46 protein-coding genes and 1 pseudogene (2 of these 47 running past the window's edge) are annotated in these 57,671 nt (G+C 45.5%); 12 read left to right on the top strand and 35 right to left on the bottom strand.

All coding sequences use genetic code 11. From position 1 onward, the window contains the following. Positions 1-241 carry the final stretch of a DUF1471 family protein YdgH gene (gene ydgH, locus EKN56_RS07500; protein WP_130591205.1) on the top strand. 713 nt of this gene lie to the left of the window's left edge, so only the last 241 of its 954 coding nucleotides appear in the window; its start codon lies beyond the left edge, outside the window; its stop codon occupies positions 239-241. A gap of 214 nt (positions 242-455) precedes the next feature. Next, positions 456-1,850, top strand: a complete 1,395-nt coding sequence (locus EKN56_RS07495; protein WP_130591204.1) for an amino acid permease — start codon at positions 456-458, stop codon at positions 1,848-1,850. 103 nt (positions 1,851-1,953) lie between these two features. Here EKN56_RS07495 and EKN56_RS07490 read toward each other — a convergent pair whose 3' ends face one another. Both EKN56_RS07490 and hrpA read right to left on the bottom strand, forming a co-directional pair. Next, a complete protein-coding gene (locus tag EKN56_RS07490; protein WP_130591203.1) occupies positions 1,954-2,514 on the bottom strand; it encodes a pentapeptide repeat-containing protein in 561 nt (186 codons plus the stop codon). Between the two features lie 58 nt (positions 2,515-2,572). After that, positions 2,573-6,460: an ATP-dependent RNA helicase HrpA gene (hrpA, locus tag EKN56_RS07485; protein ID WP_168189623.1), complete on the bottom strand. Its 3,888-nt coding sequence runs from the start codon at positions 6,458-6,460 to the stop codon at positions 2,573-2,575. A 228-nt stretch (positions 6,461-6,688) separates the two neighbouring features. Here hrpA and EKN56_RS07480 point away from each other — a divergent pair, with 228 nt between their 5' ends. Continuing rightward, positions 6,689-7,294, top strand: a complete 606-nt coding sequence (locus tag EKN56_RS07480; protein WP_130591201.1) for an FMN-dependent NADH-azoreductase — start codon at positions 6,689-6,691, stop codon at positions 7,292-7,294. Positions 7,295-7,364: 70 nt separating this feature from the next. Here EKN56_RS07480 and EKN56_RS07475 read toward each other — a convergent pair whose 3' ends face one another. The 3 genes from EKN56_RS07475 to EKN56_RS07465 are packed head-to-tail and all read right to left on the bottom strand — an operon-like array spanning position 7,365 to position 10,501. Beyond that, positions 7,365-7,688, bottom strand: a complete 324-nt coding sequence (locus EKN56_RS07475; protein ID WP_130591200.1) for a YdbL family protein — start codon at positions 7,686-7,688, stop codon at positions 7,365-7,367. 9 nt (positions 7,689-7,697) lie between these two features. Next, a complete protein-coding gene (locus EKN56_RS07470) occupies positions 7,698-7,859 on the bottom strand; it encodes a YnbE family lipoprotein (RefSeq protein WP_130593633.1) in 162 nt (53 codons plus the stop codon). Between the two features lie 26 nt (positions 7,860-7,885). Next, positions 7,886-10,501 (bottom strand): YdbH family protein, encoded by a 2,616-nt coding sequence (locus EKN56_RS07465; RefSeq protein WP_407656551.1) that lies wholly within the window; start codon positions 10,499-10,501, stop codon positions 7,886-7,888. Between the two features lie 162 nt (positions 10,502-10,663). On the opposite strand from EKN56_RS07465, the gene EKN56_RS07460 reads away from it, so the two are divergent. After that, positions 10,664-11,650, top strand: coding sequence for a 2-hydroxyacid dehydrogenase (locus tag EKN56_RS07460; protein WP_130591199.1), 987 nt, complete (start codon positions 10,664-10,666; stop codon positions 11,648-11,650). A 177-nt stretch (positions 11,651-11,827) separates the two neighbouring features. After that, positions 11,828-12,259, top strand: coding sequence for a heat shock protein HslJ (gene hslJ, locus EKN56_RS07455; RefSeq protein WP_130591198.1), 432 nt, complete (start codon positions 11,828-11,830; stop codon positions 12,257-12,259). 123 nt (positions 12,260-12,382) lie between these two features. Here the strand turns inward: hslJ and EKN56_RS07450 are convergent, their stop codons facing one another. Further along, complete coding sequence (locus EKN56_RS07450) at positions 12,383-12,658, bottom strand: DUF333 domain-containing protein (protein WP_130591197.1); 276 nt, start codon at positions 12,656-12,658, stop codon at positions 12,383-12,385. Positions 12,659-13,235: 577 nt separating this feature from the next. On the opposite strand from EKN56_RS07450, the gene nifJ reads away from it, so the two are divergent. After that, positions 13,236-16,778, top strand: coding sequence for a pyruvate:ferredoxin (flavodoxin) oxidoreductase (nifJ, locus tag EKN56_RS07445; protein WP_130591196.1), 3,543 nt, complete (start codon positions 13,236-13,238; stop codon positions 16,776-16,778). Between the two features lie 172 nt (positions 16,779-16,950). On the opposite strand, the gene EKN56_RS07440 is transcribed toward nifJ, so the two are convergent. Beyond that, positions 16,951-17,226 carry an IS1 family transposase gene (locus EKN56_RS07440; protein WP_130591195.1) on the bottom strand — a complete coding sequence of 92 codons (276 nt, stop codon included), beginning with the start codon at positions 17,224-17,226 and terminating at the stop codon, positions 16,951-16,953. A gap of 503 nt (positions 17,227-17,729) precedes the next feature. On the opposite strand from EKN56_RS07440, the gene ttcA reads away from it, so the two are divergent. Then, entirely contained in the window at positions 17,730-18,653 is a 924-nt protein-coding gene (gene ttcA, locus EKN56_RS07435; protein WP_130591194.1) for a tRNA 2-thiocytidine(32) synthetase TtcA, read from the top strand. Positions 18,654-18,732: 79 nt separating this feature from the next. On the opposite strand, the gene zntB is transcribed toward ttcA, so the two are convergent. Genes zntB through ydiJ form a run of 3 tightly spaced genes read right to left on the bottom strand, consistent with a single transcriptional unit; the run spans position 18,733 to position 23,274 of the window. Then, positions 18,733-19,716, bottom strand: a complete 984-nt coding sequence (gene zntB, locus EKN56_RS07430) for a zinc transporter ZntB (protein ID WP_130591193.1) — start codon at positions 19,714-19,716, stop codon at positions 18,733-18,735. A 54-nt stretch (positions 19,717-19,770) separates the two neighbouring features. After that, positions 19,771-20,193, bottom strand: a complete 423-nt coding sequence (locus tag EKN56_RS07425) for a hotdog fold thioesterase (protein WP_130591192.1) — start codon at positions 20,191-20,193, stop codon at positions 19,771-19,773. Between the two features lie 27 nt (positions 20,194-20,220). Beyond that, entirely contained in the window at positions 20,221-23,274 is a 3,054-nt protein-coding gene (gene ydiJ, locus EKN56_RS07420) for a D-2-hydroxyglutarate dehydrogenase YdiJ (protein ID WP_130593631.1), read from the bottom strand. Positions 23,275-23,570: 296 nt separating this feature from the next. On the opposite strand from ydiJ, the gene ydiK reads away from it, so the two are divergent. Next, on the top strand, positions 23,571-24,668 hold the full coding sequence (gene ydiK, locus EKN56_RS07415; protein ID WP_130591191.1) for an AI-2E family transporter YdiK: 1,098 nt from the start codon (positions 23,571-23,573) through the stop codon (positions 24,666-24,668). A 233-nt stretch (positions 24,669-24,901) separates the two neighbouring features. Here the strand turns inward: ydiK and ppsA are convergent, their stop codons facing one another. After that, positions 24,902-27,298: a phosphoenolpyruvate synthase gene (ppsA, locus tag EKN56_RS07410; RefSeq protein ID WP_168189622.1), complete on the bottom strand. Its 2,397-nt coding sequence runs from the start codon at positions 27,296-27,298 to the stop codon at positions 24,902-24,904. A 300-nt stretch (positions 27,299-27,598) separates the two neighbouring features. Here ppsA and ppsR point away from each other — a divergent pair, with 300 nt between their 5' ends. The 3 genes from ppsR (at position 27,599) to EKN56_RS21460 (ending at position 29,971) form a co-directional block, all read left to right on the top strand. Next, entirely contained in the window at positions 27,599-28,420 is an 822-nt protein-coding gene (ppsR, locus tag EKN56_RS07405) for a posphoenolpyruvate synthetase regulatory kinase/phosphorylase PpsR (protein WP_130591190.1), read from the top strand. A gap of 232 nt (positions 28,421-28,652) precedes the next feature. Further along, entirely contained in the window at positions 28,653-29,702 is a 1,050-nt protein-coding gene (locus EKN56_RS07400) for a 3-deoxy-7-phosphoheptulonate synthase (RefSeq protein ID WP_130591189.1), read from the top strand. Positions 29,703-29,848: 146 nt separating this feature from the next. Continuing rightward, a complete protein-coding gene (locus EKN56_RS21460) occupies positions 29,849-29,971 on the top strand; it encodes a hypothetical protein (protein ID WP_260676973.1) in 123 nt (40 codons plus the stop codon). A gap of 61 nt (positions 29,972-30,032) precedes the next feature. Here EKN56_RS21460 and lplA read toward each other — a convergent pair whose 3' ends face one another. The 4 genes from lplA to EKN56_RS07380 all read right to left on the bottom strand — a co-directional run bounded on the left by lplA (position 30,033) and on the right by EKN56_RS07380 (position 32,822). Then, entirely contained in the window at positions 30,033-31,049 is a 1,017-nt protein-coding gene (gene lplA, locus EKN56_RS07395; RefSeq protein ID WP_130591188.1) for a lipoate--protein ligase LplA, read from the bottom strand. Positions 31,050-31,147: 98 nt separating this feature from the next. Next, on the bottom strand, positions 31,148-31,516 hold the full coding sequence (locus EKN56_RS07390; protein ID WP_130591187.1) for a VOC family protein: 369 nt from the start codon (positions 31,514-31,516) through the stop codon (positions 31,148-31,150). 102 nt (positions 31,517-31,618) lie between these two features. Then, on the bottom strand, positions 31,619-32,308 hold the full coding sequence (locus tag EKN56_RS07385) for a helix-turn-helix transcriptional regulator (RefSeq protein ID WP_130593629.1): 690 nt from the start codon (positions 32,306-32,308) through the stop codon (positions 31,619-31,621). A gap of 49 nt (positions 32,309-32,357) precedes the next feature. Then, the gene (locus EKN56_RS07380; protein WP_130591186.1) at positions 32,358-32,822 is read right to left on the bottom strand and encodes a C40 family peptidase; all 465 of its coding nucleotides are present in this window, start codon (positions 32,820-32,822) and stop codon (positions 32,358-32,360) included. 327 nt (positions 32,823-33,149) lie between these two features. Here EKN56_RS07380 and ltaE point away from each other — a divergent pair, with 327 nt between their 5' ends. After that, positions 33,150-34,205, top strand: coding sequence for a low-specificity L-threonine aldolase (gene ltaE, locus EKN56_RS07375; protein ID WP_130591185.1), 1,056 nt, complete (start codon positions 33,150-33,152; stop codon positions 34,203-34,205). Positions 34,206-34,432: 227 nt separating this feature from the next. On the opposite strand, the gene EKN56_RS07370 is transcribed toward ltaE, so the two are convergent. The 20 genes and pseudogenes from EKN56_RS07370 to EKN56_RS07285 form a co-directional block, all read right to left on the bottom strand. After that, positions 34,433-34,900 carry a hypothetical protein gene (locus EKN56_RS07370; RefSeq protein ID WP_130591184.1) on the bottom strand — a complete coding sequence of 156 codons (468 nt, stop codon included), beginning with the start codon at positions 34,898-34,900 and terminating at the stop codon, positions 34,433-34,435. Beyond that, positions 34,849-35,529 (bottom strand): hypothetical protein, encoded by a 681-nt coding sequence (locus tag EKN56_RS07365; protein WP_130591183.1) that lies wholly within the window; start codon positions 35,527-35,529, stop codon positions 34,849-34,851. The genes EKN56_RS07370 and EKN56_RS07365 overlap by 52 nt, the downstream gene beginning before the upstream one ends. Before the next feature lie 2 nt (positions 35,530-35,531). After that, the gene (locus EKN56_RS07360) at positions 35,532-36,584 is read right to left on the bottom strand and encodes a hypothetical protein (RefSeq protein ID WP_130591182.1); all 1,053 of its coding nucleotides are present in this window, start codon (positions 36,582-36,584) and stop codon (positions 35,532-35,534) included. Further along, positions 36,581-38,233, bottom strand: a complete 1,653-nt coding sequence (locus EKN56_RS07355) for a phospholipase D-like domain-containing protein (RefSeq protein WP_407656550.1) — start codon at positions 38,231-38,233, stop codon at positions 36,581-36,583. Before EKN56_RS07355 ends, EKN56_RS07360 begins: the two co-directional genes overlap by 4 nt. Before the next feature lie 314 nt (positions 38,234-38,547). Next, positions 38,548-38,638: pseudogene (locus EKN56_RS21615) on the bottom strand (hypothetical protein); the annotation flags it as partial. A gap of 480 nt (positions 38,639-39,118) precedes the next feature. Then, positions 39,119-42,517 (bottom strand): DUF2345 domain-containing protein, encoded by a 3,399-nt coding sequence (locus tag EKN56_RS07350; RefSeq protein ID WP_130591180.1) that lies wholly within the window; start codon positions 42,515-42,517, stop codon positions 39,119-39,121. Positions 42,518-42,578: 61 nt separating this feature from the next. Beyond that, positions 42,579-42,992 (bottom strand): type VI secretion system baseplate subunit TssE, encoded by a 414-nt coding sequence (gene tssE / locus EKN56_RS07345; protein ID WP_130591179.1) that lies wholly within the window; start codon positions 42,990-42,992, stop codon positions 42,579-42,581. A gap of 12 nt (positions 42,993-43,004) precedes the next feature. Beyond that, positions 43,005-43,544 (bottom strand): type VI secretion system lipoprotein TssJ, encoded by a 540-nt coding sequence (gene tssJ, locus EKN56_RS07340; protein ID WP_130591178.1) that lies wholly within the window; start codon positions 43,542-43,544, stop codon positions 43,005-43,007. Between the two features lie 10 nt (positions 43,545-43,554). After that, positions 43,555-44,595, bottom strand: coding sequence for a type VI secretion system baseplate subunit TssG (gene tssG / locus EKN56_RS07335; protein WP_130591177.1), 1,041 nt, complete (start codon positions 44,593-44,595; stop codon positions 43,555-43,557). After that, positions 44,559-46,325 carry a type VI secretion system baseplate subunit TssF gene (gene tssF, locus EKN56_RS07330; protein ID WP_130591176.1) on the bottom strand — a complete coding sequence of 589 codons (1,767 nt, stop codon included), beginning with the start codon at positions 46,323-46,325 and terminating at the stop codon, positions 44,559-44,561. The genes tssG and tssF overlap by 37 nt, the downstream gene beginning before the upstream one ends. Positions 46,326-46,339: 14 nt before the next feature. Continuing rightward, positions 46,340-47,920: a type VI secretion system protein TssA gene (gene tssA, locus EKN56_RS07325; protein WP_130591175.1), complete on the bottom strand. Its 1,581-nt coding sequence runs from the start codon at positions 47,918-47,920 to the stop codon at positions 46,340-46,342. After that, positions 47,910-48,908 (bottom strand): type VI secretion IcmF C-terminal domain-containing protein, encoded by a 999-nt coding sequence (locus EKN56_RS07320; protein ID WP_246019995.1) that lies wholly within the window; start codon positions 48,906-48,908, stop codon positions 47,910-47,912. Before EKN56_RS07320 ends, tssA begins: the two co-directional genes overlap by 11 nt. Further along, entirely contained in the window at positions 48,905-50,326 is a 1,422-nt protein-coding gene (locus tag EKN56_RS07315; RefSeq protein WP_246020062.1) for an ImcF-related family protein, read from the bottom strand. Before EKN56_RS07315 ends, EKN56_RS07320 begins: the two co-directional genes overlap by 4 nt. A 134-nt stretch (positions 50,327-50,460) precedes the next feature. Further along, a complete protein-coding gene (locus EKN56_RS21160) occupies positions 50,461-51,522 on the bottom strand; it encodes a hypothetical protein (RefSeq protein WP_246019993.1) in 1,062 nt (353 codons plus the stop codon). Then, positions 51,519-52,718 carry a hypothetical protein gene (locus tag EKN56_RS07310; protein ID WP_130591172.1) on the bottom strand — a complete coding sequence of 400 codons (1,200 nt, stop codon included), beginning with the start codon at positions 52,716-52,718 and terminating at the stop codon, positions 51,519-51,521. Before EKN56_RS07310 ends, EKN56_RS21160 begins: the two co-directional genes overlap by 4 nt. Positions 52,719-52,727: 9 nt before the next feature. Continuing rightward, positions 52,728-52,994, bottom strand: coding sequence for a PAAR domain-containing protein (locus EKN56_RS07305; protein WP_130591171.1), 267 nt, complete (start codon positions 52,992-52,994; stop codon positions 52,728-52,730). Positions 52,995-53,158: 164 nt separating this feature from the next. Beyond that, positions 53,159-53,341 carry a hypothetical protein gene (locus tag EKN56_RS07300; RefSeq protein ID WP_130591170.1) on the bottom strand — a complete coding sequence of 61 codons (183 nt, stop codon included), beginning with the start codon at positions 53,339-53,341 and terminating at the stop codon, positions 53,159-53,161. Positions 53,342-53,666: 325 nt separating this feature from the next. Next, positions 53,667-54,497, bottom strand: a complete 831-nt coding sequence (locus EKN56_RS07295) for a putative type VI secretion system effector (RefSeq protein WP_130591169.1) — start codon at positions 54,495-54,497, stop codon at positions 53,667-53,669. Positions 54,498-54,501: 4 nt separating this feature from the next. Next, complete coding sequence (locus tag EKN56_RS07290) at positions 54,502-57,504, bottom strand: T6SS effector BTH_I2691 family protein (protein ID WP_130591168.1); 3,003 nt, start codon at positions 57,502-57,504, stop codon at positions 54,502-54,504. Positions 57,505-57,526: 22 nt separating this feature from the next. Continuing rightward, a protein-coding gene (locus EKN56_RS07285) for a DUF4123 domain-containing protein (RefSeq protein WP_130591167.1) crosses the window boundary here: on the bottom strand, positions 57,527-57,671 show its 3' portion. Its footprint extends 857 nt past the window's final position; 145 of the gene's 1,002 nt are visible here — the last part of the coding sequence; its start codon lies beyond the right edge, outside the window; the stop codon is at positions 57,527-57,529.

Below are 57,671 nucleotides of genomic sequence, written 5' to 3'. Positions count from 1 at the left end.
CTCCCGTTATACCGTGACGCTGAAAGATGGTACTAAAGTTCAAATGCTGAATAACGCAACCGCAATGAAAATGACACCGTTTGACAGCATTACCTTTACGGATAACTTCAGCAACTCAGTTGAGATGTATGAACAGATTGCTAAACGCGCAGCGGCGAAAGGTGGTAAATATTTCCACGTAACCCGCGAGTGGCAAAAAGGCAGTGGCAACACCACCGTAACGGCAGATATATTTAAATAAATCATTTGGTTATAAAAATTGAGGGCGATAGATTATCGCCCTTTTTTATTGTTGTTATTTCCCCTTCAATGTTCGGTCCTTTTTCAGTGCATTAATCCATTGCAACGTCAGTCATCGCTACGTAGAATCAGCAAAATTTTTTAGCCAATCTGCCACAGCATATGTGTTGTAGCCCAACAGGCTAATTTGACCGCTCTTTATCAGGTATCTGACGTTGGAAAAAAAACTCGGCCTTACCACGCTAACCGCGCTGGTGTTAAGTTCTATGCTCGGCGCTGGCATATTCAGCCTTCCGCAAAATATGGCTGAAGTGGCAAGCCCGGCAGCGCTGCTGATAGGTTGGGCCATCACCGGTACCGGTATTCTGTTTCTGGCTTTCGCTCTGTTGCTGCTAACCCGTATTCGCCCCGATCTGGATGGAGGTATATTTACCTACGCTAAAGAAGGTTTTGGTGAACTGATCGGTTTCTGTTCTGCCTGGGGTTATTGGATTTGTGCCGTGGTAGCCAACCTCTCCTATTTGGTGATTGTGTTTGCTGCCCTGAGCTTTTTTACCGACTCTCCCGGGCATGTTGTTTTTGGTGAAGGTAATACCTGGCAGGCTATGCTGGGCGCTTCCGTACTGTTATGGATTGTGCATGGCTTAATATTACGCGGTGTACAAACTGCGGCACTAATAAACCTGATAGCCACACTGGCTAAGCTAATCCCTATCGCGTTATTCATCATTCTGGCTACGCTGGCTTTTAATATTGATGTTTTCAAACTCGACTTCACCGGTGTTAATCTTGGTCAGCCAGTTTGGGAGCAGGTAAAAAGTACCATGCTGATCACCCTGTGGGTGTTTATCGGGATTGAAGGTGCGGTGGTGGTTTCCGGCCGGGCAAAGCATAAAGCCGATGTAGGGCGTGCAACCGTGTTGGCGGTTCTGATGGCCCTGTGTGTTTATCTGCTGATCACGTTGCTGTCGCTGGGCGTAGTACCTCGCATTGAGTTAGCCGGGATGCGTAACCCATCCATGTCCGGCGTCATGGTTATGCTAATGGGACCAATTGGTGAAATTGTTATTGCCGCAGGCTTAATTATTTCAGTGTGTGCCGCCTATCTGAGCTGGACGATTATGGCCGCTGAGGTTCCATTTTTAGCGGCTCAGCATGGCGCTTTTCCCCATGCGTTTATTCACCAGAATCATAAAGGTGCCCCTTCAGCGTCCTTGTGGTTCACCAACGGCATTATCCAGCTCAGTCTGCTGTTAATCTGGCTGACGGGAAGTAACTACAATACCCTGTTGATCATTGCTTCTGAGATGATTCTTATCCCTTATTTTCTGGTTGGCGCTTTCCTGCTGAAAGAAGCTATTCGCCGTAAAAGCATGAAACTGGGGCTAACCGCCGCTGGAGCCAGTATTTATGGTCTGTGGTTAATTTACGCTTCCGGTCTGGAAAATCTGTTTATGTCAGTGGTGCTGTATGCGCCCGGCATTCTGGTATTTATCTATGCTCGTTATGCGGCGATTAACAAAAAGAAACCGTTGAACGTTACTGAGCGCGCCATTATTGTTTTGCTGTTTGTTTTGTTGGCACCGGCGTTGTGGATGACGTTATCGTAAGGGTTGAGTGAGTTGAGTATCGAGTCAGTTTCGTCCACTAATAGTATTGAGTCCAAATAGACTACGGTGCAAGTGGCCGAGTTAAGGGGGCTTGCGAGCCCCCTTAACAATCCCGCGCTTTCGCACACGAATCCAGGTCGCAGCCGGTGAAGTCTGCTGATTCCCAGTCGATATGATGGAATTCGCCGCCGGACAAATCGGAGCCGCAAAATCGGGCGGCTAGTAGGTTAGCTTCCGACCAGCGGTTTTCTCGCAGTTCGCACTGTTCTAAAACCACATCTTCAAAATTACAGTAGCTGAAGTTATTACGTAGAAAACTGGCGGAGCAGAAATAACTATTGCTACCGATCATATTCACAAAGCTGGCGCCTTTAAAATTCGCCCCCAATACTTTACAATCGGCTATTTCTAACTCCATGGCATCAATATGCCGAAAATCCGCTAGGCTCAAATTGCAGTGGTGGAAATGGCTCTCTTTCAACATAGCACGATAAAACGAGCAACCGCTGTCTTGCTGCTCGTCATAGAATTTACAGTGCAGAAATTGCATCTCACTCAAATCCACACGGTCAAAACTACACTGATAAAACTGACAATGCTCAACGATTTCATCAGGAAAATCACTGCGAATAAACGCCTTGTCTCGAAATACCTGATGCTTCATCGCTAATATCCTTAATCTAAGTTCTACCTTATTAATCAAGATAAGGTGGAATATTTAGTTACACTGTAACCTTATCAATGGCCTGTTGAATGCGTTTATCCGAGATTGGAGATGGTGTCCCTAACTGTTGAGCAAAATAACTAACCCGCAATTCCTCTATCATCCAGCGAATTTCTGTCACTTCATCACTGAGTGGCTTATGAGGCGGAAGCTTATTCAATAGCTGTTGATACATCTTCTGAATATGTTCCACTTTCAGCATTTGAGCTCGGTCGCGATGAGGATCAATGGGTAACTTATCGATTCTACGCTCAATAGCCTGCAAGTAACGCAAGATATCCGGCAATCTGTGCCAGCCGCTTTCACAAACAAACCCACGGTAAATAAGACGTCCCATTTGCGCTTTAATATCTGATAGCGCTAATGCAACCGACATATCCACCCGTCCTTTAAGGCGTTTATTAATATTATGTGCAGTGGTCAGAATCTGTTCGACCTGTTTGGCAATAGCCACTACGCTCTCGTTCAATTCCGCACGAATAAACTCTTTCAGTGAATCAAAAGAGGCTTCATCCCAGGCCGGGCCACCGTGTTCAATAACCAGCTTATCCACACCGCAGGCAATGCAGTCATCAATGAGGTCCAGCACTTTACCAAATGGATTAAAATAGAGCCCCAGTTTGGCTTTATTCGGCAGCTTCTCGTGCAAATACTTCACCGGAGAAGGTATATTCAGCAATAGCAGGCGACGGGTTCCCTGCCACATCACTTGCTGTTGTTCCTGCTCGGTTTCAAATAGTTGAATACCTACGCTGTCTTTTTCATCAGTTAATGCAGGATACGCCTTAACCGAATAGCCCCCGCGTTTTTGTTCAAAACGTTGCGGTAATGAACCAAAAGACCAGACGTGAAGCCCGGTTTGTTCAATACCATCATCCGCAACCGCCGACAGCGTTTGCTGAACTTCGCCTTTAAGCTGCCGCTTTAACTGTGGCAAATCTTTACCCTCAGCCAGCATCTTGCTTTTATCATCAATCACCCGGAAAGTGATTTTAAGATGATCGGGAATCTGATCTAATTGCCATGATTCTCGTGACACCGTCACGCCCGTCATTAAACGAAGTTCTCTTTCCAGTGAGTCTAACAGGCTCATTTCCAGTGGCTTAGCCCTTTGCAGGAAAGCTTCGGCATAGTTTGGCGCGGGAACAAAATTACGGCGTATCGGTTTTGGTAATGACTTAATCAGTGCAATAATCAGGTCACGACGCAGTCCTGGAATTTGCCAGTCAAAACCCTCTTCCTGTACCTGATTAAGGATCGGTAATGGGATATGGATAGTAACCCCATCCGCATTAGCCCCAATCTCAAACTGATAGGTAACCCGCAGCTTCAGATTTCCCTGATACCAGCTATTCGGATAATCCTGAGCGCTGATTTTGCTGGCACCCTCTTTAATTAACATCGATTTTTCGAAATTAAGCAGTTCCGGCTGCTCACGAGAAATCTTTTTCCACCAGCTATCAAAATAACGACTGGAGACCACCTCTTCGCCAATGCGGCGATCGTAGAAATTAAACAGTGTCTCATCATCGACCAGAATATCGCGGCGACGTGATTTGTTTTCCAGTTCTTCAACTTCAGACATCAGACGTAAATTGGCTTTAAAGAATGGATGACGGGTTTGCCACTCGCCTTCCACCAACGCATGGCGAATGAATAATTCACGGCTAAGAACCGGGTCAATGGCCCCATACTGAACTTTACGTTCATTCACAATCGGCAGGCCAAACAGCGTCACTTTCTCGCTGGCAATGACTGCGCCCTGGGCTTTCTCCCAGTGTGGATCGCTATAGGCATGTTTAATCAGGTGCTGAGCCAGCGGTTCAATCCATTCAGGCTCCAGTCGGGCGGCAATACGCCCCCACAGCCGGGTGGTTTCCACCAGCTCGGCAACCATTACCCATTTTGGTGGTTTCTTAAATAATCCGGAGCCGGGAAAAATAGAGAATCGGGCGTTACGGGCACCAGTAAACTCATGTTTATCCAAATCTTTTTGACCGATATGGGATAACAGACCGGATAGCAACGCCGTATGCACTTCGCGATATTCAGCAGGCGTGCTGTTAACCGGAAATCCCAGCTCTTTCACCACCTGCCGCAGTTGGGTATAAACATCCTGCCACTCACGTACCCGCAGATAGTTGAGGAAATCCCCTTTACATAGCTTACGGAACTGGGATGAAGACAACTCTTCCTGCTGTTCACCCAGATAATTCCACAGGTTAACAAATGCCAGAAAGTCTGAATCTTTATCAACAAATCGACGATGTTTTTCATCTGACGCCTGCTGTTTCTCCAGCGGGCGCTCACGCGGATCCTGAATTGATAACGCCGAAGTAATAATCATCACTTCGCGTACGCAACCATTCTTCTGCCCTTCAATCACCATGCGCGCTAAACGCGGATCAATTGGCAATTGGGCCAATTGGCGGCCTACCGGAGTAAGATGTCCTTTACCCTGCTCGTTGTGTTCAATAGCACCCAGCTCTTCTAACAGCCGTACACCGTCTTGAATATTGCGTTTATCCGGTGCTTCAACAAACGGGAATGCGGCAATGTCGCCCAGCCCAATGGCGGTCATTTGTAAAATAACTGATGCCAGGTTGGTACGCAGAATTTCCGGGTCTGTGAACTCCGGACGGGAAAGAAAATCCTGCTCGGAGTAAAGACGAATACAAATACCGTTCGATACCCGACCACACCGCCCTTTACGCTGATTGGCTGAAGCCTGAGAAACGGGCTCTATCGGCAGGCGTTGAACTTTAGTTCTGGCACTGTAACGGCTGATACGGGCAGTACCCGGATCGATAACATATTTAATTCCCGGTACGGTCAACGACGTTTCTGCTACGTTAGTGGCCAGTACAATGCGGCGACCAGTATGGGATTGAAACACCTTATTCTGGTCATTATTCGACAGGCGGGCATACAACGGTAACACTTCGGTATGCGCCAGTTCCTGCTTATTAAGCGCATCTGCCGTATCGCGAATTTCACGCTCACCGCTCATAAACACCAGAATATCCCCCGGTGCTTCATGCATCAGTTCATCAACCGCATCCAGAATGGCCTGAGTCTGATCCCGTTCGCTGTCATCAGCATCTTCTACAATCGGCCGATAACGCACTTCTACCGGATAGGTACGACCAGAAACCTCAATCACCGGTGCATTATTAAAATGACGAGAGAAACGTTGAGGATCGATGGTTGCCGACGTAATAATAACTTTAAGATCAGGGCGTTTCGGCAATAGCTGACGCAAATAACCCAAAATAAAATCGATATTCAGGCTACGTTCATGGGCTTCATCAATAATGATGGTGTCGTACTGGCTTAATAAGCGGTCCTGCTGTATTTCTGCCAGCAAAATACCGTCCGTCATCAGCTTAACCAGCGTATTGTCACTAATCTTATCGTTAAATCGAACCTTATAACCTACCGCGGATCCCAGCGATACGTTCAGCTCATCTGCAATACGCCCGGCAACGGATCGGGCAGCCAGTCGTCTTGGCTGAGTATGGCCAATAATTCCCTTGATTCCCCGCCCCAGCTCAAGGCAGAGTTTTGGTATCTGAGTGGTTTTACCCGAGCCGGTTTCACCAGCAATAATCACCACCTGATGGTCGCGAATAGCTGCCAGCAATTGGTCTTTCTTCTGACTAACCGGCAGGTTTTCCGGATAGCTAATTTTCGGACAGGCTGCCTTTCGGTTGGCTACGCGCTGCAAACCGCTCTGAATGTCTGATTTAATTTCTGCCGCAATTAATGATAATTTTTCATCATTAGTTATTTTACGAGCACCGTCTAAACGACGACGCAGCCGCTTCTGATCGCGCAACATTAAGTGCCGGATTTGACCGGATAATGCGGCTAGTGGGGATTTCACTGTCTGGGATCCTGTGCTGAATAAACGGATATGTACCATTGATGGTTCTGTTACTTATTATATTACCACAAACTTGATTTATAAGCGGATAAGTCACTTTGTTATCTTGTTCAAAAAATTAGAACAAGCCTATCTAATTATTACGCTATCAAATTGAAGTCAGGCCGAATATCATGTACTACATCACGGGGGCACCCTGTTATTGATCAACATAAACAAGGAATTATCATGAGTAAGGTTTTAGTCATCAAATCAAGCATTCTTTCTGGTTATTCTCAGTCAAATATTTTAGCTGATTTCTTTGTCGAAAAATGGAAACAAGAGCACCCGTCTGACACCGTCACCGTACGCGATCTGGCAGCTAATCCTGTTCCTGTATTAGATGGCGAACTGGTTGGTGCAATGCGTCCATCCGATCAGCCGATGACTGCTCGTCAACAAGAAGCGCTGGCGCTGTCTGATGAACTGATTGCTGAACTTCAAGGTAATGACGTTATTGTTATTGGTGCACCAATGTATAACTTCAATATCTCTACCCAATTAAAAAACTACTTTGACCTGATTGCTCGTGCTGGCGTGACTTTCCGCTATACCGAAAAAGGTCCTGAAGGTTTGGTCACCGGTAAAAAAGTATATATCTTAACCAGCCGTGGCGGTATTCATAAAGACTCCCCAACCGATCTGGTTGCCCCTTATCTGAAACTGTTCCTGGGCTTCATTGGTATTACCGATGTTGAGTTTGTTTATCAGGAAGGCGTTGCTTACGGCCCGGAAGTGGCTCAAAAAGCACAAGAAGATGCGAAGTCCTTTATTCAGCAGTACGTTTCTGCCTGATAACCGTTCTTCCCTTATTATGCGAAAGCCCCTGTCTCAGGGGCTTTTGTCATTTAATTAACAGGCAATATTATTTCTTAAGCCACTGACCATTAATTCCTTTTACGTACTCTCCCGCCTCTGCACGGTTCACCAATTTTTGCCCGGTCATTTTAGCCACATCATTCACGCTCACGTTGTTCTCTGCCGCTACCGATTTATACTGCTCGGTACGAGCCTGATTGATTTTATCCGTTAACGCTTGAGCTTCTGCCGTTGGCTTAACGACTGCAATGTAACCATTCAGCGTTTCACCAACCAATCCCTGCTGTTTTGCTTCTTTTAAGGTTAATGCGTTGGCAGCCACACTAAACAGCAGTACCGTGGCAAAGAGTCCGGTATTGATAAGTTTCATTGCTGTTCCTTAAAAAATATCTGACTGAGTCTTCAGCATTTTTTCGACGTCTTTATCGACTTTAATATGAATCTCATGCTCAATTTTAACATTCATATTAATTACAATTGGCTCTGTTGATGGTGCAATCTCAATTCTTGGAACGCAACCGCCAAGAGCAAAGGCCATCATCACCGCTAACCATCCAAATTTATTCACTAATTTTGCTCCTTCGGTAATGAGAAGATCTGTTGCAGATTGTCCTGCAAGTTATCGCCAAACCGCAAGCTACGCCATAACTGGAAAATATCTTCTTCATGATGATAATTGAGTTTCACTAAACGCTCAGCATTCTTGGTTGGATTAAACCCTTCAATTTGCGCGTCCATCGTCAATAACCCTAAGTTGCTGACGTTGACATCCGCTCTGGAACGGCGGATCTCCATATAACGCAGCCAATCCATAATGTCACCGGTTGCCATATTGTCATCACTGATTGCCTGTACCATATCTTTATCCAGCCGCAGGGTGAGATCTTTACTATTTTCCACCCATCCCCCTTTCACCAGCCAATCAGGGTGATTCAAATACAACGGTAACTCACCATCCACTTTACCTGACATGGTAAACTGCTTCGGTTTCAAAATGGTAAATAATTCACTGAGGTCGACCCCTTTAACCGTAAGAATAGCCGGATCTTTCTGCGGTAACCGCAGTTCTTGCATACCGATATGCCCCTGAAGCATATCCACACCGACATTGGTTAATCGGACAGGTTGACGTTCCGTATGAGGATAATATCCCTGTAAGTCAGCGGTAATATTACTCATATCAAACAGGTTATTGAGCTTTTTCACTCTTAGCTTAACCGGAGATTTCGGTCCTAACTGCCACACATGGTCTTTCAGACGATAGGACATCACGAAATCAAGCCCGCTCAATTCGCCATCTTTTAACCACATTCCGCCATCTTTTACTACCATATGACCGCCTGCCTCAATGCCCTGAGTTTCAGAAATTGAGAATGCAGATTGTGCATACAGCGTACCCTTGCGAATTTTAAAACCGAGCTCCGGCGCCAGCAGGGTCTGGAACACGTCCAGCGACTGTTCAGGCCACCAGCCTTCTCCCCGGATACGTTCACCATCCCAACGACCACTCAGTTTTATCGGACCAATTTTCTTCGTGCTGAGATCGCCCTTCCATTGAAAGTTTGCCGGATCCTGACCAAAGAACTGAATATTTAGCGTCGATGGAGGTAAATAACCGCCGTTATCGAATGCCACTTTTTGTGCCTGTAACTGCCATCCGGCATGATACTCACCAGCAGCCCGATTCCAGCTCAGTGGCTCTGCCAGAATTAATCTTGGTTTATTAACCGTCACTTGCCCATAAACCAAATGGTTAAATCCGGTTGATAATGTTTGTAGGTTAATCAGGCTATCGTTCCATTCCCCCTTGCCGGACATATCCCATTTGGCTTTCATCGGCGGCATATCGCCATTGCCCCAGAAGTTCCACTCCCAGTGCCCCTGATCGATCCAGAAATCCCGTGAACGTCCATCCAGATGCAGTTTGTATTTACCCCAGTAACGATGACTGGCATTAATGATGGTTTGCAAACGGCCGCTGATGCCTTTATCCGTGACTTTTATTCCAGCCAGAGGAAATCTGGCTTCATGCAGATAGATATCCGGGGTTACGGCTCCGGTTACACGTAATAAAGAACCGGACAATAAATTAAGGGTTGGGTTGGCGATAGTCCCCGATAGCTTACCGGGAATAGTGGTATATAAAGAAAGCTGCTCTTCATTCATCTTACCGGTGAGCTGGAAATTTAAATCGCTATCTTTCAGGCTGATTTTACCCGGGGCAAAGGTTAATACTGCGTTGCCTTTACCCGCACTGCCCTGCGTAACCACATTCAGCCGCGCTTCAATATTGGCTTCATTATAGTCACTACTCCAGTCCGTCAGGGTCATACTAATGCCACCGGTAAACGGCTGAGAGGCATAAGGCCAGCGCCATTGTCCCTGACTCACGACCAGACGTTTGCCCTCCAGCGTCCAGGGGACATCCAGTAAGCTCTCTTTCTCATCTTGTGGGGTTACCGTCAGGTGACCATCCTGCTGTTGCCAGTTTAGTTTTAACAGCAGCGGCTTATCCACGTAGGTGGTAACAAATTCACCGTCGATATTGCCCTGTTCCGGGATAGCATCCAGACTAACCGGAACCTGTATTTCACCCTTTAGCTGAATAACGTCATTGCTATCCGGAATATGCAGGCTTAGTGATTCCAGCGTCAGCATCTGCCGATCGTTTAATGTTGCGGCACCAGAGAGTAAATTTCCTTGAGCGCTAACACGCTGACCTTGCTGATTACTGGTGATATCAACCCGCCCCGAGTAAGACTCCCAGGGGGTAATACTCAGACGATCGAGGGACAGTGAAAAAGCCGGCAGCTGTTTTTGAATTTCGGCAATAGATAAAGGAGTATCTTCTTTGCCTGAGGTGTCCTCAGTGGTTAATTTCTCCAGACAGTGGGTATCGATATCCAGAGACTTGCCGTGTAGCTTCCACTGCTGATCCTGATAAATCAGGGTTAACGGACCCGCGTCGGCCAGAAAACAGTCCTGAGCTAAAAACTGGATGCCGTTTAAAGAAATTCCGCGCTTGATTAACTCCGGAGGCTGAGTAAATATCAGCTGTGTCCCTGTTGGTAGCCAGAGACTGGCAACTTTAGGTAGCCACGTTGAGATCGTTGCCCATAAGGTCATTAATGACAATATAAGTATGGTCACGACAATCAGAACGTATTTAACAAAACGACCTATTACCACGCCTAACCTACTCCGGAACGCGAATCAGGCGGAAAATATAGCATATTAATAATATTGGCTAAACTGATTCTATCTCTGGTTACTAACTATATCGTTAAATTGTCCTGACACCCGATCTCTGATAAATTAATTTCATAATTCTGGTGGAGATATGTGATGAAACTTGCTATTTACAGCACAAAACAATACGACAGAAAGTATCTTGAAGTTGCTAATCAACGTTTTGGTATCGATCTCGAATTTTTTGATTTCAAACTTAGCCTGCAAACCGCTAAAACCGCTGAGGGTTGTGAAGCTGTTTGTATTTTCGTGAACGATGACGGCAGCCGCCCAGTTCTTGAAGAATTAGCGAAATCAGGCGTGAAGATTGTGGCATTACGCTGTGCCGGCTTTAACAATGTTGATCTTGATGCCGCTAAAGAGCTGGGACTACAAGTCGTTCGCGTCCCTGCCTATTCACCGGAAGCCGTCGCCGAACACGCGATTGGATTAATGATGAGCCTTAACCGTCGTATCCACCGTGCCTATCAAAGAACCCGCGATGCCAACTTCTCTCTTGAAGGTTTGATTGGCTTTAATATGCATAACCGCACTGCTGGTATCATTGGTACCGGAAAAATTGGTATTGCCACTATGCGGATTTTAAAAGGGTTTGGTATGCGCTTACTGGCATTTGATCCTTATCCATCACCGCTGGCACTGGATTTAGGCGCAGAGTATGTCGATCTGAAAACCCTTTATGCGCGTTCTGATGTCATCTCTTTACATTGCCCATTAACACCAGAAAACCATCATCTACTAAATGCCGCTGCCTTTGAACAAATGAAAGATGGCGTGATGATTATTAATACCAGTCGTGGCGGTTTAATTGATTCTCCTGCCGCCATCGAAGCCTTGAAAAAGCAAAAAATTGGCTCACTGGGCATGGATGTTTATGAAAACGAAAGAGACCTGTTTTTTGAAGATAAATCTAACGATGTGATTCAGGATGATGTATTCCGTCGCCTGTCTTCCTGTCATAACGTGCTGTTTACCGGCCATCAGGCATTTTTAACGGAAGAGGCGTTATTAAGCATTTCTGAAACTACACTTCAAAACATTCAGCAATTAGAGCATAACCAGCCTTGCCCTAATTTACTGTAATAATCGTCTATTTAATGACCGGTAGTCACAATATTATGTTAACTGCCGGTAAATCATTGTAAATCCCTATTTACTCTCATATTTATTATGGTAAAACACATTCAAATTTAAACCGATAAAATAGCAACGCATTGATTATCGGATCAATTTCCACGTAGTGACTTTTCGGGGATGATAATGAAAATAGCTTTACCTTTTATTATTTCGGCCGTTCTGCTTAGCGGCTGTACGTTGACGGATGGTAATGCCGTAAAAGAGAGTGATTTACTGCATCATAACTTTATTCTGACCAGTGTTGACGGCAAGAATATGGCAGATACCACTAAAGAAAAACGTCCGTTAAATATTGAATTTGGCGAAAATATGCATGTTAGCGGTGCTATGTGTAATCGCTTTATGGGACAGGCAACACTGACGAATGGTGTATTAACCACGAAGCAGCTAGCCTCTACTCGTATGGCATGCATTGATGAACAAATTAGTCAGTTAGATCAGGTCATTGCCACCACCCTGAACAACGGCGCTAAAGTGACCCTGGACCAAGGCGTATTAACGTTAAGCTCCTCACAGCACACCCTGACTTATAAACTCAGCGACTGGGTTAATTAATCTTTTGTGATAATCGCCTGAATTAAATAATAAAAAAACCGGAAAATTGCCTGTCGCACCTTTCCGGTTTTTTTACGGTATACATCGTTCGATACCGATTTCAACTAAATCATATCAATATGCTTAATAGCGCTTACCGTTTGATAGCTGACATTTACTGACTACACTGCCATCCAGATTATGTGCTGTGGTTGGCATTCCACCCATGCTATTACAGTTGGCTAATGCCATTTCATCCATCGGTGCTGCTCTGGCAGCCTCTTCAGTGATCATAGAATTATGCGGTAATAACCTCACCTGATCAGGCTGGCTACTACAACCTGCTAATAAAAGTACGCCAAGTGCAGCCAGGCCGATTTTTCCCTTCATGTTTACCTCTGTTATTGCTTTTTTAGTCACAAAAAACCACCAGCTGCGATGGTTTAATTGAATTTGGACAGGAATTAACCTGAAATTAATATCCTGATTACTTTATTTCGCATTTTTTGTAATAACTTATGTTGCTAATTAAGCTATTATAATAGGGCTAATTAATTAGCGATCCACTGCTTTTCAGTTAATCTGACTGAGTCTTTTACCAGCGCCATTTGCGCTGGTTTTTTTTATTCGTTTTTTGAACATTCGGTATAAACCGGAAAGTCAGAGCGTTCAATGGTGCCAGCTCACAAATTTAATTATTATATTTAGCGTATATGGTGCGAATAGTCCAGCGTTGAAGCCCTATTCTGCAAGCTTGCCCCTAATAATAAAAGGGGAATTCAATGACCCTCAATATCTTAGTGATAATAACTATCATTATTTTCTGTCACAGAATGTAATAACACACAAAACAACAGCTGCCCAAACTATCTTATCTGATATGATGAGTTGCGATTTCGGAAGATAAAAAACCATTAATAACTATCCGATCCAATGTGTTTATTGTTACTCAGGTGGTTAACCTGAGAGAGCCAATGTCAATAAAGGTATTGAGTCTATGATTACTACCGATGGTAACAGTGCTGTTGCCTCCGTGGCGTATCGTTCCAACGAAGTTATCGCCATTTATCCCATTACTCCCAGCTCAACCATGGCCGAACAGGCAAACGACTGGTCGGAATATGGTACTAAAAATGTTTGGGGCGATGTTCCCCGCGTTATGGAAATGCAGTCCGAAGCCGGTGCTATCGCTACGGTTCATGGCGCGCTGCAAACGGGGGCATTAGCCACCTCGTTTACCTCATCGCAGGGATTATTACTGATGATCCCGACCCTGTATAAACTGGCCGGCGAACTGACGCCTTTTGTCCTGCATGTTGCAGCCAGAACTGTTGCTACTCATGCCCTGTCTATTTTCGGCGATCATTCTGATGTGATGGCAGTTCGTCAAACTGGCTGTGCGATGTTGTGCGCCAGTTCGGTACAGGAAGCCCAGGACTTTGCCCTGATCTCACAAATGGCGACCTTAAACAGTCGAATTCCATTTATTCATTTCTTCGACGGATTCCGCACTTCCCACGAAATTAATAAAATTGTTCCCATCAGCGATGACTGCATTCGCCAGCTGTTACCGATGGAGATGATCAGTGCTCATCGTAAACGTGCATTAACACCGGATCACCCGGTGATCAGAGGGACATCAGCCAACCCGGATACTTACTTCCAGTGTCGGGAAGCGGCTAACCCCTGGTACAACCAAACTTATCAGCATGTTGCCGAGGCCATGCAAGCCTTTGAACAACAAACCGGTCGTCACTATCAACCGTTTGAATATTACGGTCACCCTCAGGCGGAACGTGTAATTATTCTGATGGGTTCTGCCTGTGGTACAACCGAAGAGACGATAGATACCTTACTGACTCGCGGCGAAAAGGTCGGCATGTTGAAAGTGCGGTTGTATCGCCCCTTCTCTGCCGAACACTTGCTTGAACAACTACCTCAAAGCGTAAAACGCATTGCCGTTCTCGATAGAACCAAAGAACCAGGCGCGCTGGCTGAGCCACTCTATCTTGATATTATGACAGCGCTGGCAGAAGCATTCTCCCGGGGTGAACGGGATACGCTGCCACAGGTTATTGGTGGTCGTTATGGCCTGTCTTCTAAAGAGTTTGCACCAGAATGTGTACTGGCTATCTTCAAAGAGTTAACGCTGGAAAAACCGCGTCCGCGCTTTACCGTGGGTATTTTTGATGACATTACCGGACTGTCATTGCCGCTGGGTGATGACAGCATTCCACAAAAAGCCTCTCTGGAAGCGCTGTTCTTTGGACTTGGTAGCGATGGCACCGTTTCTGCTACCAAAAATAACATTAAGATTATCGGTAACGGTACGCCGCTTCACGCTCAGGGCTACTTTGTTTATGACTCCAAAAAAGCCGGTGGTTTAACCGTTTCTCATTTGAGGGTAAGTGACTACCCGATACATTCTGCCTATCTTATTTCTCAGGCGGATTTTATTGGCTGTCATCAAAATCAGTTTATTGATAAATACCAGATGGTCGAAAAGCTGAAACCCAACGGCACTTTCTTGCTGAATACCCCCTACAGCAAGGATGAGATCTGGCAACGCTTGCCACAGGACGTTCAGGCTTTATTACATCAGCGTAAAGCACGTCTGTTTATTATCAATGCGGCGAAAATTGCCAGAGAATGTCATCTGGCCAATCGAATCAATACCGTTATGCAGATGGCGTTTTTCCATCTGACTCAAATTATTCCTGGTGATGTTGCTCTGCAACAGTTACGGGACGCTATTGCTAAAAGCTATAGCGCCAAAGGTCAGGATATTGTTGAGAATAACTGGCAGGCATTAGACGCCACTATCAGCGCGCTGGAAGAAATTCCACTGCAGCCAGTTAATTCACTCAGCCCAATGCGCCCTCCGGTGGTTTCCGACAGCGCCCCGGACTTTGTCAAAACGGTCACCGCAGCGATGTTAGCCGGTTTAGGGGATGCTTTACCGGTATCTGCTTTCCCACCGGACGGCACCTGGCCCTCAGGTACTACTCGCTGGGAAAAACGTAATATTGCAGAAGAGATCCCGATTTGGGAAGCACCACTATGTACCCAGTGTAATCACTGTGTTGCAGCCTGCCCTCACTCTGCGATTCGGGCCAAAGTGATTTCACCAGAAGCTTTTGCCGACGCACCAGACGATCTGCAATCATTAGACGTTAAGTCAAAAGACATGCGCGGACAGAAATATGTTCTGCAAGTTGCACCAGAAGATTGTACTGGCTGTAACCTGTGCGTAGAAGTATGTCCGGCTAAAGATCGCCAGAATCCGGAAATTAAAGCGATCAATATGAAGTCTCGTCTGGATAATCTTGATGTTGAAAAACGTCACTATGATTACTTCCTGCAGCTACCAGAAATTGATAAGAGCAAAATTGAGCGGATTGATATTCGAACTTCTCAATTAATTACCCCACTATTCGAATATTCCGGAGCCTGTTCCGGATGTGGTGAAACCCCCTATATTAAGTTGCTAACTCAGCTGTATGGCGATCGGCTGCTGATTGCTAACGCAACGGGTTGTTCATCCATTTATGGCGGTAACTTGCCTAGTACTCCCTATACCACCAATGCTGATGGTCGCGGTCCGGCATGGGCTAACTCACTGTTTGAAGATAACGCAGAGTTTGGCCTTGGTTTCCGCCTGACGGTCGATCAGCATCGTGAGCGCACCTTACGTCTGATAACTCAACTGGCACCTCAACTACCCGCCGGGTTAATCGTCGAACTGCAAGCTTCTGATACCAGCGTAGAACAACGCCGTGAGCAGATCGTACAGCTACGAACACTGCTGGCAGCGATTGATTCATCGGATGCTAAAGAATTAGCCGAATGTGCCGATTATCTGGTAGATAAATCTATCTGGCTGATTGGTGGTGACGGCTGGGCCTATGATATTGGATTTGGTGGTCTCGACCACGTAATGAGCCTGACGGAAAACGTCAATATTCTGGTGCTGGATACTCAATGCTATTCCAATACGGGTGGCCAACAGTCCAAAGCGACACCTATCGGTGCCGTCACTAAATTTGCTGAACGCGGTAAGCGTAAAGGACGTAAAGACCTTGGGGTAAGCATCATGATGTATGGTCATGTGTATGTAGCTCAAATCTCGCTAGGCGCGCAGTTAAACCAAACGGTCAAAGCGATTCAGGAAGCGGAGGCCTATCCGGGTCCGTCATTGATTATTGCTTACAGCCCGTGTGAGGAACATGGTTACGATCTGGCATTCAGTCACGACCAGATGAAGCAATTAACCACCGCCGGCTTCTGGCCGCTATATCGCTTCGATCCTCGTCGAGTTGAAGAAGACAAACCAGGTTTAACCCTTGATTCCCGTCCACCGTCTGATGGTTTGGCATCGGCTTTGTTAAAAGAGCAGCGTTTCCGCCGTTTAAATACGATGGAGCCAAATGTTGCCTCAGCTCTGCATGCTCAGGCTGAAAAAGATGTTCAAAGTCGTTACAATTTACTGAGCCTGCTGGCAGGAAAAACGATAGAAAAAACGGAATCTGAACCATCATAAATAAACGGCAATAACTGATAATATAAAAAAATAAAGCACCTTTTGGAGGTGCTTTATTTATTATTGATTAAGTAAATAAAGGTTTATTTAAGAATGCCGTCTTATTTTCAATAAAAAGATAATACCGTCTTAATATTCTAAATCTACCACGCAATAATAATAGTGATAAGAATTAACTTATTCCTTCAGCCGTCTTCAAATAACGCATTACTGTGTTTAATCCCACTTTCAACGTTCTGCTGGTCTGTCGTATTCCCGCACCTTGAGAAGCCATTTCAATAATCTTTTCTTTCATTCCTGGCTGATGAGCTCGGTACAAATAAGATAACTGGAATGTTCTTCTGCAGCTATTACAATAGTAACGCGGATAACCACCTCGCCCTTTACCATGCTTTCTAACCGGTTTTGTCTCATTACAATGGCGGCATGCGACTTCAATAGTGACCATTTTCCATCTCCTTTTGGACCCAAAAACATCAAATAAGTAATCATGACAGTGATAATTTCGGAATATTATTAACCACGTTTGTTTCAATAACACTCTAATCAGAAATAAATTAAGTACTTATAGGGTACCTAACCAACTCAATATTATTCAGAATAGTCACAATACTAATTAATCAGCGTAATTCTTATGTTGGTATACCTGTCCGATTCTAATATATATTTTCCGATTACATCACTGGTATAATTGATAGTTCTGCATTAGATAATTTCATAACCATTTTATAAATTAACGTATTTGAATCGATTTTTTGTGTTAACCCAATTCCGAATTAACTATTTAGAGTTATTATTTATAGTTTTTTACCATTATCATCGGTTTTAGCCGCTGTCGAAGCGTATTCTTCTACTGACAACACCCTCAATAATCCGTACCATACACCTCCACGATTTCCCGGCAGGTTATCCCTGCTAACTGGCAACAATCAGACAGACAGAGTTACCGCTATGAGCACAACAGCAGCGCTGAACCAGAAAGAGCAATACAATCTAAATAAACTGCATAAACGTTTGCGTCGCAACGTTGGTGAAGCAATCGCAGATTTTTCGATGATTGAAGATGGCGATCGGATCATGGTTTGCCTTTCCGGTGGAAAAGACAGCTATACCATGCTAGATATTTTGCAGAATTTACAACGCAGCGCGCCGGTTAATTTCGAACTGATAGCCGTTAATCTGGATCAAAAACAGCCTGGTTTTCCTGAACATGTACTTCCGGAATATTTGAATACGCTGGGTATTCAGTACAAAATTGTTGAAGAAAATACCTATGGTATTGTGAAAGATAAAATACCTGAGGGGAAAACGACCTGTTCCCTTTGTTCCCGCCTGCGTCGCGGTATTCTTTATCGTACTGCAACTGAGTTGGGTGCAACTAAAATCGCACTGGGTCATCATCGCGACGATATCCTGCAAACTCTGTTCTTAAATATGTTCTACGGCGGCAAGCTAAAAGGGATGCCACCAAAACTGATCAGTGATGACGGCAAACATATCGTTATTCGTCCACTGGCTTACTGTCGTGAAAAAGATATTGAACGTTATGCCGAGGCGAAAGCCTTCCCGATCATTCCCTGCAATCTTTGTGGTTCACAACCTAACCTACAGCGTCAGGTGATTAAGGATATGCTGAGAGACTGGGATCGTCGTTATCCGGGCAGAATCGAAACCATGTTCAGCGCTATGCAAAACGTTGTACCTTCTCACCTGTGCGACCGTGAACTGTTTGACTTCACGGCTATTCAGCAAGGTATGGAAGTGGTTAACGGCGGCGATTTGGCATTCGATAAAGAAGAATTCCCGCTACAGCCTACCGGCTTTGTTCCTGATGAAAATGAAGATCTGGGTATTAATGTTGTTGAGGTTAAGTAAATAATCTTCAAATCAGAAAAGAGCCTCAATTAATAATGAATCAGCCCCAATATCCATTCGGGGCTGATTTATAAAATATCTACAGCCACTTACTCTTCTTAAGCCACCACAATATTCCACCGCCAACAACCGCCAGACAGGTACAGAAGATGGCAAAGGCATGCTCTTTGCCACCACCGGGAATTCCCCCCAGGTTTACGCCAAACAGTCCGGTAAGAAAGGTCGCAGGTAAAAACAGCATCGCCATTAACGACATAGTATAAGTACGGCGGTTCATGGCATCGGCCAACTGAGAATTAAGTTCATCCACCACCACGGCGGTACGAGCAATCGTTGCATCCAGATCGTCCAGACCTCGACCCAACCGATCGGCGATATCCTGCATACGATGGCGATCTTCATTGCTCATCCACGGTAATCGTTCACTGGCCAGTCGGGAGAAGACGTCTCGCTGAGGCATCAGATGGCGACGCAATACAATCAACTGTTTGCGGATAAGCGCAATAACTCCGCGTTCCGGTACCTCTCTATCCAGTAGCCCATCTTCCAGTTCAATAACCCGCCCGTGGATATCATCAATAAAATCACTAACCTGATCGGTTAGAAAATCCAGAATTTCCACCAGCCAGCTTCCACTATGAGATGGCCCCGTTCGTTTTTTTAATTCGTCCACCACTTCATCTACCGCATGGATAGGTCGATGACGGCTGGAAATAATCAAACTATCGGTAATAAATACTCTTAGCGTCACTAAGGGATCGGGAACTGACTCACTATTCAGATTAATGCTGCGAAGAATAATCAGTGTTCCATCTCCCTGACGGGCAACCCGCGGGCGGCAGCTTTCTCCGGATAGCGCTTCTTTAAAGCTCTCTGGCAGCAGTGGGGTTTCATTCAACCAGTTAAGGCTTTCTGGTTGTTCGTAGTCTATATGTATCCAACAAGGCTGTGCTGCAGTTGCTTCTGTCTTATCCGTAACCGGCAATATACCGCCCTTGCCATCCAACTGATAAGCATGAATCTCCTGCGGAACCTCTAATTGTTCGCCGCTTACCTTATCCACATCAATCACCTATATAAAATAACCGGATACCCTTATTATGATAAATGCGAGTCACTAGCGTAACTTCTTATCCAAAACCGCCGTGGTCAGTCGGGAAATACAGCAAAGCCTGTCCGCATCATCATAAATTTTAATTTCCCATACCTGATGACTGCGGCCTAAATGAATGGCTGTACATACCCCACGAACGATTCCCTGCTTTGCCGCCCGAATGTGATTCGCATTAATATCAATGCCGACTACCTGCGCTTCTCCCTCTGTGCACAGATAACCCGCGACGGAACCTATCGTTTCTGCCAGTACCACCGAGGCACCACCGTGTAACAGGCCAAAAGGCTGAATGGTACGGTGATCAACCGGCATCGTCGCTTCCAGACTATCTTTCGTTTGTAACGTGTAGACAATGCCCACGTGCTCGATCATGGTTCCTTTTGACATCTGGTTCAGTTCTGCCAGCGTCTTATGGCGTTTCCACATATGTTTACTTACCTTGTTAATGGTTAATCACACCAGTTCAAGCAAGGCTTGAAGCGGGTGCTTTAATACAACATGACTAAAACGTTTAACCTGACTACGGCATGAGTAACCCGTAGCCAGACAGCGACCGGCATCTTTCCCTTCCAGCGCTTTTTGCCAGGATAAGGCATAAATACCGGCGGAATTACTCAAATTATCCGCTTCATGACCATAGGTTCCCGCCATACCGCAGCAACCAAGGCTGACGTTATTCAATTTAGCGCCAAAGTGGCTAAACAATTCTTGCCACTGTTTGCCACTGGCGGGCAGTGCGGTGCTTTCAGTACAGTGACTAAACAGATACCAGGGAGCCTGCTCTGTGCTTTTGGTCGGAAAACGCGCCAGATTAGCACTCAACCATTCATGCACCAGTTGGACTTTAAAATCGCCTCGTTTTTCACCTAATATCTGGTTATATTCATCGCGATAGCACAGCACCAGTGCTGGATCGACACCCACCATAGGAATACCCAGTTTAGCCACCCGATTCAGCATATCCGCTGTGCGCCGGGCAGTTTTAGCAAACTGTCGTAAAAAACCTTTAATATGCTGCGCTTTACCATTAGGACTAAACGGCAACAGCACTGGTTTTAACCCAAGTTTCTCAATCAGATGAATAAAATCCGCCACCACTTTAGCATCGTAATAACTGGTAAAGGGATCCTGAACCACTAGCACATATTGCTGTTTACTCTGGCTATCTATTCCTTCCAGTTGCTCCAGCGTCATAGTACAGGCCTGATGCCCCTGTAGTTGTTGTTTCAGCGTTGGGGACGAGAGCAATGGCAAATTCACCATGCCAATACTTTTGGCACCCAACGACTGAACCCAGGATTGACGGATGAAGAAGTTAAACAGCTGCGGCGCTTTCGCCATCACTGGCGCATAGTTTTCTACTGATGCAACAATATAGTCCCGAGCCGGACGGAAATAGCGCGTATGATACAGCTGAAGGAAACGGGAACGGAATGCCGGAACATCAATCTTTATTGGGCACTGGGTGGAACAGGCCTTACAGGCCAGACAACCCGCCATAGACTGTTTAACTTCATGGGAAAAATCATATTCCCCCTGACGCTGGCGCAAACTATTTTTGGTCTTGTCTAACAAACTGCGCCAGCTTAAGCGTTGCTCACCCAGTTGTTTCTCAAGTTCCAGAGGATCAACACCCTCTTCTGCCAGTAAACGTAACCACTCCCGTACCAGCGTTGCCCGACCTTTAGGTGAATGTACCCGATTGGCGCTGACCTTCATGGAAGGACACATCGGGCTGTTAGCATCAAAGTTAAAACACAGGCCGTTACCGTTGCACTCCATCGCACCTTTAAAGGAAGTTCTGACTGCCAGCGGAATACGGCGATCAAAAGTGCCTCGTTTAACCGCATCTACTTTATAAAGCGCATCATCTCGCCCCATTGGCGCACAAATCTTACCCGGATTCAGTCGATTATCCGGATCAAACACCGCTTTAATGCGACGCAGTTCGTCATACAGCTCCGGGCCAAAAAAATCAGGGCTATATTCAGCACGAAAGCCTTTGCCGTGCTCTCCCCATAACAATCCGCCATATTTAGCAGTCAGAGACACAATTTGGTCTGACAGCTGTTTCATTAACAGCTCCTGTTGAGGGTCACACATATCCAGCGCAGGCCGCACGTGCAGAACCCCAGCATCAACGTGACCAAACATACCATAGGCCAGATTATGGCTATCCAGCAACGCGCGAAACTCTGAAATATAGTCGGCCAGATGTTGCGGGGGTACACAGGTATCTTCCGCAAACGGAATGGGTTTAGCTAAACCTTTGGCATTACCCAACAGACCCACCGCTTTTTTACGCATGGCATAAATGCGTTCAATATCGGCTAAATCACTGCATAACTGATAGCCAATGACGCCAGCTTCGCCCTTTTCCATTAGTTGGTCCAGACGGGAACAGAGAAACTCAGCCTGACGGTTAATCAGTTCAGGGTCCTGACCGGCAAACTCAACGATATTCAGTCCCTGCATATCTTTACCCGGTACATCGGTAATCAGATTTTTCACTGACTCCCAGACGATATCTTCACGGGCCAGATTAAAAACTTTAGAGTCTACCGTTTCTACCGATAGCGCATTAGCCTCAACCATTAGCGGTGCATTTCTTAATGCCGAATCGAAGCTGTCATACTTAATATTGACCAGTCGACGCAGTGCCGGTAACGGTGTGATATTCAGTCTGGCTTCGGTAATAAATGCCAGTGAACCTTCAGAACCGGTCAGAATACGCGAAAGATCAAACGTTTGCAGATCGTCGCTAAAAACATGCCTGAGGTCATAACCGGTAAGAAAACGGTTAAGTTTAGGAAACTTATCAATGATCAGCTGGCGCTGCTGACGACACCGCTCCAGTACCGTATGGTAAACCTGTCCCGCAGCCGTTTGTTGTGAGGCTAACTGTTCAGCCAGCGCTACCGGCATGGCATGTGTGTCCAGCAACTCTCCGTTAAGCAGAACGCTTCTTAGCCCCAAAACGTGATCGGAGGTTTTTCCATACACCAGAGAACCCTGACCGGACGCATCGGTATTGATCATTCCCCCCAGTGTTGCCCGGTTGCTGGTTGACAGTTCAGGTGAGAAAAAATAACCATGCGGCTTTAAGTATTGGTTCAGTTGGTCTTTGACCACACCAGCCTCAACGCGAACCCACCCTTGCTCTAAATTCAGCTCAAGAATACGGTTCATATGACGCGACATATCAACCACGATACTATCGTTGAGTGACTGCCCATTCGTGCCGGTACCGCCACCCCGAGGGGTAAATTTGATGGAGGAAAAGCTGGCCTGCTGTCCGGTGCGGGTAATCAATAGCACATCGGCAGTAGAGCGGGGAAACACGATGGCCTGTGGCAACATCTGATAGATGCTGTTATCCGTTGACATGCTAAGGCGGTCCGCATATTGCGTTGCGATATCACCGCTGAAACCTGCCTGTTTTAAGGCGTCTAAATACTCCTGAACCGGTGACTCAACACCAGGTGCTTGCTTTAGCTGTGGAATCATTGCCATTAGTCTCTTTGCGTTATTTTTTATTTTATTATGTTGTAAACATTACCCAATCCAGCGAACTAAACTAGCATACTGCTTTATCGTTTGCGTAGCCCATCCATTAAATTTATCGCAACTCTTAACGCCATCTTCCAATATTGATGAAAGGCTAACGGTTCATTAACATGCTTTTGCCAGCGCTTTCGCTTAAATGATAGTTATCAGTTTATTAATTAAAATAGCGTAACGGTTAGCTATACCCGATACTATAGCTTAGTTATTAACAACTCTATTTCATGATGAGTACATCCATGACGCAACCGAAAAAACGTTTTGACCTTGCACGTCTGATGTTCGGAATACTGTTTATTCTTGTAATGATCGTTGTCTGCCTTTGGGTAGTTCGGCCTTTTATTTTAGGCTTTGCCTGGGCAGGCATGGTGGTTATTGCTACCTGGCCGCTGTTGTTACGGGTACAAAAGTACACCGGTGGGCGGCGAACCCCGGCCGTGATCTTCATGACTTTGTTATTAGTGGTGGTGTTTGTTCTGCCTTTTGGTCTGGTGATTAATAGTATTGTAGACAACAGTGGTCAGTTAGTTGATTGGGTTGGAAAACCAGAAAACTGGCATATTCCTAAACTGGCCTGGTTAAATGATATTCCGGGCGTTGGTCGACGCCTGTACCGTAACTGGCAGGCGATGACTGCTGATAATGGTAAAGCGCTGGTTGCCAGCGTTCAACCTTATGCGGGGGCGGCTACAACCTGGTTCGTTTCTCAGGTGGCCCACGTTGGCGGTTTTATGTTGCACGGTACGCTGATGGTGGTGTTCAGTGCCCTTCTTTACGCTAAAGGTGAAGCGGTGGCCAAAGGTATCCGTCACTTTGCATTACGTTTAGCTGAAAAACGTGGCGAAGCAGCGGTTATTCTTGGCGCTCAGGCTATTCGCGCTGTTGCTCTGGGTGTGGTGGTTACTGCGCTGACTCAGGCTCTGCTGGGAGGTATTGGATTAGCCATATCCGGTATCCCTTATGCCACATTATTAACGGTACTGATGTTTATTTGCTGTCTGGCACAGATTGGGCCTTCGTTGATTCTGTTTCCGGCGGTGTTCTGGCTTTACTGGAGTGGTGATAACACCTGGGGTACGGTGCTGTTAGTATGGAGCTGTGTTGTGGTGTCCATGGACAACTTCCTGCGTCCTGCACTGATTCGTTTAGGCGCTGATTTACCGTTGCTGTTGATTCTTTCCGGGGTTATCGGGGGATTACTGGCCTTTGGTATGATTGGATTGTTTATCGGTCCTGTGGTGCTGGCAGTGTCGTATCGTTTAATTTCTGCCTGGATCGATGAGGTTCCTGAGCCAACGGATGAGTTACCGGATTTGGAACGGGATTTGAATATTTGATTTGTTTTGATTAGGGATTGAGTATTGAGAATATTCCGGCCGTAAAAGCGATATTATGTATATCGCCTTTGTGCTCGGCCGGAAGATCATCTGTACTTGGCCTTGGTGTGCGTCGGGCCTAGCCCGCCTAGGGGCGCTTCGTTGGCTTACGCCAAGTCGACCCCAACGGCGGTCTCTCCCGACGATTGGCTTCATTAACGAACAAAGTTCATAAGCAAATCAACATTACACTATCAAACCGTTTCTGCGCTTTCTTCTGCCAGTGCCATCCAGGTTTTAATCACGGTGTCCGGGTTTAGGGAGAGGCTGTCGATGCCTTGTTCCATTAACCATGCGGCGAAGTCTTCGTGGTCTGATGGGCCCTGACCACAAATTCCGACGTATTTGCCCTTCTTCTTGGCGGCTTTAATCGCCATGGAGAGTAAGGCTTTTACTGCGTCGTTACGTTCGTCAAACAGTTCGGATACCACACCGGAGTCACGATCCAGACCCAGAGCTAGCTGTGTCATATCGTTAGATCCGATAGAGAAACCATCAAAGTGTTCCAGGAACTCTTCCGCCAATAGTGCGTTAGATGGTATTTCACACATCATTATCACTTTCAGTCCGTCCTGACCGCGTTTCAGACCTTCATGTGCCAGACGGTCAATAACCGCTTTAGCCTGATCGACAGTGCGTACAAATGGGATCATGATTTCAACGTTAGTCAGACCCATTTGGTTACGAACTCGTTTAACCGCTTCACACTCCAGCGCAAAGCAGGCTTTAAAGTCTTCAGAGACATAACGACCTGCACCACGGAATCCCAGCATTGGGTTCTCTTCATGAGGTTCGTAACGGCTGCCGCCTACCAGATTGGCATATTCGTTAGATTTAAAGTCAGACAGACGAACGATCACCCGCTTCGGCCAGAATGCAGCAGCCAGCGTTGCAATACCTTCTGACAGGCGGCCAATATAGAACTCCACCGGGTCATCATAACCCACCATCAATTCACGGATCTCTTGCTGGACAGACTCTTCCTGCTGGTCAAACTCCAGTAAGGCTCTTGGATGCACACCAATCATGCGGTTGATGATGAACTCCAGACGCGCCAGGCCAACCCCTTCATTCGGCAAACGCGCGAAGTCAAAGGCACGATCCGGGTTACCGATATTCATCATGATTTTTACCGGAATTTCCGGCAGTTGATTCAATTGAGAGCTTTGAATCTTAAAGTCCAGAATATCCTGATAAATAAAGCCGGTATCGCCTTCGGCGCAGGAGACGGTCACTTTCTGGCCTTCATGCAACAGTTCGGTGGCATTACCACAGCCTACCACCGCAGGAATCCCCAGTTCACGGGCGATAATTGCCGCGTGACAGGTTCTTCCGCCACGGTTAGTGACAATAGCAGCCGCACGTTTCATGATCGGTTCCCAATCCGGGTCAGTCATGTCGGTTACCAGTACGTCACCCGGCAGAATACGATCCATCTGGCTTAAATCGGTAATCACTTTTACCGGCCCCGCACCTATACGGTTACCAATGGCGCGCCCTTCCGCCAGAATTTCACCACGCTTGTGCAGCTGGTAACGTTCCATCACTTGTTCATTCTCATTAGAGCGAACCGTTTCCGGACGAGCCTGTACGATGTACAGTTTTCCGGTATGGCCATCTTTTGCCCATTCAATATCCATTGGGCGACCATAATGTTTTTCAATCAGCAGTGCCTGATGAGCCAGTTCCTGGATCTCATCATCCCGCAGGCTGTACTGTACGCGATCCGCTTCAGGTACATCTTCAATACAAACCTGTTTGCCATGTTCCTGACTATCGGAATAAACCATACGAATCTTTTTCGAGCCGATGGTGCGGCGGACGATAGCCGGTCGGTCATTCAGCAAGGTTGGCTTATGTACATAGAATTCATCCGGGTTAACCGCACCCTGTACCACCATTTCACCTAAGCCATAAGCCGAGGTGATAAAGACCACCTGATCAAAGCCCGATTCAGTATCAATGGTAAACATAACGCCGGCAGAGGCTAAATCAGAACGCACCATGCGCTGAACCCCGGCAGAGAGTGCCACACCGCGATGGTCATAGCCCTGATGCACACGGTAAGAAATCGCTCGGTCATTAAACAGCGAAGCAAATACATGCTTGATCGCCACCATTACCGCATCAATACCCTGCACGTTAAGGAAAGTTTCTTGCTGGCCAGCAAACGACGCGTCAGGCATGTCTTCGGCGGTGGCGGAAGAACGAACCGCAAATGAAGCACCGACATTACCTTCTGACAGCGTTTGATAAGCCTGGTGAATCGCTTGTTCCAGCTCTGGCTGGAATGGCGTATCAACAATCCAGCCGCGAATTTGTGCCCCGGCATCCGCCAGTGCTTTTACGTCATCCACGTCAATTTGGTCAAGTAGCTGGTAAATGCGTTGATTTACGCCACTTTGCTCAAGAAAATCATTAAACGCCTGAGCAGTAGTAGCAAAACCATTAGGAACCGATACGCCCAGTTCGCTCAGATTAGTGATCATTTCCCCTAAGGAGGCATTTTTGCCCCCAACACGATCAACATCATGCATTCCCAGTTGGTTGTACCAAACAACGTTATGTTGATTACTATTGATATCAGGCATCAGAGATGTTCCATTATTGAGTCAATAAAACGGATTAAATAGCAAAACAGGTTTTATACCGGACAGGTCAAAAATCCAGATACATTAGAAAGCTTACACAGCAATGCATAACTTATGAAATGGTTAATCGTTTCCGCATTTAAACTGAGTTTTCTTAGACTTATAATTATTGTACCTTGTTCGTAATCGCGCTTTTTATGCGCATATTCAACAACGGTTTTGGAACAATTTTGTTCATATCGATAGCGTGATTTTAACAAAGAGTTATCTCATGATTAAAATCAGCAACAGGAGAACGCCATGGAGCGTACGGTTTTCTATATTTCTGACGGCACGGCAATTACCGCCGAGGTATTAGGGCATGCGGTGCTATCTCAGTTTCCCATTAGTTTGAATCAATACACTATCCCTTTTGTGGAGAATGAAGCGAAAGCCCATGAGGTTCGCCAGCAAATTGATGACCTGTATCAGAAAACCCAACAGAAGCCACTGGTGTTTTACTCGATAGTTTCACCGGAAATTCGGGCAGTTATTGAGGCGAGTCAGGGCTACTGTCAGAATATTGTCCATACGCTGGTTGCCCCTTTACAGCAAGAGCTAGGCATTGCGCCTCTGCCCTCCGCACACCGTACCCACGGATTAACCGCCAGCAATCTGGTGAAGTATGACGCCCGTATCGCTGCTATTGATTACACGTTGGCGCACGATGATGGTATTTCACTGCGAAATCTGGAAGAGGCTCAGGTGATCTTGTTGGGGGTTTCCCGCTGCGGTAAAACCCCTACCAGCCTCTATTTAGCCATGCAGTTTGGTATTCGGGCGGCTAACTACCCATTTACCGCCGACGATATGGATAATATTCAGCTTCCTGCCGCGCTTAAACCATTTCAGCATAAGCTGTTTGGCCTCTCTATTGATCCGGAACGGCTATCTGCCATTCGTCAGGAGCGTCGGGAAAACAGTCGTTATGCCTCATTACGTCAGTGCCGCATGGAGATTGCCGAAGTTGAAGCACTATACCGTAAAAACAATATCCGCTTTCTTAACAGCACCAACTATTCCGTAGAAGAGATCTCGACCAAGCTGTTGGATATTTTAGGCATGAGCCGCAGAATGTATTAAAAGCCTTGTCGGGGAAGGCTTAAATCTTCCCCGATTTTGTCTCCGTAGATTCATTTTTTACTGTCAAACCTCTCCATCAAGCTGACTTTCTCGCTTCACCACCAATATTTAACAAATGGCAACGAATTAATTTAATCAACTATTTGCAACCTTTGCTGTTTCCGTTATTGTGATGTACATCACTTCCCGGTATCTCACCGATGAGAAGATAAGATTTAGAGAAAGACAATTCATGAATAAAACTGATGAGCTCCGCACCTCGCTGATCGACAGCCTGGTGACCCCTGAGCGACTGGCACAGCTGTTTCCAATTACTGAAGAAATCAGCACTAATATTACCCGGTCGCGTCAGCGTATCGAAAAGATTATCCACGGTGAAGACCGTCGATTACTGGTTATTGTTGGTCCCTGCTCCATCCACGATGTTGATGCCGCAATCGATTATGCCGAACGATTAAACGTTTTGCGCGATCGCTATCAGGATCGCTTAGAAATTGTGATGCGCACTTACTTTGAAAAGCCGCGTACCGTGGTGGGCTGGAAAGGTATGATTTCCGATCCTAATCTAGATTGTTCTTATCAGGTTAATCAGGGGTTACAACAGGCGCGTGAACTTTTACTAAAAATCAATCGGTTGGGTATGCCTACCGCCACTGAGTTTTTAGATATGGTGATCGGGCAATATATTGCCGATCTGATTAGCTGGGGCGCTATTGGTGCCCGTACGACCGAAAGCCAAATCCATCGCGAGATGGCATCGGCACTCTCTTGCCCGGTTGGGTTTAAAAATGGTACCGATGGCAGCACTAAAATCGCTATTGATGCAATTCGTGCCGCACGTTCCAGCCATATGTTCCTGTCGCCGGATAAATCAGGCCAGATGAGTATATATCGCACCAGCGGCAACCCTTACGCCCATATTATTCTGCGTGGCGGTAAGACACCAAACTACCATGCTGCTGATATCGCAGGCGCCTGTGACAATTTACGTCAGTTCGACCTGCCAGAGCATTTGGTAGTGGACTTTAGTCACGGTAACTGTGAGAAGTTGCATCGCCGTCAGTTAGACGTGTGCGAGAATATTTGTGAGCAGATAAAAGCGGGTTCTATGGCGGTTGCCGGTGTGATGGCTGAGAGTTTTTTAATTGAAGGGACTCAGAAGCTGCAAGCTGGACAAGCGCTTACTTATGGGCAGTCGATTACCGATCCTTGTTTGAGTTGGGGAGATACGGAGAAGATGCTGGAGAGTCTGGCGGCAGCGGTGGAATCGCGGTTTAGTTAAGTCTTTTTGTTTTGATATTTTTAAATCGACTTTAGTGGATATTCCGGCCGTAGTTATGTAGTGCTTATATTACCTATGTGTCCGGCTGGAAGACCATCTGTACTTAAGTTTGGAGTGCGTCGGGCCTAGTCAGCCTAGGGGCAGTTATGAAACACCTTGCGGTGTTTCACCCTGACGGGCCAGCGCTAGCGCTGTTCAAACAGGCTTTGCCTGTTTGTCCGGCAGCTAAAGCTGCTACGACCCCAACGGCAGCCTCTCCCTCCGATTGACTTTGCTAAACACACATCCTTAGTTCTAAAAATTTCCGGAAACCGTCAATCGCTATTGTTGTTATCTGACAATCTCCGCGATCCAGTTGCCCAGTTCGGTGAGTTCTTTTTCCTGTTCGGGGAACTGTTTTATCAGGTCGAGGCATTGTTGTTTTAGTGCGTCGCTGTGGTAGATGGAGCCCTGTAGGTTTTCTGCCAGTGTTTCCAGTGGTGCCGGAGTCAGGCTGTCGGTGAATATTTGAGTGCGGGTGATGTGGCCTTTTTCTACGTCAAAATGCAGTTCTACACCACCCCATACAAAGCGCTGATCCAGTAAGTGGGTGAACGCCGGAGCCTGACCAAAATTCCATTCCCAACTGCTCTGACGGGCAAAAGTATCTACAAAGTTTGGTAAATCCGGTAATGCATCCGGAGAGATATGCTCAGCAATCACCTGCTCACCATAATGTTCAAAGAATGATTTAGTGACAGCGTCACAGATTTGCTGATGAGTAATGGTTGGCAAAAGCTGTTTCAGGTTAGTTACCCGGCCTCTGACGGAGGTGATGCCTTTAGCCTGTAGCTTCTTAATATCCGGGTTAAGGTAGTTTGCCAGTCGGGTTAAATCCGCATCCAGCAGTAAGGTGCCATGGTGGAATCCCCGGTCCATGGTTTCCCGATAGGCCGATCCGGAGACTTTGCGTTCACCTTCTGCGGTATTCACTACCAGATCGTTACGTCCGGAGGCCGTAGCTTCAATACCGAGGGAATTTAAGGCGTTGACCACAATAGCGGTAGAAATGGTTTTGTCATATTCAGGTTTTCCCGCCATAAAGGTAAAGCAGGTATTACCTAAATCGTGAAATACCGCGCCGCCACCGCTGCTGCGACGCGCCAGCTTAACGTTATCTTCTTCCATACGGCGAGTGTTGCACTCTTTCCACGGATTTTGCGCTCGTCCGATAACCACCGTATCCGCATTACGCCATAAAAACAGTACTCGCTGTGTGGCAGGCATTTGGCGAAAAATACACTCTTCTACTGCCAGATTAAACCAGGGATCGTAGGAATCAGAGATAAGCAGACGCAAAGAAGACATAAACATTATCCATCCGGTAATAAGATAATTAATCTTAACATGGATAACGTTACTTCGTGTGATTAAGCGGGATTTTTCCCGCTTAATCATCAGGCTAGCTATTTGCTTATGGCAAAAACTCGCAGCCGGTGGCCATCTGGATCTTCCGCGGTGAAGGTATAACCAAAATCCATCATTTGAGGCGTTTGCTGGATAGATACCCCCTTTTGTTTCCACTGTTGATAATAGTCATCAACCATCTGGTTAGAGGCAACGGCGAACCCTAATTCGCCACTGGCCGTAATTTCACCAGCCTTAGGCTCTACCGTATGTTTAGACCATAGCCCTAGCAATACCCCTGAAGAAAAACGGAACATGGCAAACGTCGGCGAAGCTTCCACTGCGGGCTGACTCAACAGGTTCTGATAAAAATCCTTGCTAACCGTTGGATTATCCACATAAAAGACAAACATATTGGCATCTAACATTTTACTCTCCTTAAGATAAATGAAATCAATGCTGCCCTGCTTTAGTTCAGCGGTGATGCATACATCCTAAGTAAGACCAGTGACAGTTTATGTCAGTAGTGTTTATTGGCGGGAAATATTATTTTGGCGATACCACTCATTTAATAACGTTTGACGACGTCGGGGGTACTTATTGCCTGTGGTTTGCAGGTTAGTAATGCGGTCCAGTCGGAAATTGCGTATCTCTTTTCTTAATTCACACCAGGCTACCAACAGGCGGATTTGATCGAAAAAGCCAATGGCAAAAGGCCAAATGGTACGCTCAGTTTGTCGACCATTCTGGTCACCATAGTGAATGACCAGTTTATGTTCTGCTTCAATCGCCTGACGAATATCCAATACTAACTGCTGACAAAGTAACGATGAATCTGTTGGCCCAACCAATAATGGCGACTCATCCAGCCGATAGCGTAACGCCGGGGTAACGATGGCGGATATTTTAGCTAATGCCTGTCTGGCGGAACCTGCCAGTTCGCTATCCGTTCGTTCTGACACCCAGCGTGCGCCCAATACCAGCGCTTCAATCTCTTCAGGAGTGAACATGAGCGGCGGTAAAACAAAACCCTCACGTAATACATAGCCAAGCCCCGTCTCTCCTTCGATTTGCGCTCCCTGAGCCTGCAGGCTGCGAATATCACGATACAGAGTACGTAAGCTGATATTAAGTTGGGATGCCAGATCGGCACCGCTGACGGGATAACGATGATTACGCAGAAGTTGCAGCAGTTGAAGCAGGCGTTCTGAACGAGACAAAATAACCTCTTCTCTTACTGCAACATAGTAATAAATGGACGCTGATGCATCACAGACGGCGGGATTGCCAGTAGGCATTCTTCCAGTATGGGCTGTCCAGTGAAGACGTCATCACCCCTTTACTGGTTGAAGCATGTAAAAATGCGCCATCAGCATCATAGATACCAACATGCAGCCCATTTTCACCCCTACCGGTTTTAAAGAATACCAAATCGCCCGGCATCAGCTCATCGCGGGAGACTTTAGAGCCAACCTCAGCCTGTAGTTTTGTGGTGCGGGGAAGATTGATATTAAACCGATCGTGGAAGGTTTTATATACAAAACCGGAGCAATCGACGCCGCTGCGGGACAAGCCGCCATAACGATAAGGCGCGCCACGCCATTCACGGTGTTGTTCTTTAAGCTGTGCTAATACAAAAATAGGATCGGAAAGTTTTCCGCTCGGCGGCGGTGTATTACTGGAACAACCTGCCAGCACCAGTAAAACCAGAAGCAATAGATATCGTAAATGCATCGGTCTCTCTTCTCCACGCTTTATGCACATAACTTTTTCATAATTAGCTTAAAAAACGAGAAAAGACAAGGTTTCAGTGCAGTTTAGTCCATTTAACCGGCATCTTTTGCCAATTAATCGGTTTTGCTGCTGTTTTTGAGTGGTAAATTAGTGCCCTCACTACCCCGGCATTAAGCTAATCAATATCAGTTTAAACTCACTTTTTGGCTAAGTGATTATCCGCAGAAACAATCTCATTTAATTTTTATCTTTTTTGTTACTCTACGAGCGTGATACAAAGGAAGCTTATAATTTCCTTATTCCTCATTGTTCAGTAAGGTGCCCAATATGATAGACCTGCGAAGTGATACCGTAACCAAGCCCGGAAAAGCCATGCGACAAGCGATGGCAGATGCTGCTGTTGGTGATGATGTGTATGGTGATGACCCCAGCGTCAATCAACTGGAGCACGAAGCCGCAGCGCTATCCGGGAAAGAGGCTGCGTTATTTTTGCCAACCGGTACTCAGGCTAATCTGGTCGCCCTGCTAACCCATTGTCAACGCGGTGAGGAATATATTGTTGGCCAAAAGGCCCATAACTATATGTTTGAAGCCGGTGGTGCTGCAGTATTAGGCAGCATCCAGCCTCAACCGATTGATGCAGCAGAAGATGGCACCTTACCATTAGACGTCGTCGCCAGCGTTATTAAACCTGATGACATTCATTTTGCCCGCACCAGGCTACTGTGCCTTGAAAATACCCATAATGGTAAAGTACTGCCACTGGATTATCTCCATCAGGCATGGGCATTTACCCGCAAAAAGAAATTAGCTCTGCACGTGGATGGTGCTCGCATTTTTAACGCCTCAGTGGCCATGCGAGTTCCTTTAACCACCCTAACCCAATATTGCGATACGTTAACTATTTGCCTGTCAAAAGGCCTTGGCGCACCGGTAGGTTCACTGCTGTGCGGCAGTACCGAATATATAAAACAGGCCCGACGCTGGAGAAAAATGGTGGGTGGCGGTATGCGTCAGGCTGGAATACTGGCTCAGGCTGCCCTGTATGCCCTGCACCATAACGTAGAGAGACTGCGTGAAGACCACGACAACGCACAATGGCTGGCAGAACAGCTGGCCGCGTTAGGCGTCGAAGTAGTTTCTCCCGGTGCGCAAACCAATATGCTATTCCTGCGCCTGCCGGCTAACGAAGTCAGTCAGCTTGGCCCGTGGATGAAACAGCGCGGTATCTTAATCAATGCCGGGCCAATCACCCGTCTGGTCACCCATCTGGATGTTTCACGGGAAGACCTGAAGCGGGTGGTAGATTTATGGCGGGAATTTAAGGGAAGAATCGCTACTCCGGGCAGTGGAGATGGTGGTGCACGGGGAATTTATGGGTGATGGGTGTTGAGGTTTGAGTTGATGCCGCCTTCGGAGAAGGCGGTTTTGTAGTGCATCGTTGCTATCTTGCAGAGAAATAGATAGCAGATTTCTGAATAATTTTTCCTGGATCAACGTCTATCGGCGTTTCATTTTGGTTCGGTGTATTCATTGGATTAGCTTTATCAGGCCCTTTTTTCAAGAACAGGGACCATTTTTTTACCGATATGGACTGATTATATTATCTTTTATCGTCGTTCTACTGAATCCACTATATTAGTCACCAACAATTCAAATTCATTTACTGTTAGCGGGGTATTTTTAGCTTTAGATTCATCCATACGTGCTAAAAAGGTTAAAGAGGATTTTTCAGGATCATTAGAAATCATACGAGCAATATAAAAATAAACTGGTTTCTCACTCTCATAGCTAATATATTTGCTTAAGACTGCTACTCCCTTTTGCCCCCCCAATGAAATGTCTTGATAACGAGGAGAACCTAAAAGACTAATTTTTTTATCTTTTGAATGATGACTACCTACAATCATTAACCTAAGATCTATCCAATCTCTATTAGCCTCACTCTGATAGTCCTCCCGAGTAACAACACTTTCATTAAAAGAAAATGTCACCTCAGGATGATTTAATAACTGATAATTAGCTGTCAGTTCCAGATTTTTTTCATCCGTTTTTTCAGCGTAGCCATCGGGATACATAGTCCGCTTTTGGGGATTTCATTGAGTTTTCTTGGTGAAATCATTGAACGAGCAGTATGAGCATCATTTAAAACTCGTTCAATATTAACTTGATCACTCCTCGAATATTTATCATCAAAATAATAAGCGTAATTACCAGAAAAATACACAATACTATAACCCTTGCTATTTATTAAAAATAGCGTGTCATTAGTTCTTTCATACTGAGATGATAGCCCGACCTCTTTCTTCTCAATATCACCAAAATCTATGGCTTTTCTCTTGATACTCTCGGAAATATCAATTCTTTTATTCATATAACTATTAATATTATAGTTATCCCCTAAGTTTATTATATACCAATAAGAAACATATATATTATGATTCTCATAATAAGGGAAAGTTTGATCACCATTAAGAAAGCGTCCTTCATCTGGACTAACAGAACGATTTTCTAATAACTGTATAGGTAATAACGCAGGGTAACTTTGAGTAGGTAAATCAAACTTATAGTGCCCCAGGCATTCCTTATTATATTGAATTTCTGAATGTGCATGTGTCATCATACCTAAACTTATAACCATACCTAACAACTTACTGTTTTTTCTGATTATAATAGCTATGATAATATTAAAATAATATAAATCCATCTCTACTTTCGCCGTTCTATCGAATCAACAATCCGTGTCATTATTTTTTCAAATTCTTCAACTGGTAGAGGATTATTTTTGGCATTAGATTCATCCAAATAGGCTAAAAATGTCAATGATGAGTCGCCCGGTTTATCCGCAATCATACGAGCAATATACAAATAAACTGGCTTCTTACTTTCACGACTAATATATTGACTCAGAACCTCGAGTCCTTGTTTATCACCTAATGAGCGAGAACGGTAACGAGGGGAACCTATCAAATGAATCTTAGTGTTCTCTGAATGATGATTTGCCACAGTAATTAACCTCATATCGATCCAGTCTCGGTTGGGTTTTTCCTGATAATCTTGGTTAGTTGTCACACTTTCCTGAAGAGAAAATGTTACTTCAGGGTAATCCAATAATTGATAATTTGCTGTTAAATCGAGATCTTTCATATCGGTTTCTTTTAACGTCGCCATGGGAATACACAACCCATTTTGAGGAATCTCATTCAATCTTCGAGGCGCAATTAAAGCTCGATTACTTTGCATTTTTATATCATTATTATTTATAGTAAAATTATTAAACTCACCACCAAAAAAGTATCCATAATTACCCCAAAAAAACATAGCATTATATGCTTTTTTATTCATTAAATATAATGTGTCATCTACTCTTTTGTAATGATAACCCTTCCCTTCCTCACGTTCAAAATCTAATGATGATGCTAACTGTTCTTTCTTTTTTTGCTTAAATCGCTCCAGTTTCTTTTCACTATATTTAATTGAATCATTCTTATCTTTTGCTTCAAAAACAAACCAATAAGTTTGATACTGCAACTGATTTTCATAACGTGGAAATACTTTTTCTCCATTAGGAAAACGAGCGTAATTAGCATCAATTCTTCCTTCTAATATACTTACAGGTAATAACCCAGGATAACTACTATCAGGAAGATCGTATTTATAGTGGCCAATGCACTCTTTAACGTATTTAACTTCGCTATGCGCATTAGTTGCTATACTAGCAACAATAAATAGTAAACAATGGCTTTTTTTTAATATTTTCATGAAAAAGCATCCTCTTCTGGATGATTAATATTATTGTTCACTATAATTGTTTCTATTTTTCCCTCTCCCATATCCATTGAATTTTCTTTATTATCATTTTGGGTAATTACATCTAGAGAATATTTTAGATCATTACTCTCACCATAACTCCAAAATACTGGCATACTTATAATATAACCCCTGATTTTTTCTAACTCTTGACCACTAATTTTATATTTCCCTGAGTTATTTTCATTATCTCCATCTAACCAAAACTCCTCATAAAAAGGCAAGCTAAATTTATTTATACTTTTCTTTTTATCAGTAGGGTCTAACGTTGGATATATTGAAGAGTAGAATTGTACTATATTAGGATTATCCTTAACGTATCCAACATCACCCGCAATTTTCTTATAATAATTTCTCGGTACATGTCTAAATATCCTCTCATATATTTTTGAATTTGTTTCAGCAATCTTTTGAATCTTATTTCCCGTTTGGTACGTCATTGGCATTTCAAATAGCTCCTGAAACTCAGCCTCTGTAATACCTCTTCCAGGTTCAGAATTCTTCGCTACTCCCAACATTTTTCGCCACAGTTGCTCACGAAAATCTCGGGCAAAACGCCGATGCCCCTCGCCATCAGGTTCACCAACAACCAATAGTGCTAGTTCTGAATCTCTGGTTCCTAATAAACTCCGATCGTTAACATTAGCACTACCTATAATGGCAAACAGATCGTCTACAATCATAATCTTACTATGTATATATATTTGCTCAGTTACAGCATTCCCTTCAATCTTCCTCCAGTTTCTGAGGTTCAATACTGTTATATATTTTTTACACTTTTGGTAATCATCTTCCGTAAATAGTAATCCCTTTAGATCTTTTTTTACTGATTCCTCTACCGCTTTTACATTTAATTCCGCACCTTCCGCCCTAGCCTCCTCCAGTACTTCCTTGACCCTTATTGAGTATCGAATTCGTTTAAGTAAACTTTTTTCCCCACCAACCAACGTTTGCATGGTATGAAAAATAGTATTCATCAAGGAACCATCAGCTAAGTTCCCTTCTGGATAAACTGGTAACACAAGATAAAGATGAAACCCTTTAGTTGGTGCATTGCTAAATTCAGATAAAATATGTCGATGAATACGCTCGGATAAAGCATCAACAATTTTATTATGGATGCCTTTATTATCATGAATATCACTATTCCACCATGATGCTAGTCCACTTACCCCTTCTTTAAATCCTACTGTACTTTTTGCCGCATTAGCTGGCACTGACAAGCTATCAGCAACATCACTGGTTTCTCCATAATCAGACAAAAAATATTGGCTTTCTATATAGATATAATCTTTAGAGTTTTTTATCAGTTTCATCATTGCCTGGTAGATTTCATCCTGATATTTAGCATTCTTATCAATATTATCTATCTTTGCTCCAGTTATAATTCCCTTAGCCTTTCCTGCATCCTCTGCTACACACATAGCAGAACCGGCACTACGTAACACTTGAACTTGATCATTACCCACTATGATTGGTTCTTCATACTCTTCCAGAGTCGGCAATATGTAATAATCCCATTTTTTAGGATTTTTTTTCGCTAATGTATTCCAACGGAGAGCAAAATTACATACCACATCCAAAACCGATGGACCTTCCATTCGAGCTTGAATATCCTGCCATGGCATTCTTGGCTGTTTTTTTTCATCCAATACTGTACCCGATATTGAATAATAGGGTACAACACCCGCCGCTTTAGTTCCTTGCCAATAACCTTTATTTATTTTTTCTATTTCTGTTTTAGCATTAAATTGACTATCATAAGAACCCGTTAACAAATCGGGATCTACAAGTTTATTGGAATCGATTTGACCTACAGGAGCAACACAAGGGTTATAGCGATTCAATGCCTGCCGCCCCAAAATACCTTCTTCTTTTAATTCCGGATTTATCACTGGATTCAAATCATAACGCTCATCATCATATCGCCCATAAGCTAAGTCCATACCACCGATATAGGCAATCTTTTTATCTATAACAACAAACTTTTGATGATGACTAAAATACATTGGTGTATCGTCAGATTGTGTTGGGGATAACTGAATCTGAATTGGCTTTCGTCCTATTTGTGTATTAATAGATTCTAATACATTTAGGCTATCGTCACTGTAAGTATATAGTCCTTTTGGACTCCCTTCCCAAATCAGAATCTTTATTACCAATTCTGGTTTAGCTAATACTTGTTCTTTTAACAAGTCATATAATCTTAAGCCACTTTCTTTTGTATCTTCTGGCAACAGTTGTACATCCCAGTTCAATTGCCAATCTGCTAAAAGAATCTCTTTTTCCGCCAATCTAATATCTTGTACCAAACGCGTAAAATAAGCTTTTCCAGTAACTAAAGATTCAACCTTATTTCCTTTTCTATTTGGTGCAAACTGATTACTTGCATAGCCGTGAACTTGAGCATTTTGTGAAGTTCTTAAACTATTACCATTATCTTTCATAATGATCTTTGTTTTTTCTGTTGAAAATCCGCTCATTCGTTAGTCCTTTAGCTTATTAAACAATGTATTTTTGATGGTTTTTTGCTGAAATCCTTTCATTTCATTACGCAAAATATCAACATTATCGTTCCCATAAGAGGAAAAAAGTGTTGATGTATACCCCATAGCATCCAATGCTTGATTAAGTTTATCCTCTTCTCCCCAATAAGATTGTTCACTTCTAAACATTAGTTGCGTTACTCGATCATTAACAACCAACCAAAGATGATTAGGTGATTCATGATAGGCTTTATTAAAAGATTTATTTTCTTCATCAGTTAAAATAATACGGCCGTCTTGATCTGTCGTTCCGCTGAGTAAATACTCTGATTGAATCAATGCGTCATTACTTGTAGGTGCATTGACAATGCGCCAATGGGCATCGCCAAAAGTCACATTGTCCATACCCGGGATATCTGTCAATTCTATATTTAGTTTTACTTCCGACAGATTGGTATCATTCCACTCTGGGTGAGGGGTACTAAGACTATCCGGCCCCATCTTCTGCATCGCAATCGACTTAATGGTTATATTCTTCGGACATCCCAATTCAATATTTCCAGCCGAGATTTTTATATAGGCTCCACCACAAATCAGAATCAACTCCTGAACAGCCACGGCTGAGACCTTCCCATCCACGCTGGCAATCTCCATATCCTGTTTTGAGGCCAACTGCATGGCGTCATTTTGCGCCTGTACTTCCACCTTCCCCTGATTGGCCAGCAGTTTCATACCGCTGTTCTGGGTAAACAGGCTGATACCGTCACCCGTTGCCAGCGTCAGTTTTTTAGCCACGCCAATATCCGCATTGCTGCCCGCGTTGAGATACAGATTGTTAGACGCCGCCAGCTGCATGTCCTCACCGCTGGCAATACCAATACCGTCCGGTGCGCTGGCCAGTATCACGCTCGCCGTCAGGTCCTTCAGTTTTTGCTCAATCAGCGTCTTCTGAGCAGCGATTTCCGCCACCAGCGCCTGTGCCTGTTCTGCTGCATGGTTCAGACCCTGCATCTGCGAGTAAGCCGCTTCCAGTAGGCTCAGCGCAGGCTCCATTTCCCGGACTTCACCTTTGGCGGTCTGCTGCTCATCCGCACTGATAAACAACCCTTTTCCCGCCCGTATCGCCCCCCACTCATCGGTGCGCAGCTCAAACCCTTCTCCCCGCTGTTTACGCTCCGCATCCACCAGATGCCCCATATTCAACTGGGTTTTGCCGTATTCGGTGGCAACTTTGATATGTTCTTTGCCGCGCTCGTCGTCCATCCGCAGTTTGTTATTGGCCGGGGTGCGAATAACATTACGTTTATGATTGGCCACAGTGACCACATCCCCATGACGGGAATCGTGCATGGCGTGGGCAATATACGGACGGTCCGGATTGCCTTCGGTAAAGGCGATAGCCACTTCGGTGCCGTCAATCAGCGGGAAGTGAATGCCGTAGGTTTCACCGGCGTAGGCTTTCGCCAGCCGCATCCACAGGCTATCTTCCCCTTTACGCCAGTTGTCGTTCAGGTCGAAGTCCATCTTCACCCGATAGCGACCCTGTGCGTCGATATAGCTGTAGGTGTCGTTATCCGGACTGGTCACCCGTGCCGGTAAAGTGCCGCTGATAGTTGGCCAGACTAAACGGGCCGGACGATAAGGGCGCAGGACGTCGTAAGGAATACCGGTAAAGCTGATAACGTAAGCCTGCTGACGGTCGCCCTGTGTCTCTACTGAAACAATCAGAATACCGCTGCCCGCTTCCGCTATCGGCGAGCCGGTTACGGTCAGAATCTGTCCCGGTGCCAGATGGGATAAGGTGGTTTTACCACTGATGGTGATTTGTTCAGTCATAAAGCGCTGATGACGCAGGCGTGCGTACCAGGCACCCTGACCTACGCTGTCCGGCTCATCACCAGCAGCGTCTTCACCTTCACTGCCGCCACCGTTCAGGCCATTCAGCAGGTCGCCACCTTTCTCCGATAAACCACTTAACGAGCTGCCAACGCTGTCAAAAGCGCCTTTGGCCTGACCCGCCATATTCTGCACCGCACCAGTCACACCGGAAACTGCTGAACCCGCCACACCGCTTAACTGGCTGACGCCGGGAATATCTCCCAGACCATTCGGCATCATATTGCTGAACTGACCCAGCACATCATCCTGCGCATTCGCGTGGTTAACCACTTCCCCTTTATCACGGTAGTGTTCACCATAAACATAATGCTGACCACGGGTGGTTTTATCTTTTTGCGCGCCGTTGACTTCCGACTTCATGCCGGTTTGCGCGTTACGGTAGTTATAGTCCTGAGTCAGCACACTTTGCGGCACGGTTTTACGCGCCACCGACATATCCCAGACCGACTCCACACCGTTATCATTATTGCCGGATGGCTGACGATAGCTGGCGGTTGGGCCGTCCTGATATTGCTGTTCCGAATCACCAAACACCACCACATAACAGCTGTGTTTGGTATGGGTTTCAAAACTGAACCAGATACCGCTGTCCGCCAGCAAGCGACGAATAAAGGTTAAATCACTCTCCTGCCACTGGGTGATGTACTCTTTTACCGGATAGGTTTCTGTCAGTTCAAAACGAAAATCCACCCCGGTCATCTCGTGTTGACGCAGAACCTGTTCCACCACCTGAGGCACCGTCTGGTTCTGGAAGATAGCGCTGTTTTGGCTGTTGTCCAGCAGGGCTAAACGGGGAGATAAGGTAATGGAATAGCGGGCTTCATCTGCTGAACCGGACAACTGGCTGAAAGCGGTGACCACGCCGTACAGAATCCGGGTTTCACTTTCGCCACCTGTCAGCGAACTGGCCATGCTGCTGATGGATGACAAACCGGAACCTGCTTTACCCAGTAAACCGGATGCCTTACCGGCAATGCCGCCAATGGAATCCGCCATGCCACCCAGCTTGCTTACCGCCGAACTGGCCTGATTCACCATCCCCATACCGCGACTGGCCATCTGGCTGACGCTGTTAATGGAAAAACCAGCGGAAGGAGAATTAAACGCGCTGCCAATTTTGTCACTGAACATGCCACCAAAGGCATTAAAGGCGTTCATCAGTTCATTACTTAACTGACCGGCTGCACCACTCAGGCTGCTGATACCACCGGGAGCCAGCGTGAATACCGCTTTTTCACTCAATACCTGTTCCATGGTCAGGCCATGCTGTGCGGTAAACTGAATGTCATATTGCCAGATTTCGCTCAGGTGCTCATGACCCTGTACGCTTAACACTGAAAGCCGGGCATTCAAGCCATCAATCGCCAACTGATAACGGTTTAACCCATCATCTAATAATGACAAACCCGCACCGCCTGTCCCGGAGATATCCTCTATTCCATAAGCCTGAAGCTGTTCATTCAGCATCGCTTTGCCAGCACTGATAATTTTATCTTTCACGCTGTTTCTCCTCCCTTATTTCTGTCTGGTAACGACCAGACAGTCATCCATTAATGTTCTCTCACCGCACCGTCAACCGTCTCAATATCGCCCTGCCTTCCGGCATAAAGTAGGTTCCAAAGCGTACCAGCCCTATCTCTTTTAAATGGCAGGTTAAGGTGTAGCTAAGAATCATATCTTTCCCTCCCGGTTCCAACGTCAGCTCAACGGCGTACAGGCGGGGTTCATACTTAAGTAAAGTATGCTGAATGGCACGCATCAGGCTGTGGGCAGATGACGGCAACTCCTGATAAATCAGGCTGAGATCCGGTAAACCATAGTCCGGCAGATACTTAATCGCTCCGGCCCGACTATTGAGGATGCGTTGAATATTATCCATTACGCTAAGAATGGTTTGAGTCTGTTCATTCACCTCATCAACGGCGATGCCCGATTTGAAATTCCCCATCAGGGATTCATACAGTGACGGCCCCATAGTGACTCCTTGTTATTTGACCGGAACTAAACCAATTTCCGCGTAGTTAGCCACCAGCAAACGTGGTTTATCCGCATCCAGATCGTTACGTTCAATCAGCACTCGCCAGCTGTTGTCATCCAGATTTGGGGTGCGAAATAAGGCGACTACGCCAACAAAGGAGGCCTCTTTGTTCATAGGAGAGTCCAGCGTAATAGCAGATGACGGATTCAGTACCACCTCATCCCGGGAGATAAAGTCAGCGCCTAACACCTTTTCATCATTTTCCAGTAGGTCCTGATAGCTGGCTTTTTCGAAGTTTTCTTTTTTGCCTAGCTGATAGGTACGGATCACCAGCGAAGCAGGAATGCCGCCGTCGCCGGGATTAAGCTGCGCTCTGGCAGCAAAATCCAGATGCAGCACTTTAATGTCTTTGATAAAAATCGCTTTGGCTACGCTCACCGTTCCATCCGTTGCGGTTTGCATCAGTCCGCACCCTGTTAACAGGCTACCAAGTAACATCATGCCGACAGCGAGCCCTGCTACTGACTTATTATTTTTTTGCGGTTTCATCGTCATTCCTCTATTGCTGTCCGGCGGCTAAACCCACATAGCGCCCCAGATTTACCGTTATTGCCTGATGTTGTTTATCTATCTGTTTCATGCCCAGCACTGCCGTGAGCCCTAAACGCACCCGGGACTCCCCCAACTGTGCTTTAGGTAATAACGAACGTTTCACTTTCATGTTCATACAGGCGTCAAAGCGATACCCCAGATAAGCACGCAATAGCGCCATTAAATCGGTATGAATGGACTCACCGGGCAATAACCCTTCAACCTGTTGAATATCGATGGGTGTAATGGTGACGTGAACCGCGCTATTGCTCTCTTTGAAGCGCCGGCCTAAAACCGCTGAACGCTGCAGGCTAATGGGTTCATCCCGCTGTAATCTGGCGGGCGACTCAAGATTGATCCACTGAGGATAAAACTCCCGCACCTCAACCTCAGCACCGGGCAACAGCAAATTCACCACACAGCGTAAGCCATCACCGGTACGAGTACGTTGGGTAATTAGCCCCATCAGTGCCAGAAAGCGCGACGGCGGTGCAGCTATCTGCTCGCTGGAGCCTTCAATCCCAAAACCTGCCAGTCCCAGTAAACACTGGGAGACCAAATCGGTACCACCGGAACGGAATCCTGCCGGATAGTAGTACTTTAGCCAGATGCGGTAATACTGGGTCATCACCCGGTGGTTGAAAATATCGAGAAACCCTTCCAGTGACTCATGCCCTTCCTGACGCTGCACAATGTCGTCCAGCCAGGCATAAGGCAGCACCGCATCGACACCATACAATCCCAGAAAAGTAGTACGCACCGTGGGGGGGCGCTCGGGGAATTCCCGGTCCCACTCCACCCGTTTCATTTCACTGGCGGGAAACCCCATTTCGGGTACTGGACGAAAGCGAACCGGATCGGTAGCCGGGGTTTCTGATTTGCCCAGCGGTGGTAAATCAGGATGTTGCTGTTCAATATACTGACAGAACTTATAAAAATTCATTCGCGGCACTTGCCGGAACAGTCCTTCCATCAAAGGGGAGAACGTACTGTCTTGCTGTCGGTCCATTTTAAACGTTTCCCTGTAGGTAAAAGCACTAAAGTCAAGCGAGTAAAGAGATTCAGGTCGGCATACAGAGCAAAGAACTGATGCAGCAGCTCACCAAACAGTGCCACATCGCCTTCACCGGAGAACTGATGAGTATTCAGCGTGATTTCAATCTCTACTCCGCGCTCCAGCATCCCCTTCGTCATGCGCTGTACCGGTTTGTGTTTTACATCCACAATCCCTTCCAGACGGCGACGATTAAGTTCATTATCCGTCCAGTCGTACAGTGCCAGCGTACCGCGCAGCACTTCGGCATTCATTAATGACAGATAATTAGGGGCCAGATGGGACAATACCCGCCAGTGAAAACGGTCGTTTACCGGTGGATAGCACGGTAAGGTTGGCGCACACAAATTGCGTACTGCCATTACGCCATTCTGGCTGTGGGTGATTTGATTAATCGACGCGTTACGCAATGCCTTGCGGGGCAACATCCCGTTGGTACCGGTAATGCGCAGGGAGAGCGTTTCATCATAAACTTCTTCAGCCCGTTCCCATACCTGCCCGCCCAGAATCAGCCAGGTATCATGCAGTCCGGAAGCACCGCGTCGTACTCGCGTATGGTAATAACGTTCCGGTGCATCATGGCGTAACATCCCACCGCGATGGCGGAAGCTGGTAAAGGGAACATAGCTGGCTCGTCCATTGCGGCTGATAGACTGAACTGCATCCACTGCGTAGATCTCAATATGTCCATCCTGCTGAAGCAGCGGGCGCAGTAGATATTCGCTGTCCAGTTGATTGACTCTGACCGGATCGGCTTCCATCGGGAACAGATTAATCACCGGTGAACAGTGCAGACGAATATTCTCTGCGTTAAAAGGCAGATCGTCAGCCCAGATCTCGTTCAGTACCAACTCCAGCTCAAAGGCATTGCAGTCTGCTGACATCTGCGCCAAATCCAGCCCTTGCAGATCAACAAACATAAACTTTTCGCGGAAGGTGAAATACTCCAACAGCAATTGGTAACCGCCGAAGGCGTTATCCGGTTTCAGCCATAACCGTTCATCGGGAGAAAAACCGGCTGGCGTGATGCGACCGTTAAACGGCTGTAAGGCACCATCCTGATAGCCGGGATAGCGGATCTTCATGGCACCAACCTGATACACCATGGCGCGATACAGGGCTGAAGCTACCGGGGTATCAGCATTGATATACAGGCGCAGCGTAGACAGATCCATCTGTTTTCTGTCCGCCATCTCACCAAAATCAAAGCGCATATGAATAACCGAGCGTCCGTCCTGATGGCTGCGAATTCCCGCCCGGGTAATTTTTATCGGCTGTATCTCAACTCGCTGGGTAGTTTGATATTTACAGCGGGTTCTCGATGGCCCCACGGGGGCGGTTTGCACCCCAAATCCTGGCTCGACCACCTCTTTACGCGCCAGTACGTTGTAATCCGGCAATAGCTCAACAATCGACAGTGAAGGAATAATCCGCAGATAGTGCGGCCACAGCAGGCTAACCACCCCTTCAGTAAGTTCAGGCAGGTCATCATCCAGCTTTTGACGCAGTCGCCCCATCAAAAAAGCAAAGCCTTCAAACAGTCGTTCTACGTAAGGGTCTCTGTCACCTACCCGATCGAGATTCAACAGGCCAGCCCTGTCCGGATGCACTTGTGCAAACTCTTTGCCTGCTTCACGCAGGTAACGCATTTCCGCTTCGTAATAGCGTTTAATCAAATCGTCCATTGGAGTTGCTGCCCTTAAAATGTCAATGCGCGAGCAGGATGCAGTACCGTTAGCTCACTGAGTAGTTGATCGGCTTCTTTATTTAGCGCTGTTTTGTCAGCATCTTTCAGTATGCTTTTTTGTTGAACCAGCTTTAACAGACGGGACTTAAGTTCAAACACCAGATCCGGCTCCCAGCCGGTTAAACGGTAGTTGTCACATTCCCGATTCAGCCCGTTCAACAGGCGAAAAGCCATATCCCGCTGCCCGTGCTGTTCCGCCAGACGAGCCAGCAACATGCGATGCAAATAGCGCTGGCGATCGGTCACCATATCCGGCAGGTTGTTCATCCAGTTAAATGCCGACTCCAGCCCATCGCGACCGGCAATTTCCATCGCCTGCTGTTCGATTTCGCTCCAGTTTCCGCCAACATCCACTGGGATTGGTGCCAACGCTTCGCCCTCATCCAGATGGCGAATGGAGGCTGACGACGCTATCCAGCTCAGCGTGTCATCATCGGCAAACGGCGTACCATCGCTATAGGTCAGTCGCTCTAATCCTTTTAGTCTGTCCAGCATCAGTGCGACATCCGTCAGGCAGATTTCCTGCCAGCCGTTATAAGGCGCACCGGCATTGAGCATGGCATCACAGGCATAGCGTTGCAGGTCGAGCCAAAAATGGTTTGCTGCTTCAGAGAATGCCCGTTCCACCTGCTCCAGCAGCTCAATCCAGCTTTGCTGAAGCCACAGGCGATTAAGATGCTGTTTCAGCTCGCTGCGGGGGGCGATTAAGCGAGTAGCATATTGGGCATCGTGAGGCGGTAAAGAAGTGACAGTGTCCCATCTGATACTGCGGATCAGACGAAACGCCGCCAGATAGCCATCCGGTTTTTCCCGCAAAAATGCGGAGATTTGACGGGTTTGGTCCAACACTTCTCGTAACGAACGCACTTCTTCATTTTTTACTTTCAAACCGTTGGATGAAATCGAATTAGACAACGGCGTTACCGGTGCAGAGGGCAATGGCTCCGGTTCCGGACTTTCCAGACGGATTTCGAACAGTCGAATCAAACCACGTAAATCTGGCTGCAGTTCTGCTTCCCACTGTTTGGTATAGCTGACCATCAGGGATAACGCAGAAATAGCCCGCTCCAAGTCCTGATGTTGAAAGCTGCTTTGCGCTTCTAATAAATCAATAAACTTGCTGCTGGCTAACCACTCAACGGATGACTTTTTGCTTTCGGCACGTTTGGGATACAGCGCAGCATCGTAACGCGCCACCAGACCAGCCATCAGCTCCAGACCGTCCGCCAGACCGCTAATACCGTCCAGACGCAGGCGTGCCCAGGCGTAATAAGAAGCAACCCGGATATCTTTGGTTCGCTTTTGCAGAAGCTTTTCACTGATTTCAATAATCAATGCCGCATCGATACCGGACAGCTTGGCGATCTCTTCTTTTATCAGTTGAAAGTCATCGTCATAGCTGGGGTCGATACCCGCGGGATTATCCCCTTCGATCGGTACCAGCCACGATTGCCAGTGCTGTTGAATCCGCTTTTTCACCCCTTCTTGCGGATCGCGACTTCCAAACAGGGCTTGCAGTAAATTAGTTAGCATCGTGTTCTATTCTCATCATCGGGACGACTTTTCGTTCTTCGCTGGTATCCGCCGGGCTTTCATCGGTCGCTGCTGCTTCAGCAACTGCTTCCGTTGATTCCGCCGCTTGATTAGTCTCTGCTACTTTATCTGCCGCAGCCTTTTTCTTACGGTATTTAGCAGGCATCACCGTGGAGGCATCTGCGGTAGAAACCGGTGTATGTTTGCGTGGACTGGAGGCTGGTTTGGTCGCCGGTTTAACCGGTTGAGTATCTCCGGAAGCATTTGGCATCATTGGCGTTCGGGACGTAACGAATACGTTAGCCGGTAAGGTGAAGCCTTTCAGACCCAATAACTCCACTGGCCCGCTGTTGCTCTGTACCCGCAGGATATAATTAAGATCGCTGCCGTCATCTGCCTTCCACACCACCCGATAGCGGGTGCTGTCCAGTTGAGTGATGTTGGCTTTCTCCAGCAGACGAACCCAGCCCCAGCTGCCTTTTGGACTATCAAATAGCCTTAGCCCGGTTTGCTCGGTGCTCCAGCTTAGCTGAGCGCCTGGCGTGTAAGCATCACCCGGCCAACTCAGGGTTTTCCAGCTTTCCATCTGGTTGAAATAACTCAGAGTGGCGCCATCCAACAGCAGCTCAGTCTTGGTAACCCCCGGACTTGGACGAGCCATCAACTCAAAGGTCATATCTGCATCACCGTTGGCATACAGCATACCGGAAAGACGGCTGAGCTGATTTAATGCCCCGATAAACTGCGGATTAAGGGTTAATCCCTGAGAATTCAACGCGTCGGCAACCCAAACGTCGCCCTGTTTATGCAGCATTCCTCCCAGTTGGGTGCTGACAAAGCGTTCAATCAGGCCGGTATCCGGACGCAGAAAACGCCCCAGTTCAGGCAGGGAAACATCATTGGCCGTGGCCTTAAACGGATAGCGACCGTTAAAGGCGCGGTACCACGGGTCAGCAATGCTTTCGCGCCAGGCGTTATTAAAGCTCATGGCTGCCGGTTCCAGTACCGCCTGCCATGCCTGCTCCAGCGGCTGGACGAACAGATTACTGCCAAAGCCAGCCCACTCTTCCCCATACTGGCGGCAATCAGGCTGCCATAATCACGGGTATCGGTTAAGTCGATGGCCTTACCTTCAAATACGGTTTTAGCCAGCGATTGAGTCATCGCCTGTGGATCCGGCGCGCTGGTAATTTGCTGCAACTTGAGACGCACCCGGGTAACACGGGTCAGATAGGTTTGCAGGCTAAGGTTGTCACCGCTCTCTTTGGTGGTGGCCTGCACAATACGCAATAGCGGCGCAAAAGTGCCGTCCAGCGGGCCGACTGGCGTATCGTCATCCATCGGAATGGCATCCAACCGTTTGGCCTTGCTGCCGAACACTTCCTGGGCTGATTTCACCAGAGTTTCTGTCAATGCCCGCCCTTTTTGCGCAGTTTGCCCCTGATATTTGACGGTATTCATCAGGGCAATCAGCGGTGACTGACGGGCATCCGCCAGCAGCGTCAGTTGGTCAATGACATCGGACATGGATTCAGCCCTTGTCCAACTGATGCTGTTCAGGAAGTTAAGCCAGGCGGCACTGTAGTCAGTAAAGTAACGCTCGCTCAGTCGCTGTTTTAGGACTTCCGGCGAAATATCGTTGGCCTGCTGTTTACCGCCGTCGGTCAACACCCAGTCAATCTCTTCACGACGGTTTTTCACCGCCTTATCAATCTCTTTCTCCACCATGCCTTCCCAGGCATCGCGGGTAAACATGCCCGGCACTTCTTCTTCGGTGGTAAACAGCGTGCGGCTATCCATGCCGTTGAGCACTTGATTCAACGACATATTTCCGTAGTTTTGCCCTACGCGACGCAGGATCCCCTGATAAATAGAGGTTTCAGCATTTTGCATCCCGATATGGTTCATCAATACCTGACGGGCATCGCTGACCAGCATTCGGTCGGGTTTAATCGCCCATTCAGGATGACGGGAGAGATTGTTGGCATAGAACTGCATCAGCTCCGGGCCGACGCTTTGCCATACGCCATCAGAGACGGTAGCAGGTGCGCGTTTGTTATTTTCAATCAGAATATTCCCTAACAGTGGCGCATCAACCCGATCGGGACGGGACAGCATCAGATAGGCTTTCAGGCGATCGTAACCGGCTTTGGCTAACTCCGCGCGTTCCGGACTGTTGGGGGGCATTTGCACCAGTTCAGTTAGTTTGCCATACAGGTTATCCACGATTGGCTGCTGAATATTTTGTTGGTTGGCGGTGTGATAATACGGCCACAGCACCGTCAGCAGCTTATTGTTAGTGCTTAAACCAAAACCCAGATACCACGGACTACCGTGTTCAGCGCGATATTGCAGTTGGGAAATCTGCTGTTTAAACGCCTGCTGGTGGGTTAAACGTTCGGTCATGCTAACGTTAAAATCAGTGCTCTGTTTTGCCAGATTTTCCGCCGATGAAATCAGCCCCCGGTTACCAATGTAAGAGACAATACAGCCCAGGCCAAACAGCAGCACAATACCTAATACCGTTGCCACCGCGCTGTTTACCCACTGAATACCAACTCCACGCCCTTTGGCTTTGCGGCTGTCATCGGTGACCACCTGCCATGCTGGGGTGGCAAGAAAAGTATGATCTGCCAGAGTATCCGGTCGGGTAGCTTTCGAGGTAAACAGCAAACCACGCAGTTGGTTCCCCCCTGAGCGGCAACAAACGACGGTAACCAGCCACGCAGACGAGGAATATCCCGCTGTTCCAAATCCTGAGCCAGCTGTAACAGAAAAGCGTGACGATGGTTAATCATCACCTGTTCCATACCAATGTCAGTGGTTTGTTTTACCAGTGCGGACAGCAGTTTAGTCAGGGTATCCGGCTGCGGTTTGGCGGGGAACAGTGTGCCCACCTGAAGCTCTTCCCGCTCATCCTGCGTCCACTCCATGGTACGAAGATCCAGCAGATATAGCGGAGCCGCCCAACGTAACAGCTTATTACGGCTGTACATACGCCACAGTGCGGTATCCTGAAACGCTTTCTGCTTTTTGTTCGGCTCATAGTGACTGGCAGAAACCACCCATACCTGAGCATCGATCGGCCTGCGCCAGCGCAGTTTTTTCAGCTGCTTTAACCACTTTTCATCCGGAGGCGTTTGAGATGAACCACCCCAAATCAATAAGGCATCGTTGCTGGTTTGCCAGCCCTGAGTGGTTAACCCCGGCGCCACCTGCTCCACGTCTGTGGCTTCACCGGTGACTAACAGCCAGCGTAACTTGCGGCGCCAGGAGAACAGACCGTAACGGTAACGGAGGTGGGTGCGCATGGCTTCCAGCCCTTGAACCACTTTACGGTCAACCTCTGGTTTCGGCTCTTCCGGATTAAGCTGTTTGTCTTTGGCTTTCAGGCTGGCATAAACATTGTTCAAACTGGTGGCAATCATGGGAGCCATCAGAAAGCCAAAAATAACCACCATCGACAATAGCCAGATCAGCCCTTTCTGACCCCAGGTTTCCCATCCCATCTGGTCGCCCCAAAAATAGAGCGCCACACAAAGACCTATTCCCGCAATCAGGGCCATTCCCAGTAAACCCCATGTTTTCGGCTTATTGCTCATGCTTTATCCTTTTGCTTTTTATCTTCCAGGGGGTAGATCAGGTTGAAGGCAATTTGGTTATCAATATGGGAAGCGGCTAACTGCGCTTCACCGGTTTGTTTTAAGGCGGAAACCGCCAATGATAAGGCTAACCAGCCGTTCAATTTGCCGGGTAATCCTTGATACAGGTCGATATAGTGGGAACCGCTCTTCTCTTTTGACTGGCCTAAATCCAGATTGAGCTCAGACAAATAACCCACAACATCTGATTCTGGTTTATTATCAAACCCCGTCAGCCACAGATGATGAGCCTCTCTCATTTCCAATTGGATCTCATGCATTTGCTGAAGATCGTCTGACACCGTTTTTTCATCGGTCATCATTGGTCGTAACAGTTGGGCAACCGGTGTTAACGTCAGGGTTTTCGCCAGTTGTTCATCAACCAATAACAGCGAACTGACAAACTCCGATGCCATAAATGCCATATTGCTATAGATATCTTCCAGCTGCAGGATGAGCAGAAGCTTTACCTCATGGTCAGGATTGTCGATCCACTGTTCAATCGCTGAGAAATCGAACGTTTTTCTCACTGAAAGATCGGTGACGTGAGGTAGATTTAGTTGCTGCCAGGCAGCATAGAAGTCTTCTTTAATCGGATTAAAGATGTTATTGCTGGTTAAAATCTCTACTTTAATCCGCTGAGTTTCCGGCAGTGCTGACAGGGTGGCAAACTGAGAAAATAACATCTCAGAAATAGCCTGCTGCTGTCGGTTGCCTAATTGGTCGTCCTGAATAAATTCCAATGGAACTGCCTGTCTGGCATTTACCGGCATATCAGATGATTGAACTAAAAAGCTTTTGGCGCTCTTCCCTTCCGGCAACATTAAGTGGCTACTTAATATCACTAAATGCCGACTGGCCCAGTTGTTCCACCTTAAATCAATCAGCTGTTTTTCTTTTTCCCATGATTCAAACCGGTCAACTTCCAGACCGTGACTGAACATTCGCCAGCTAAATACCAACGCCCAGATAATCACTTCGGCAGTAAGCACTGCCAGATAAGAGATAATCTCATCGGTTGTTGATTGTTGAGGTTTAAATAAAAAAATCAGTAAGGCTGAAACAGCCAAAACGATAAGCAGAACGATAAACCATCTTTTTAATTTTGGTGGTTTCAGACTTTTTTCTGATGTAATAGCGGGTTTAGGCCAGGACATAGTGATTGATTACCCTATCAAAACTTCAGGCAGGCTGGTTATCAATGTGCAACCACAGGCACAACGACAGCCATCAACCGCTACCTGCTTGCCGTCTGATATCCAGTCGGAAGAACCTTCAATAATCGGATTAACACCATGCCCGCTTTTCGGGCAATCGACTAAATCACCAATAAGCGCGACTTTTTTGCCATCCATCACCATGGTGGAGGTTGCGGTAATGACATTGCCACCGTGGGTGGTGCGATCGCCTAAACGAATAATGCCTTTTGACATGTTGGGATCCTGTTTATATTAATTTATTAAAGATTTTGAATGTGTTTGGTTGACTCTGGTGTTTGAGATCAGAGGCTGGGTTTTGGTTTTATGGCTAATTAAATAAGTGGGTGGTTTTTGTTTTTAAATATTGGGATAATTTAAGCTTTAGCTTTTATATAGATTTAAGTCCGATAATTTCTTAATATTTCACCATCTTCTGTCATTAACAACCAACGATCGGCATTAAGCAACAATCGTTCCTGAATATCTTTAGGATAATCATCCAGCGTGGTGTTTTTAGGTTTTGGTTTACCGGGTAAACCTGCATTAACAATATCTTCCGGCCATTGAGGTTGCCAGCACAATAGCTGTGAAATCCAATAACCTAAACCAAAAGCTGTATTTCACTTTCAGCTCCAACACTGGATTGTAAGGCTGTTGCCGCCGCGCCTGCTACTCCCGTAATAACTAAACCAACCGTTGCTAACTTCCCTGAGTTTATTAAAGCGGAATTAAGTATAAAATCTTTTTCATCATTAACCACCTCTAAGTCAGATATTGTTCCTGAGAAAACGACAAAAGAAATTTTTGTAGTTGAGTCATAATTGTCTTTTCTTCAGTTAAGACCGTTTATTCAGTTTAATAATTAATGGGTATTAATTGATATAGTCATTCAACTAACCCTATTAATTATTCTTTCAGTTTTGAGGATTCAGGAACTTCTGGTGCCTCTCTGTAATGGAATACACAAGGTGCAACTAATAATTGTCTATATTGTTTCGTATCAGGCACATAATAAAATTCACCATATTCTCTACAGTCCTTAAGAAATTGACTATTCTCATGATTCATATTTAACAATTCAGGCTTTTCATACCCAAAACATGTAAATATCTTTTCAGCCAAAACACTAAAAGGTGCTAGTTTTGATATTAATCGATATACAATTAACATTATTAATAAAAAACAAAAAATGAGAAGTAATGTAGTAAAAGCAAATACTTTTATTTTCTCCATGAAATCCCCTTGAATATTAAGACTTACATATATAGGTAGAATTATACAAGGAAATGTTAGTATTAATGAAAACCAAAAAGATGTAGTAAGCTTTGATTTTTTATAAGCTAGACTACCTTGTTCACAATAGAAAGGCATCCACAATCTATGATCAATAGTTCTACGGACTGCATGTGCATAATAGCTACCATCTTCTTTAGGTTCTGCGACAATATCAACTTCTTCGTTATTATCAAAAAACACTCGAGAAAAACAACCGGTAACCAGTTTATCTCCTACCTTACAACGAAAAAGTTGTACTTCGCTCTCAGCTCCAACACTGGATTGTAAGGCCGTTGCCGCCGCACCTGCTACCCCCGCTATAGCTAATCCTACAGCAGCGGCTTTACCTGTATTTTTTAATTCAGACTCTAAAATAAAATCTCTTTCATCATTCACTACTTGTAGGTCAGAAATAATCCCAGAAAAAAACACAAATGGCTTATCATCTTCTAATTTATTCAATTTATTATCTCCATGCTCCAAAAAATACGTCCATCATATTAGGTGGTATTCTAGGTGGAACTTGCAGATATGCATCCGGATCTAACTCCATCTCAAATTCTACATTTAACACCTTACTTAAAGCCATTTTAAATTGTTTTTCTTGCTCTTTTAAATTTCCAGAAAAATAATCACCTTCTTTTCTTATACCAAATGCACAACGCTCCATCCACAGTTCAAGTTCATCATCTTCAGCTAAATATATGATTATCGTTATTGCCAATATAATAACCGATATATATATACCAGCTCCCATAGCAATAGACCTAAAAAGAAGCACCCTAGAAGCAACGCTTATTGCCTCTTGTCCAAATTTTCTTGTGATAAGATATTTTGAAAAACTTCTTTCTATAAAGTACTCCATAAAACTAGTTGAGTACGTGAGTGCTGTTAATATTCCTGCACCTGATGAGCCAAAATTCATGACGGCCCTAATAAAGTACATCCCAGCCATGCCATAATGGTTATTATCTATATTAATAATAATTGATTTGGCATCTATACATGCATTAAGTATCCCCGCCCCAGAACTTATTACTGCCCCACCAATTTTTAACGCCTTAAAAGTATTCGATGACTCAGTTGCAACTAATTTCGATAGCTGAGCAAATGTCTCCGTAGAAGCGCCAATCGTCGCTAAAATAGCGATAGTAACCTTCTCTTTCAGCTTTTCATTATTAGGCTCTCCATCCAACGCCTTCATAACATTGGTTAAATTCCAAACTTCCAGTATTGCCACCAGGAAAGCTAATCGAACATCAACAATTGCATTACGAGCTGGTATTGAGGCATCTGGATTTCTTACCGCAACACCAGACTTAGGTGTACTCTTTGCGCTTATTTCCTCTATCTCAGAAACAGCACTTTTTATATTTGCGTAATGTGTTTCATTTTTAGCATTAACAGTGGTATTTATACCCTTTAACTTATCAATATAAAACTTCACACCATAAAACTGTGAAGAAAATATATTACCTACAATTGATCGGCTGGTCGGTTCAGAGACAAATGAGGCTATATGAATAAAATTCGTCAACAATACGCCTCCGGCTTTAGTTACTGGACCATAGCTTGTGAATAAGAACCTGAAGCCAAAATTGATAAGTAATCGGTCAGAAAAATATTTCAGCCCTGCATCGGGCTTGTAAATTCCTTTAACATCACTGGCATTTGTAGCAATTCTTAATTGAGTATTCACATAAGATTGAGATTTTTTATATAAATCAGCAAGCTTACTCCATTTCACCTGCGCTAAAATAGTGGTGACATCATCTTCCGTTAATTCATTCGGATATTCATCCTCTTTTTTATTTCGTTCACTAAAGATAGTATCAATTTCACCTACCATATCCGACTGATTGAATGCTAATGCTCTTCTTAAATAGTTCTTCTGTGTGTTTTCACTTACATTATCCAACCATTCATCAATCAAAGATAATCCTGATTTAGTTGCGCCTATGCCATCAACAATATCAGAAACCACTTCTCTGAACTCTACAGCATCTACTAAATTAGCAGACAGGTCTTCAGTATCATAATCTTCTAAAATAACATTTAATAAATTATCGCGAATTAGCTTAACTAATTCAGTACATCTTTTTTCACTGAGCTCTTTAACTCTATTTTGTAATTTTTGATATTCTTGATTAAAACTTTCGTATGAACCTGTCTTATCTAGTTTTTTCTGATATTTAGCCCATCTGTCCATTGATACATATTCTGGCTTATCATATCCGTTAGCTCTTTTATGTTTAATATGCATATTAACAGTATTAATATGAGCCTCTAATTGTGCATCATAAGTAGCATCCGGCGAGTAATCGGTTATTTCATCCAATATTTCAAAGTGCTGAAGATCAACGGGTTCCGCCTTCCATAAATCACGCAAATTAGTTCTATTTATTAATCGTTTTCTTCTTTCAGGATTGGTTTCCTGTTCTGCTCTAGCCCGTTCCTGAATAGAATTATAATTTTCTATTAACGGTTTTATTCCACCAATTAAACTCCATGCACTAAAATAATACTCTAACTCTCTGGTATATCTGATTAGTTTACTGGGAACTTCATTGAATGCGGAATTAATTTCTCTGCAAGAACCAATGGGATCTTCTAACGCAATAATTAACGGGTTACATTTACCAACGGCTGATCCCATCATCAATGATTCAGTTTCATTAGCCTTACCTTTTCTATTTTTAATAAAAAAATCATTCGATGTTTGTATTTCGACTTTATTATCAATGAAAGAGAAATCATTTTTTTTACCTTTCGTTATATTGAAATGCTTATCTCTTGCTTTAATAAAATCCCAAGAATTTTTAATATTAAAAATTTCTGAATAAGGTACAGGTAAACCATAATCAATATCAGGAAAACTCCCATAATCAAAATCCGGGCAATAATCCAACACCGAATTCAAACTCTCTTCCGTCGCCTTAGCAATATCATCTTTATTCGATGGAACCTGCCATTCCGAAGCTTTAATTTCCTTCATCCGCAACCCAGGGTCGGCTGCATATTTCTTTAATGTATTTTCAGACCACTTATGTTCACTGTAAGCAATCCATATCTGACCACACTTTTCCGGCTCACTAATACAGAAAAACTCTGTTCTGGTTGCCTGATGTCCGGGGGTACTGCAATCAGACTTATCTTTTAACTTCGCTGCCTTAGCACTGGCCTGCTTCCATAATGTTCCATCTTTAGCAATGCTAAAAACACGCCATCTTTCGCTTTCTTCAAGCGCCGACAGATAAACATAGATAAACCCCTGCCTTACTACTCTCAAAGCATAATGATATTGCTCAGGATCTAATTCAGCCTTAAATCCCTTACTTTTTGCCCAACTTTGATCGGCCCAGGCAGGCAACTTTTGCGCTACTGTCTTTGGCACTACTGCATATCTGACCGGTAAAATTGCTAATCCTTTAGTCTGGCAATCGCATATAAAATCTTTGCTTTGACTCATTTTAATGTCCTTTTAATCTGTTCTACGATAATAACTCAGATAAAGAGCCGTAGTTGGCAATACAATCTTTTTGAATTTTTATCCACTGCTGTTCTGAGATGTCTTTCACAAAATCAGAGTAGCTAATAGTTGAACTCTCCCCAATTACACGGGAAGTCAGCAATGGA

The organism is Limnobaculum zhutongyuii (genome assembly GCF_004295645.1).
GTDB classification, from domain to species: domain Bacteria; phylum Pseudomonadota; class Gammaproteobacteria; order Enterobacterales; family Enterobacteriaceae; genus Limnobaculum; species Limnobaculum zhutongyuii.
Note: the sequence above shows the minus strand (reverse complement) of the source record. Positions and strands in the feature narration are given on the sequence as shown.

Excerpts from the sequence above, each read along its gene's own strand:
- EKN56_RS07440 (WP_130591195.1), bottom strand. The coding sequence starts at position 17,226 with ATGGTCACTATTGAAGTCGCATGCCGCCATTGTAATGAGACAAAACCG.
- nifJ (WP_130591196.1), top strand. The coding sequence starts at position 13,236 with ATGATTACTACCGATGGTAACAGTGCTGTTGCCTCCGTGGCGTATCGT.
- lplA (WP_130591188.1), bottom strand. The coding sequence starts at position 31,049 with ATGTCTTCTTTGCGTCTGCTTATCTCTGATTCCTACGATCCCTGGTTT.
- EKN56_RS07355 (WP_407656550.1), bottom strand. The coding sequence starts at position 38,233 with ATGGAAGGTCCATCGGTTTTGGATGTGGTATGTAATTTTGCTCTCCGT.
- EKN56_RS07360 (WP_130591182.1), bottom strand. The coding sequence starts at position 36,584 with ATGAAAATATTAAAAAAAAGCCATTGTTTACTATTTATTGTTGCTAGT.
- EKN56_RS07475 (WP_130591200.1), bottom strand. The coding sequence starts at position 7,688 with ATGAAACTTATCAATACCGGACTCTTTGCCACGGTACTGCTGTTTAGT.
- EKN56_RS07315 (WP_246020062.1), bottom strand. The coding sequence starts at position 50,326 with ATGACCGAACGTTTAACCCACCAGCAGGCGTTTAAACAGCAGATTTCC.
- EKN56_RS07425 (WP_130591192.1), bottom strand. The coding sequence starts at position 20,193 with ATGTGGAAACGCCATAAGACGCTGGCAGAACTGAACCAGATGTCAAAA.
- tssA (WP_130591175.1), bottom strand. The coding sequence starts at position 47,920 with ATGCTAACTAATTTACTGCAAGCCCTGTTTGGAAGTCGCGATCCGCAA.
- ydiK (WP_130591191.1), top strand. The coding sequence starts at position 23,571 with ATGACGCAACCGAAAAAACGTTTTGACCTTGCACGTCTGATGTTCGGA.
- EKN56_RS07470 (WP_130593633.1), bottom strand. The coding sequence starts at position 7,859 with ATGATGGCCTTTGCTCTTGGCGGTTGCGTTCCAAGAATTGAGATTGCA.
- EKN56_RS07320 (WP_246019995.1), bottom strand. The coding sequence starts at position 48,908 with ATGAGCTTTAATAACGCCTGGCGCGAAAGCATTGCTGACCCGTGGTAC.
- EKN56_RS07365 (WP_130591183.1), bottom strand. The coding sequence starts at position 35,529 with ATGGATTTATATTATTTTAATATTATCATAGCTATTATAATCAGAAAA.
- EKN56_RS07400 (WP_130591189.1), top strand. The coding sequence starts at position 28,653 with ATGAATAAAACTGATGAGCTCCGCACCTCGCTGATCGACAGCCTGGTG.
- EKN56_RS07390 (WP_130591187.1), bottom strand. The coding sequence starts at position 31,516 with ATGTTAGATGCCAATATGTTTGTCTTTTATGTGGATAATCCAACGGTT.
- hslJ (WP_130591198.1), top strand. The coding sequence starts at position 11,828 with ATGAAAATAGCTTTACCTTTTATTATTTCGGCCGTTCTGCTTAGCGGC.
- ppsA (WP_168189622.1), bottom strand. The coding sequence starts at position 27,298 with ATGCCTGATATCAATAGTAATCAACATAACGTTGTTTGGTACAACCAA.
- EKN56_RS21160 (WP_246019993.1), bottom strand. The coding sequence starts at position 51,522 with ATGAGCAATAAGCCGAAAACATGGGGTTTACTGGGAATGGCCCTGATT.
- tssE (WP_130591179.1), bottom strand. The coding sequence starts at position 42,992 with ATGGGGCCGTCACTGTATGAATCCCTGATGGGGAATTTCAAATCGGGC.
- EKN56_RS07380 (WP_130591186.1), bottom strand. The coding sequence starts at position 32,822 with ATGCATTTACGATATCTATTGCTTCTGGTTTTACTGGTGCTGGCAGGT.
- ydiJ (WP_130593631.1), bottom strand. The coding sequence starts at position 23,274 with ATGATTCCACAGCTAAAGCAAGCACCTGGTGTTGAGTCACCGGTTCAG.
- ppsR (WP_130591190.1), top strand. The coding sequence starts at position 27,599 with ATGGAGCGTACGGTTTTCTATATTTCTGACGGCACGGCAATTACCGCC.
- EKN56_RS07490 (WP_130591203.1), bottom strand. The coding sequence starts at position 2,514 with ATGAAGCATCAGGTATTTCGAGACAAGGCGTTTATTCGCAGTGATTTT.
- tssJ (WP_130591178.1), bottom strand. The coding sequence starts at position 43,544 with ATGAAACCGCAAAAAAATAATAAGTCAGTAGCAGGGCTCGCTGTCGGC.
- EKN56_RS07460 (WP_130591199.1), top strand. The coding sequence starts at position 10,664 with ATGAAACTTGCTATTTACAGCACAAAACAATACGACAGAAAGTATCTT.
- EKN56_RS07305 (WP_130591171.1), bottom strand. The coding sequence starts at position 52,994 with ATGTCAAAAGGCATTATTCGTTTAGGCGATCGCACCACCCACGGTGGC.
- ltaE (WP_130591185.1), top strand. The coding sequence starts at position 33,150 with ATGATAGACCTGCGAAGTGATACCGTAACCAAGCCCGGAAAAGCCATG.
- EKN56_RS07290 (WP_130591168.1), bottom strand. The coding sequence starts at position 57,504 with ATGAGTCAAAGCAAAGATTTTATATGCGATTGCCAGACTAAAGGATTA.
- EKN56_RS07370 (WP_130591184.1), bottom strand. The coding sequence starts at position 34,900 with ATGTATCCCGATGGCTACGCTGAAAAAACGGATGAAAAAAATCTGGAA.
- ttcA (WP_130591194.1), top strand. The coding sequence starts at position 17,730 with ATGAGCACAACAGCAGCGCTGAACCAGAAAGAGCAATACAATCTAAAT.
- tssF (WP_130591176.1), bottom strand. The coding sequence starts at position 46,325 with ATGGACGATTTGATTAAACGCTATTACGAAGCGGAAATGCGTTACCTG.
- tssG (WP_130591177.1), bottom strand. The coding sequence starts at position 44,595 with ATGGACCGACAGCAAGACAGTACGTTCTCCCCTTTGATGGAAGGACTG.
- EKN56_RS07480 (WP_130591201.1), top strand. The coding sequence starts at position 6,689 with ATGAGTAAGGTTTTAGTCATCAAATCAAGCATTCTTTCTGGTTATTCT.
- EKN56_RS21460 (WP_260676973.1), top strand. The coding sequence starts at position 29,849 with ATGAAACACCTTGCGGTGTTTCACCCTGACGGGCCAGCGCTAGCGCTG.
- EKN56_RS07310 (WP_130591172.1), bottom strand. The coding sequence starts at position 52,718 with ATGTCCTGGCCTAAACCCGCTATTACATCAGAAAAAAGTCTGAAACCA.